This window comes from Neobacillus sp. PVCKKU3 (genome assembly GCF_058323225.1).
On sequence record NZ_JBLVQN010000009.1, the window covers coordinates 1 to 57,671 of the forward strand.

Below are 57,671 nucleotides of genomic sequence, written 5' to 3' on the forward strand. Positions count from 1 at the left end.
CTTTCAGCTTATTTATATATGCTTCCAGCATGTTTATTGAAAAGCCTTGGAACTTATATCGGTCCGGTAATGAGCACCTGCAAAAGAGATCTTTTCTACGGACTGGTACGCCAAATTCCTCGCTTCTTTCAAGGTATCCCCTATTGCAGTAATCCCCAGAACACGTCCGCCGCTGGTCACGATTTTGTCCTCCTGTTCAGAGGTACCAGCATGAAAAACGATCGCCGGATCAGAAACCTGATCCAATCCATGAATGACATAGCCTTTTTCGTATGGACCTGGGTAGCCGGCAGAAGACATAATCACGCAAACAGCCGACTTGTCTTTCCATTTCACGTCTACACTCTCTAATTCACCGGTGATGCTTGCCATTACGATATCTAATAGATCTGTTTCTAAAAGAGGGAGAACAACCTGTGTTTCCGGATCACCAAAGCGTGCATTATATTCAATCACCTTAGGCCCATCCTTTGTCAGCATCAAACCCGTATAAAGAATCCCCTCAAAGGGGCAGCCTTCCGCTTCCATTCCTCTTACCGTTGGTTGGACGATTTCTCGCACAATCCTTTCAACCAGGGATAAATCAATTTGAGGTAATGGCGCGTACGTTCCCATTCCACCCGTGTTAGGCCCCTCATCGCCATCAAACACAGGCTTATGATCTTGGGCCGGAAGCATTGGCTTCACAGTCGTACCATTGACAAAGGCGAGCAAGGTCATTTCTTCTCCCTCGAGATACTCCTCGACCACTACTCTTGCTCCAGCCGAACCAAACGTGACATCTTTCAACATACTTTTTAGCGCTTCCTCAGCTTCATCCAGACTCTTTGCTACAACCACACCTTTTCCCGCTGCTAAGCCATCTGCTTTGATGACGATTGGTGCTCCTTCCCTGCGGACGTAGGCTAAAGCTTCCTCAAAATTTGTAAAAGCAGCATATTTCGCAGTGGGAATTTGATATTTCATCATTAACTCTTTTGCGAAGGCCTTACTGCCCTCGATCATTGCTGCTTCCTTTGTAGGTCCATAAATCGCTAATCCCTGTTTTTTAAAATGGTTGACAATCCCCTTTGAAAGAGGCTCCTCCGGCCCTACAAACGTTACATCTATTTGTTCATTTTTTGCAAACTCAGCTAATTTTTCGATCTCTGAAACAGCAACGGGTATACATTTCGCTAATGCTGCGATTCCCGGATTGCCTGGAGCACAAAAAATTTGTTCAATCTTGGGACTTTGAGACAATTTCCACACAATGGCATGTTCACGACCGCCTCCCCCAACGACTAACACCTTCATTCAGCTGATACCCCCTAGTGTTTAAAATGTCTTATGCCCGTAAACACCATGGCGATTCCATGTTTATTTGCCGCTTCAATGGATTCATCATCCCGGATGGAACCACCTGGTTGAATGATGGCGGTAATACCTGCCTTTGCGGCTTCCTCAACCGTGTCCGGCATTGGAAAAAAGGCATCGGAGGCTAGGAAGGAGCCTGCCGCTTTTCCCCCGGCTTGCTCTATTGCTATTTTTGCCGATCCCACGCGGTTCATTTGGCCCGCTCCAACCCCAATTGTTTGAAAATCCTTTGTCAGGACAATGGCATTAGACTTTACATGTTTAACCACTTTCCAGGCAAAAAGAAGCTGTTCCACTTCTTCCTGGGTAGGCTTTCTTTCGGTAACGACACGAAGATCCTCCGCACTAATCTGCTTTACATCATCTTCTTGAACGAGGACTCCTCCTGAAACAGAGGAAAGCTTCAGTTCTGGCTGCGATGCCATTTTCACCTCACCGAGCCGGAGCAAGCGAAGGTTTTTCTTTCCCTTTAACAATTCCAAGGCCTCATCATCAAAATCAGGCGCCATAATGATTTCAAGAAAAATTTCCTTCATCTTCTCTGCTGTTGGCCGATCAATTTTCCGATTCGCGGCAATGATTCCTCCAAAAATCGATACAGGATCTGACTCATACGCCTTTTGATAGGCATCAAAAATGGTGTTTCCAATACCCACGCCGCAAGGATTGGTATGTTTGACCGCCACGACAGCTGGCTGATCAAACTCTTTTACGATGGATAAAGCCGCATCTGCATCATTGATATTATTGTAGGACAATTCTTTTCCGTGCAATTGTTCAGCCATGGACAATGTCCCGGAGCTAGCTAATGGCTTTCGGTAAAAAGCCGCTTTTTGATGCGGGTTCTCTCCGTATCTTAGGTCTTGTTCTTTCTCAAACGTGACCGTGTATTGCTCCGGCCATTCCTCTCCTGTTTGCTTCGTTAAATAGTTAGAAATAAGGGAATCGTAGGCAGCCGTATGACGGAACACTTTCGCTGCTAACCGTCTTTTCGTTTCCATGGTTACTCCGCCATTTTTCATTTCATTCAGGACGATGGGATAATCCTGCGCATCGACGACAACGGTAACAAAGGCATGATTTTTAGCTGCTGAGCGCAGCATGGTCGGCCCGCCAATATCAATGTTTTCGATCGCTTCCTCATAGGTCACATTCGGTTTCGATATGGTTTCTCTAAATGGATATAAATTCACTATAACTAAATCAATTGGCTGGATTCCAAGTTCCTCGATTTGCTTTCGGTGTTCTTCCTTATCCCTTATGGCCAAAAGTCCGCTATGGATATTGGGATGAAGGGTTTTCACCCGCCCATCTAATATTTCCGGAAAATTAGTAACCTCCGATATTCCGGTGACCTTGACACCTTCCTCCGCAAGTAATTTCGCGGTACCGCCTGTCGAAATAATTTCAACCTCAAGCTTCTCTAATTCCTTTGCAAGTTCGACGATTCCGGCCTTATCGGAAACACTAATCAAAGCCCTTGTCATTTTACTGCCTCCCTATTCGCTAGACGATGGATCACTTCCGGTAATAATTGGTGCTCCATGGCTTGAATCTTTTTTACTAATGTTTCTCTGGTCTCATCCGGGGTAACGTTGACAGCTTGTTGGGCGATAATGGGACCTGTATCCATCCCTTCATCTACATAATGCACCGTCACACCGGTCACCTTGACCCCATAATCGAGCGCCTGGCCAATGGCATCCTTACCTGCAAATGCCGGTAATAAGGACGGGTGGACATTGATGATTTTTCCATCAAAAGCCATGAGTAAAACATGCCCTAACAGTCTCATATACCCAGCCAATACGATAAACTCAACCTGCTTTTGTGTTAACTGTTGAAGTATCTCTTCTTCATAGGTTCGTTTGTCTGGAAAATCTTTCGCTCTAAACGTAAACACTGGGATCCCTGCCTCCCTTGCTTTCTGAACCGCAAGGGCTTCGGGGCGGTCGCTGACGAGTAAAACCACTTCAACGTTCGTGATTTTTTTCGATTGGATCGATTCCAGAATCGCTGAAAAATTAGAACCCGTACCAGAAGCAAAAACGGCAATCTTCATACCTACTCCTTCTTAAATACGACGTCTTCGGTACCTTTTTGCACAGTGCCAATCACATACGCATCTTCACCTAACGATTGCAGGTGCTCCAAAATGCCCTTTGAGTCTGCAGCATCAACGACCAAAATCATCCCAATTCCCATATTAAATGTTCGGAACATATCATAATCAGAAATTTTGCCCGCCTCTTGAATAAAGGAGAAAATTTTCGGAACCGTCCATGATCCATCCCTAATTTCAGCCTGTAAACCCTTAGGAAGAATCCGAGGAATGTTATCGTAAAAGCCCCCGCCTGTTACATGTACAAGACCAAAGACATTGTATTTCCGTATGGTTGAAAGGACGGATTTCACATAAATTTTTGTTGCTTCCAGTAATACTGGTCCCAATTCAGATTCCAATTCATCCACATAGTCATGTAAGGATAGCTTGGCATCCTCCAATAGTACCTTTCGGACCAATGAAAACCCATTGCTATGTACACCACTTGAAGCCAGCCCAACCAGGACCTGACCTTCTTTTACTTTGGTTCCATCAATCAGATGCTTTTGATCCACCATGCCAACTGTAAAACCTGCAATATCATATTCCCCATCCTGGTACATTCCCGGCATCTCAGCCGTTTCTCCGCCGATCAAGGCACATCCGGCCTGTTCACAGCCATCCGCGATTCCTTTGACGATGGCTTCAATTTTTTCGGGAATGATCTTGCCGCAGGCCAGATAGTCTAGAAAAAAAAGGGGCTCGGCCCCTTGGACGATGACATCATTTACACACATGGCCACAGCATCGATTCCGATCGTATCGTGCTTGTCCATGGCAAAGGCAATTTTCAATTTGGTCCCTACCCCATCCGTACCGGAAACAAACACCGGCTCTTCCATTCCTGTTAAGTTTGGCTTAAATAGAGCGCCGAACCCCCCTAATCCGGTTAGCACCTCAGGACGGAAGGTTTTTTTCACATGCTTTTTCATTCTTTCAACCGCTTCATTACCTGCATCTATATTGACACCCGCTTGACGGTACGCCTCACTCATCCGGTTCACTCCTTTACGGTAAACTTGCCGAGATTTCCTGCATGTTTAACTTTTTTACTAATCCTGAACGCATTATGTTAGGAATTGCACCCCGCCACGCTTCTTCCAAAGCAGCAATTGGCTCTGAGATGACTTTTCTTCCATTGTGTGTAATCGTCAATTCCTTACCTCTCACTTTCCCAATTTCTTTTATCGGAACACCCTGCTGTTTCGCTATTTCCTTGATCTTTTCAGCGTATTTGCCTGATACGGAAAGAATGATTCGAGATTGCGATTCACTAAAAAGGCTAAAATCTGGGCGAAGGTTGTCAGTTAATTGAATTTCCGCCCCGAGCTTTCCGCCAATACAGCTTTCTGCCAGCGCAACGGCCAATCCGCCTTCTGCCGTATCATGGGCTGATTGCACCAAGCCTTCTTGAATTGCCTTGAGGGTAAAAGTCTGAACATTCCTTTCCAAATCAAGGCTAATCTGCGGCGGACGGCCTTCAATTTTTCCTGTCACCATTTTTTGGTATTCGGATCCGCCCATCTCAGCTTTGGTTTCCCCCAATAAAAAGATGAGGTCTCCTTCTTTTTTTAATTCCTGGGTCGTAATATGGTCGATATCTTTAATTAAGCCAACCATTCCAATCGTTGGTGTTGGATAAATGGCTTCTCCTTTTGTCTCGTTATAAAGACTGACGTTTCCGCCAATGACCGGTGTATTCAACTGACGGCACGCTTCACTAATTCCATCTGCCGCCTTTTCAAACTGCCAGAAAATTTCCGGTTTTTCTGGGCTCCCAAAATTTAAGTTATCGGTAATGGCCAATGGCTCCGCACCTGAACAGACGACATTACGAGCCGCTTCGGCAACAGCAATGGCTCCTCCAACGTATGGATCAAGGTAAACATACCTTCCGTTGCAGTCTGTTGTCATCGCCAATGCTTTGCGTGTTCCACGAATGGCCACAACAGCGGCATCCGATCCTGGGATAACGGCTGTATTGGTTCGAACCATATAGTCATACTGCTGGTAAACCCATTCCTTACTTGCAATTGTAGGGGATGCTAACAACTGCTTTAAGACGGAATGATAGTCGCTGGGTTCCTCAATGGCTGCAGCCGGATCAAATGAGGAGTATTGTTCATAATAAGGAGCAACTTTAGATGGCTTACAATATACCGGCGCATCCTCCGCCAGCTTGTCTGCCGGGATTTCGGCCACCACCTCCCCTTTATGAAGCAACCTGAGCAGGTTATCATCTGTGACCCTGCCGATTACAGCAGAGTGTAATCTCCATTTATCAAAAATCTTTTTTACATCCTCTTCTTTTCCTTTCTTCGCCACAACCAGCATTCTTTCTTGGGATTCTGAGAGCATCATTTCATAGGCCGTCATACCTTTTTCACGTTGAGGAACAAGGTCAAGGTCGAGTTCAATGCCATTTCCCGCTTTACTGGCCATTTCAGAGCTGGAGCTGGTTAATCCCGCCGCCCCCATATCCTGAATACCGACAACGTGACCAGAGGTGATCAATTCAAGAGTCGCTTCCAGCAGCAATTTTTCCATAAATGGATCGCCAACTTGAACCGCTGGGCGTTTCGCTTCGGAATTTTCACTCAACTCTTCTGAAGCAAATGTCGCTCCATGAATCCCATCTCTTCCAGTCGCTGCCCCGACATAAATGACAGGATTGCCAATTCCTTTGGCTACCCCTTTTTGAATTTGATCATGGTCGATTAAGCCAACACACATAGCATTGACCAGCGGATTTCCTTCATAGGATGAATCAAAGTAGATCTCTCCTGCAACAGTAGGGATTCCCATACAGTTACCGTATCCTGCAATGCCCGCAACTACATTTTCAAAAATATATTTGGTTTTTGGGTTATCCAGTTCACCAAACCTTAATGAGTTCAATAAAGCAATCGGTCTTGCTCCCATCGAAAAAACATCACGAATAATACCGCCAACCCCTGTAGCTGCACCTTGATAGGGCTCAATGGCCGATGGATGATTGTGGCTTTCAATTTTAAAGACGACTGCTTGATTATCGCCAATATCGACAATTCCCGCTCCTTCTCCAGGTCCTTGCAGCACGTGAGGACCGGAAGTGGGGAAACGTTTGAGTACTACCTTTGAATTTTTATAGCTGCAATGCTCGGACCACATGACACTAAATATGCCCGTTTCCGTATAATTGGGTTTCCGCCCGAGAATCTCAATTACTTTATCGAACTCTTCGTCCGTCAATCCCATTTCTCGATAGATCTTTTGCTCAACAATTTGCTCAGGAGTCGGTTCATTATACTGTGCCATGCTGTCGCCTCCAGTAATTTAAGATAGAAGAAAACATCCGCCTTCCGTCATCTGACCCCAGCCATTTATGAACGGCACGTTCCGGGTGCGGCATTAAACCTAAAACATTACCTCTCTCGTTTATTACCCCGGCAATCTCAGAAATGGAACCATTTGGATTCGTCCCTTTATACCTGAATACGATTTGATTGTTCTGTTCTAATGATTTTAGTGTATCCTCGTCGCAATAATAATTTCCGTCCCCGTGGGCGATGGGAATACGGATTGTTTCGCCTTCGAGGTATTCTAAGGTAAATGGAGTTTTGTTGTTTTCTACTTTTAAATCGATGGTGTCACAGTGAAACTTTAAGCGTTGATTTCTCCGTAAAGCACCTGGCAATAATCCTGCTTCCGTTAAGATCTGAAATCCATTGCAGACCCCAAGCACCAATTTACCTTCTTCCGCTGCTATTTTTACTTGCTCCATAACAGGAGATAGACTCGCTACAGCCCCTGGACGCAAATAATCCCCATAGGAAAACCCTCCAGGGACAAGAATCGCATCATACTTTGCCAGGTCCGTCTCAAGATGCCATACATATTCGACAGGTTGTTCAATCGTATCTAAAACAGCTTTATACATATCTATATCACAATTTGAACCAGGAAAAACCAGTACAGCAAAGTTCAACTTGTTCCCCTCCTAACCTTCCAGCCTGTTAAGATCAAACCTATAATCTTCGATGACGGTGTTGGCTAACAGCTTCTCACACATATCCCTTACCCGTTCTTCCGCCGCCTTTTTGTCCTCGCTCTTAAATTCAATCTCCATGTATTTCCCTATTCGAACATCCCCAACCTCGTCATAGCCAAGAGAATGGAGCGACTCATGAACGGCATTCCCTTGTGGATCTAACACACTTTCCCTTAATGTTACATAGACCGTCGCTTTAAACATTTACACTACCCCCAATTCTCCGTAGGATTTCTTGATAGGCTTCCTCAACATTCCCTAAATCTCGTCTAAACCTATCCTTATCTAACTTTTTCATTGTATGGGCATCCCAGAATCGACACGTATCCGGAGAGATTTCATCCGCCAAGATTAATTTTCCTTCTAGAGTTTTCCCAAATTCCAATTTGAAATCAACTAGGATAATATCTTTGTTTAACAGATACTCTTTTAAAATCTCATTGATGATCAGGGATTGTCTTCGAAGTTCAGCTAATTCTGGTTCTGTTGCAAGTCCAAGAATGGCAATATGATCATTGTTAATGAAAGGGTCCCCTAACTCATCATTTTTAAAGTAGTACTCCACAATGGGCTGTGGGAGATCCTTTCCTTCCTCCCATCCCAACCTTTTGGCAAGTGATCCAGCTGCAATGTTTCGAACCACCACCTCAATGGGGATAATTTCCACCTGCTGGACGATTTGTTCTGTTGCTGAGATTCTTTTAATAAAATGATTGTCCACTCCTTTTTCCTTCAATAAAGTAAGAAAAATGGTACTAATCTCGTTATTTAACTTTCCTTTTCCCGCAATTTGTGCTTTTTTCTCGCCATTAAAGGCAGTGGCATCATCTTTATACTCAATCCAATACTTTCCAGGCTCTGATGTTTTGAACACCTTTTTGGCTTTTCCTTCATAAAGCTGTTCTAATTTTTCCACGATTATCCCTCCTGTTCTTAAGCCCGTTTCGATAACTTCCATACCTATCAATTACACTTCATTTTTCAGGACCAAATTTGAAGTTTATTTATTTGCTCGGTCACTTCCTCCAAAGTTGCACCTAAAAAATTGATATGGCCCATCTTCCTATTTTCTCCGCTTTCCTTCTTCCCATATAAATGTAGTTTGGCCGCACTAGGAAGTTGATCCATTTTATCTAACACTTTATCTACATGCTGGCCTAAAATATTCACCATGATAATTGGACTTAAAAGGGTAGTATCTCCTAAGGGCAGTCCACATATGGCCCGAATATGCTGTTCAAATTGTGATGTGATACAAGCATCCATCGAATAATGACCTGAATTATGAGGTCTTGGGGCTAACTCATTTACGATAATATCCCCCTCATTCGTTAGGAACATTTCGATGGCAATTAATCCAACGACTTGGAGGAAATCGGCAATTCTCAATGCGATGGCTTCTGCGTTACTTCGCTGATCATCCGTGATTCTTGCAGGCACGATGGACTGATGCAAAATGTTATTGATATGGATATTTTCAGCAACAGGAAAGGTCTTAGCCTGACCTGATAAATTGCGGGCAACAATCACCGATAGTTCCTTGCTGAAGGGGATCCATTGTTCCATAATCATTTCTACACCTGAATTTTCTAAAGCATCTACAGCAGTTGATAGTTGACCTTTATCTCGGATCACCCATTGGCCTTTGCCATCATAACCACCTGTTGCTGTTTTCATGACACAAGGCATCCCAAAATCATCAATTGCCGCGCGAATATCACTTTCAGATTCTATAACCCTGAAAGGGGCTACAGGCACATCGTAAGACTGTAACGCGGTTTTTTCACGAATACGATTTTGGGTTATTTTTAGGAGCTCGCTTCCTTGTGGTACGAAAGATGTTGTTTCTAAGATAGAGGCTACATTAGAATCAACATTCTCAAATTCATAGGTAATCACGTCTGAGGAATCTGCTAACTCTTTTGCTGCTTTTAACTCGGAAAACGGAGCGATGATTTGTCGATCAGCCACCTGTCCACATGGAGAATCCGGTGTCGGATCCAAGGTAATGAAGCGATATCCCATATTTCTCCCAGCAAGTGACATCATTCTTCCCAGCTGTCCTCCCCCTAAAATACCGATCGTAGAGCCAGGTTTAATTATTTTCATTAGCGTTCGCCTCCCTCAACAGCCAATAGATGCTTCTAATTTTTTAAAACTTTTCATTTTTTTATGTTCTCCTCATCCGCACTATTAAACACCAAAAAAGTTCTTTCTGTTGGTACCATTGAATAAACAAAGACTGCAATAAATTATTTAGGATAGAAAATCATCACTCGACAAAAATAATAGAATGAATATGTACGGGGAGGCTTACGCATATGGTTGAGGAAATGCGGGAGAAATGCGGAGTATTTGGAGTGTTTAATCACCCGAAAGCGGCTGATTTAACTTATTACGGGCTACATGCCCTTCAGCATCGTGGACAGGAGAGTGCCGGGATAGTAGCAAGTGATGGAAAAACATTTAGGCATCATCGGGGAATGGGTTTAGTAACCCAAGTATTTTCCCGAAAAACCCTTGATGGGCTTAGCGGAAATATGGCCATTGGTCATGTACGATATTCCACCTCTGGAGAAAGCTTACTCCAAAATGCTCAGCCCCTTGTATTTAAGTATAGTGAGGGGGATTTGGCTGTTGCTCATAATGGCAACCTTGTAAATGCAAGAATTGAGCGTAATGTCCTGCAGCAACAAGGTGCCATCTTTCAGACAACAACGGATACGGAAATTATTGCTCACTTCATAGCGCGTTCCAGTAAAAAGTATTTTTCAGAAGCTGGACCAGACGTTCTTAAACGGCTGGACGGTTCATTTGCCTTGCTCATTATGACTGAAAAACAAATGCTTATTGCCCTGGATCGTCATGGGTTACGTCCTCTCAGTCTCGGAAAAATCGGAGAGTCTATCATAGCGGCTTCCGAAACATGTGCTTTAAATGCAGTGGATGCCAAGTTCTGGAGAGACGTTGAGCCCGGTGAATGGCTTCTTGTAGACGAGAAGGGAATAAAAACAGGGAGATTTGCGGAAAAGGGGGAGGTTTCCCTTTGTTCTTTTGAATTTGTTTATTTTGCCCGCCCTGATAGCGTGATTCATGGAAGAAATGTATTAGGCATCAGGAAAGAATTAGGGCAAATTTTAGCGAAAGAACACCCTGCCCAAGCTGATGTAGTGGTGGCTGTTCCTGAATCGAGTGTTCCTGCCGCTATTGGCTATGCCCAGCAATCGGGAATTCCTTATGAAATGGGCATCATCAAAAACCCATATGCAGGTCGTTCCTTTATTGAACCAACGCAAGAATTGCGTGATTTAGCTGTCCGTCTTAAATTAAGCCCCGTTCATGAGCTCCTCGAGGGTAAAAGAGTCGTACTTGTCGATGATTCGATTGTTCGAGGAACCACAAGCAAGCGGATTGTCCAGTTGATTCGCCAGGCAGGGGCAAAGGAAGTCCATGTAAGAATCACTTCACCAATGGTTAAAAACCCTTGTTTTTATGGTGTTGATATGCCAACAAAAGAAGAGCTTTTTGCAAACAAGCATGAACATGAAAAAGCAATGGGACAAGTGATCGGAGCAGATTCATTGGCCTTTTTAAGCACCGAAGGGTTATTAGAGGCTGTTGATGTAGATCTTGCAGATACTAGCAGTCGTTGTATAGCCTGTTTTAGCGGGGCATATCCAACCAATTTGTATTTAAAATGAATAAAAATTCGTACCAATTTACTATGAAGATCGCGGTTAGCATACTCCCCACAAATTCATGCAGGTACCGATGAATTTGGGGGAGTATATTAGTGCTTTAATATTTCTTAAGATCGTCTGCGCGTTAAGGTTTACTTCGATATAAAGGTCTGCTTCCTCAATATATTAGGATACACCCAATCCCTTATCACTTGCTGAAAAATATTCTCTCTTCTTCTTACCTTTTAGTCTAGTAACTCATTAGATACAAAATCCCCCTTGGTCTTAATATATAACAAGGGGGTGATCTTTCTAAATGACAAAACGTATAATTATTTGTCCAAAGAGTTATCCGTATTTTTCGTAACTTTTATTAGTTCTGTTTCTCTCTTAATAATTTTACCTTTAGCAGAAATTTCCATTAACGCATTTCCTTGATTGGTAATTACAATAGGTGTAATGGTGCTTGCTGCTTTTTGTTTAATTAATTCTATTGAGAAGTTAACCAGTTTTGTTCCTGCCTTTACTTTGTCACCAACTTTAACAAAAACTTCAAAGCCTTCCCCATCCATATTCACTGTATCTAGACCAATATGAATCAGTATTTCCAGTCCTTGCTCAGATTTGATACCTATTGCATGCTTGGTTGGAAAAAGTGTGATAATTTCTCCATCAATAGGAGCGACTACTATTCCTTCTGAAGGTTCAATCGCCACCCCATCCCCCAACATTTTTTTTGCAAAAGTTGGATCTGGCACCTGATCTAGCGGTACCACAACACCAGATACAGGAGCTAATAAGATTTCTTGTCGTTTGGTTTTCGATAAACCAAATAATTTCTTCAACATTCCATTCTCTCCTTACCGATCATGCTATTAAAAAAACTCTTCTGAGCAATCCCTGTTAACAACTGCAAATTACTCCATACCTAATCTGTCTTTTATTTTCGTTGCAAGTGTAATGACATGGGTTCCGTAAATAATCTGGAGGGACTTTCCATTGCGTACTACCCCTTTAGCCTCAAGGTTTTTGACCCATGTTTCATCCGACTCTACTTTATTTTCATCGACTACATTGATTCGTAACCTTGTAGCACAGTTCGTCACTTGGCTGATATTCTCTTTACCTCCAAGAGCAGAAATAATATCGAATATTTGATCTGAAGTCTTTAATGGACTGCCTTCTTTCGATGCTGCATGCTCTTTCTGTTGAATGTAGTCTTGTTTCGTATAAAGTTTAATAGTGCTATCACTCTCAGAATCTTCGCGGCCAGGGGTCTTGATATTGAATTTTAAGATAGCCCATCTAAATGCATAATAATAAACTGCAAAGTATGCTGGAATGAGAAACAGTAACGGTAAGGCATGAACTTTATCTGTTTGCAGAAGATTCGGGAACATATCGCGAACCGCGGTCCCAATAATGGAAACATTCATCATTTCAGTAAAGACATAAGACAATCCAGACATTGGAACATGAATTAAGAAATAAAGAAGTGGCTGAACAAATAAGAAAGTATACTCAATCGGTTCCGTTACCCCGATTAATACGGCCGTTAATACAGCTGGGATTAATAAGCTGGCAACCCTTTTACGATTTTCTTTCTTGGCTGTCAGATAGATGGCTAGTGCAGCACCAGGCAACCCGCCAAAATGGAATAATATACGGCCTGTTGTAAAGTTACGGACAATGTATTCGCTTTCTGATGGTGATCCAAGCTGCGCAAGCATAATGTTTCGAACACCTTCATAGAGTGTGCCATCTACTGTCATTGTTCCACCAACGGAGGTATATTCAATTGGGAAAGCTATTAAATGATGTATACCAATAGGCAGCAAAGCACGGTCTAGAGAACCAAATGCAAACGTACCAATTAAACCACTGGCCGTAATAAAATGACTGAGGCTGGCTAGACCATTACCAATAAATGGCCAAATATAGTACAATAAAATTCCAACAGGAATAACAACTACAAAATTTAAAATTTGAGCAAATCTGGGACCTGAAAAGAATGAAAGGGCATTTGGCAATTGTTTTTCGCAATATCTGTTATGGACAATACTTGCTACAGCACCAGCAATCAATCCTGAAAATATCCCCATATTGTAACTAAAAATGCCTAGATTAAAACCGAATAATGAATTATAATTTCTGGCTTCTAACTCCGTATAACCTGATTTCACCAGTGCTTCGATAGAGGTGGTATCTGCTGTTAAATTGTTGATGCTTAACATCGTATTGATAACCGTGTTAAGACCAAGAAAAAGAACAAGTCCTCCTAAAGCCGACCATCCTTTTTCTTTCTTTGCCAATCCAAATGCAATACCCACTGCAAAGAAGACCGGAAGAAATCTCATGACCATAAAACCTAAACTGTTGAATACAACAAAGAAACTATGGAGAAAGTTCCCATCTTTTATTAACCAACCTAAATGAAGAGCCTTGACGTTTTCTATGTTTGCAAATGCTGACCCAATTCCAATAAAAATCCCCGCAACTACCAGTAAGATAACTGGAATCATCATCGATCCTGCAAATACTTGAATTTTACCTTTCATCTATTCTCACTCCCAAATATTTAGTTGTTTCCACACAACTTTTCTAAACAAAGGACCGAGATGTAATCGTCTAGGATGCCAACAATCGAATCGCTTCACAATAGATTAAAATTGATTTATATAATGTCTCTATTCGAATTCGTTCGTTTGCCATATGGGTGTTTGGTTCGTCTCCGATAAAGGTTGGGCCGAAACATACGCCATTTTTTAATACTCTTGCGTAGGATATCCCACCTTTGGTAATCATGGATGCTTCTTTGCCAGAAACATTCTTATATGCCCGTTTAAGAGTCTGAATTAACTCCGTACCTTGTTCTAAATAATGCAGATCCGCTGTTCTATGGATTGATAAATCTAATTGATGTTTATGGCTAAACATTGTTAACAGATCCATAGCCGCTTCCAAGCTTTGCCCCTTAGGGAATCGGTAGTCAAAAGCAATCTCAAAATTTTCTCCATCGAAGGAAACGTAAGTGATTGCCAATGTCGTTTGTCCAGTTTCACTATCCTGCTGGTATAAACCAATTTTTTCTCCATAAACATCCTCTAAAAAATATGTTTCTAGTAAATGAATAAACTGCTCTGCATTTCCTAGCTCCGTTTTAAGGTTAGAGAGATTTTGGATGAGAGGAAAGATTGCATTCTTTCCTTTATGAGGATTACGGGATAAAGCCTTTTTACCTCTATATATGGCGGTTATTTTTTGATTGCAAATCTCCACTTCATCCGCATTAACAAGATTGTTTCTTACTATTTCAGGACGTTCACTTTCAATAACTACTTTGCATTCATCACATATAAACCCAAACTGTCTATTACTATGAATTTCTAGTAATTGATGAGGAGAATTAACGTTGAAAACCCTTTCACTATTTATTCTAAAAATACCCTGAATGACTCCTTTTTCACAATTGATAATCGGAAAATCTCCATCTGGGGTAAAAGCTAAATCAGGCTGAGAGTTATATTTAAAATAATGATCCATGCATTCCCAAGTTGTTTCCTCTGCCCCTCCCATAATCAATCGGATTCTTCTTTTCAAAGGTATGTTTAAATCCCTGAGTATTTTAATAGCGTAATAGGCAGCTAATAGTGGAGCTTTATCATCATTAACTCCTCGCCCATATAGATAACCGTTATGTTCGGTTAACGTATAGGGATCAAATGTCCAGTCATTTTTATTACCTTCAGAAACTATATCTAAATGAGCCAATATTCCAACAATCTCAGTTCCGCTTCCATATTCAAGATGAAGAGCGTACCCATCGAAATCTGTATACCTAAAGGAATCACGATTCGCAATTTTTAACATTTCATCGAACGCTTCACGAATCCCTTTCCCAAAAGGTGCTTGAGCAGAGATTGTCTCTTCGTCACGTACAGATCGAATCTGGATTAAGCTTGCCAAATCGGATATTAATTCTTCTTCATAAAATTGCAGTTTATCATAATAAAATTTATGATATAGGTTCAAGGGATTGTTCCTCCTCAATACGAACGAGGTTTTTCATGTCATCCTCAAACTGTTTTTTACCTGAAGTGGTTAAAGTGTGTTGGAAGCTCTCTTCAATAAGTCTAAACGGGGTTGCAATATAATCCGCATATAATGCAACGGAATCTAGCTGATATTTAGTCCTAATACTCGCCGCAATAATTCTTGTTGAATAATTTTTCTTTTCAATAACTCTTGCTACATTCTTTACAAACATCGTTCCATCTACGCCAACTTCTTCATTTCGTGCAACAAAAAGGAATAGATAATCTGCCCCCGCATTTATGGACAACATGGCTTGATTCATGTCAAAAATTAACGTGACCGCTGTTTTAATACCTTTTTCTTTCAACCTTCGAACAAGTTTTAAGCCAGCTGGGGAATAATTGATTTTAATAACTATATTTTTTGAAATTTCTGTTATTTTTTTCGATTGTTGTAGCAAATCTTCGTAATCATCACCGATCACTTCTGCTGTTAGCAAAATATCTAATCGACTATAATTTCTTAGAAATTGATAGAAGTCTGTATTTTGTTTTACATATAGAGCGGGATTTGCTGTAATACCAGCTACACCAAGTTCCAATGAACGGCTAATTTCTTCTGTATTTGCTGAGTCAATTAGGTACATCACATGTTTCAATCCCCTTACCCATATAAATTCATACTATCACTAGTAACTGAGTGAGCTTTTCATTATGTCCTTATACTCTGATGTAATATATTGAACTTTATGGTTTCTGCCATTGATTAATAGGCTTTGAGTTCTTTTTGTATGATCTTTTATGACGGCAACTCCCTGTAATAACTCAGAATTAGTGATACCCGTTGCAATTAAAATTGGGTGATTATCATAGATAAGATCGTCGATTTTTAATATTTCCCCAACTGGTATGCCTTTATTTTTACACCTCCTTTCTTCTTTACTAGAAATTGCATCGTTTTCAGGAGATATTCCTTTTACATCACGACGCAGGAGAAATCTAGCTTGCATATCTCCACCAACCGCCTTTAATCCTGCCGCCGATATTACGCCTTCAGGTGCACCGCCAATTCCATATATTAAATCAATATCCCCTTTGTTTAATGCTAATAATAAACTATTCGGCACATCTCCATCTGTTGGTGTGACTACTTTAATGCCGTTATTTCTTAAATAGCGGATGACCTCTGCGTGTCTAGGTTTATCAAGAATCATCACTGAAACTTCTTGAATGGTTTTATTTAGTTTTTTAGCAACCGCAACGATGTTTTTTTCTAATGATAGACTTAAATCGATAGCACCTTTTGCTTTTGGACCGACCATCAGTTTTTCCATGTACATATCCGGGGTAGAAATCATCCCATCTTTTTTAGTCAGAGCCAAGACTGTTACTGCACCTGGTAGTGCCTTAGCCGTTAATGTTGTTCCTTCGATTGGGTCGACAGCAACATCAAATGAAAGATTAGCATTTTCTTTTCCAAAGCATTCCCCTTCTCGCAGCAAAGGTGCCTCATCAATTTCACCTTCCCCGGAAACAATTCGAAAACTAGCATCCATCTGATTTAGTCCATGCCGAATTGCTTCAACAGCAACCCGGTCAATTTCTTCTTTATTTCCGCTTCCAATCCACTTATAAGTATCAAGAGCAGCCTTTTCGCAAATGTTTACGAGTGAAAAATAAAGATCCTCTTTCATGTTCACACCTCTTTTAATAAGCTTTGTGTGAGAATTTCCTGAAGTTTATCCGCTCTTGTTAATGGAAGATTAAAGAAAAGCTTTTCTTTCATTTCGTTTACAAGTGCTTCAATATTGCCTTCATACTTGAATGGTTGTGAAAGCCCGATTGCTTGTAAAAAGTTTTGCATCGTTAATGCAGCTTGTTCACCTAATGATTCCTGCCCTTGAGTAGGTTGGTAGTCTTTTAAAATACCAAGCAGAATCTCAACTTTTTCCGGTATGACTGAACTTGCATGTGTTAGGTATGTTGGGTATACATAGGCTAATGTCTGCCCATGCGCTAACTTCGGAAAATAACCGTTGATGGTTTCAGCAATCGGATGTGGCGCTTCTGCTCCAGCATTGGAAAGGCAAATGCCGGATAAAGTGTCCGCATAGGCCAAATTCTCTCTTAACTTACTATTTTCTAAATCTTTCAATACAAGAGGCAGTGATTTAGCAATGATTGAAATAGATTGCAATGAAAGTGTTTCTGTCAATTTTGTTGCTCTTGGATTAAAAAAGCTTTCCATTGCATGACACATTGCATCAAAACCAGTTTCAGCCGTTGTTTTTTCAGGGACAGTCAGCATAAGGTCAGAATCTACAATGGCGACTTTTGGAAAAATACAGGAATGAAAAAGTGTCAACTTTTCTTTTTTCTCTGCATTTGTTACAACAGCTGCTTGCGTGACATGTGAACCTGTGCCTGAGGTGGTCGTAATTGTTACTAAAGGCAGAGCCTTAACTCCCATCACCTTATCTTGAAAGGGATCAGAAAATTGGTCAAAACTATATTCCCATGAAAAATCTTGATTTGCCGCCAGTAGCGCGATCGCTTTGGCGGTATCCATTGAGGAACCGCCGCCAAATGCTAGTATAAAATCAACCTTCTCATCAATTGCCATTCTTTTCCCCTGATCAACCATTACCGTTGTTGGGTTTGGCTCAACACCATTAAAAATCTCATACTCTATATCATTCTTTTCAAGACTTTCTGTGATTTCTGTAAAATATTTTTCACGACTGGGATTTTTCACTGGTGTTCTAACAATAAGGCACTTTCTTCCATATTCCTTTCCTTGTTCACCAATTTTCTTTCTGGAACCAACACCAAAGTTAATTTTCGTGGGTAAATTAAATGTAAATTCCATTCCTTTCCCTCCTAGCTTTCTTACCCAAAGTACTTAATACTTGCAGCATCAATAGCCTCTCGACAAGCTTTTACTCCGGCAGTAATTCCGCCTTCATATTTAAAAATGCCTGAGGATAAGATAACAACATCGGGCTCCGCTTCAATCATAGGATCCAAATTTTCAGCTCTTAATCCGCCATCAACAGCAAGTTCACATCTCGGATTTTTCTCATTAATAAGCTTTCTAGCTCTTTTTACAAGATCGATGGAAGACCTTCTCCAACCCCAATTATCCTTACCGTCAGTTTCATCCACGCCATGAACAACAATATGGAGACGGTCGATATCATAAATGGCTTCTTCCACAAAGGATAATGGTGTGTAGCAGCCAATGGTAAGACCAATTTTCATCTTAAATTCTCGGCAGTAGTTAATGATATATGCGAGTGGCGCTCCGATAAAATGTTCTACCGGGATGATTAACATATTAGCACCAGCAGCGGCAATTTTTTCAATAAATAGACGGTCACATTCACGTGTATAAATATGACACTCAATAGGTTTATCTGTTACTGGACGAATTCCTTCAATAATCTGATGTCCGCCCATTAGTTGCATGTTTTTTAAATCATGCATATCAGCAGCATCTGAATGGATATAATCCGCCCCTGCCTCGCTTGCTTCCTGTACAATATCAGCGATATGACCATAATCAACATGTGCTAAACCTGCAGCAATTTTTATGTATTTATTCATTGTGTACCTCCACTTTTTTCGTTAATATTTACTATTTTAATAGGAAGCCGAAACATTCTTATGGTTAAGATGAATCGGCTTTTAATGTCTTAAACCCTTTATACACCTATAGGGTTGGTCTGAGGCAATAGTTCAAATCCTGCCGTAAAGTGTCGTAATGACGTGATAGGGCCTTCATATACCAATTTCATACCTTTGTACTGATCTCTTTTTTCATAAATTTCTCCGAGGGCATTGGCGATGACATCCATATGGCTATTCGTGTAAACCCGCCTTGAAATGGCTATTCTCATCGCTTCCACTTCTGGGTATATATCCTCACCAGTTAAAGGATCTTTTGATCCGAAGGCACAAGCACCTAGTTCAACAGCCCGAACACCAGCTTCTTCATAAAGAGCAACCACTAATCGTTGTGAAGGGAATTCACTTTGTGGGATATGCGGGAAGAATCTCCTTCCATCTACGTAAACACCGTGTCCCCCTGTTGGTTCAATAATTGGAATGCCTCTTTCCTTTAAACGGTCACCTAAATATTTAACCTGGTTAATCCGGTACTCTAAATATTGTTCATCGACACCTTCTTGTAAACCAACCGCAAGCGCTTCCAGATCACGCCCTGCTAAGCCGCCATAAGTGATGAAACCTTCATGAACAATGGCTAATTGTTGCGCAAACTTAAATACCTCTTCATTTTTTGTTACAAAAAGACCGCCGATGTTAACTAGGCCATCTTTTTTGGAACTCATTGTCGCTGTTTCACAATAAGAAAACATCTCTCTAGTGATTTCCTTGATTGACTTATTTTGATAGCCTTCTTCTCTCTGTTGAATAAAGTAAGCATTTTCAGCAAGTCGCGCAGCGTCAATGACAACCGGTATGTTGTGCTGCTGGGATAAAAGGCTAACTTCCTTAATATTTTGCATCGAAACAGGCTGACCACCGTTGTTATTACATGTCACAGTGATAATGACAACTGAAATATTTTCAGCACCCTTTTCTTCAATCAATCTCTCCATTTTTTGGATGTCGATATTTCCTTTAAAAGGATGTGGAGGACTTGCTGTATCTTTTCCATTATCACAAACATAGTCAACAGCTAATGCGCCTAATACTTCTGCATTTCCTCTAAAAGTATCAAAATGCATATTTCCAATCGCGTATTTTCCTTGTTTCGCATAAAGCTTTGCCATTATGTAATCAGCTGCTCTTCCTTGATGGGTAGGCTGCACGAAAGGCATTCCGAAAATATCTTGAACAGATTCTTCTAATTTATAAAAACTTTTAGACCCTGCATAGGATTCATCTCCTAGCATGAGAGCAGACCACTGCTCACTGCTCATCGCTGACGTACCACTGTCCGTGATACAATCAATATAAACATTTTCAGCCTTAATTTGAAAAGCATTAAATCTTGCTTCTTTCAACCATTGTTGACGTTGTTCTTTTGTGCTTTTTTTAATTCTTTCCACCATTTTTATGCGAAAAGGTTCAGCAGTCATAAAACGCATATCAAAATCATCCTTTCATGTGTTGTTAAAATTTTTACATCTTGTAAATATTTTAACACCATGAAAATTTACTTACAATACAATTCTGAAAATTTTTATTTTTACCATTACTAACTTCACAATAATAAAAAATCCCGAGTATATGAAAATCATATCCAACGGGGTTTTTAAATATCATTATTTTTCATTTAACTTATTAATGTATCGATACACAGACGTTTCAGAAGTGTTTAAAATCTTTGCCAACTCACTAATAGACCCCTTCATCAAGAACACACCTTTTTCATCCAGCATACGTACAAGAGTCATTTTTTCCTCATGGCTTAATCTTTCTGGAGAAGCGTTAAAGTTCTTTAAAGCCTCCTGTATAATATTTGTCATTAAATCTTCAAACGAAAGATTATAGCTTTCATAGAAATGATCCGTTTTATATTGAAAAGGTTCAGAACCACTAATCAAACGATTTAGTAAACTTCTCAGTTCAATTAACTCATCTACCTTATAGTTGATAATTAGCAAACCCATTAATGCACCATTATCATCTTTAATGAAATGAGTTGCTGACCTTAATTTTTTCCTTTCAGATGAAAAAGCCCGATAGTTCACTATTGATTCTTCTTCTTTATATAATTCTTGTTCGACAAACTTTCTTTCCATATCAGGAATTGGACTTCCTACTCCAATGTCAGGGTTAAACGGGTTTTCAACTAACTTAATTGCATTTGTATTCGTATCATATAAGATAATTTCTGCATCGGTACCAAGAAATTGAGAGAAAAATTTAATCATGGGGATATAAGAATCTAGGGTATTCATACTGGTCCACCTCTAATTTTTTTGTACTATCCTGCATTCTTTATCGCAGACTAGTCTATTATACAACGGCATTTCTTCACCTCAATCAACAAATATGACTCCTATTTCACGTCACAGGATTATTTTACCATAATTTTAAAATAATAAATTATAATTTTCATACATGTATGAATCGTTGTTCACACTTCTTGGATTATGAAGTTTTTTTCTTTTCCAGATACTCAAGTTTTGAATTTTTGCTTAAGTTAATTCCTAATTGACAGGACATTTTGTAAAGAGGAAAAATGGAACCGGTAAATCTTACGAGTTCCCAAATACAAAAGGAGCCCTCGCTGTCTGGCTCCCTTAAATCTTATGTGGTCCTCTTTTTGGTGGGTATTCCATTATCTCTCCATTTGCGTCTATAGCTCGATATTCCTCTGCAGAATAATACTGTTCTAGAGCTTCAAAGACAATTTTCCAACAGTTCCTGTTTGTCCATAGCATTGTTTCCCATTCGCCGAAATCGTTATGCTGTATTTGTATTACGGGCGCATTCCAGTATATTTCTTTAATCATTGCATAGATTCCTCCTCTTTCATTACTAGTCTGTCCTTATAATTGAAAAATTAATTAAATCGCTCATGGACATAAGCGTATCCTTAACGTCTGGTATTAAAAATACCTTTCTAGTAGTTCGTAGCAATTTATTTTTATTTTTATAAATATCAGTTATAATATAATTAAATATGGAATAATTTAAAAAAGACCAAACATGTAGTAACATGTCCGGTTCAGCAATAGACGGATCCCTCAGCAGGGGATCGGCATATTGGTAGGATAATCCACCCGAGCCGTCAACTCAAGGGTGGATTATTTTTTTGGTTAACTGACAGAATGATTACGATTAAACCGGAAAAACCAATCGCAAACATGAATGAAACGTTCCATTTCAATTCCACTGATATTTCAAATTTTTCTTATTTAATATTCAACTTAGACAACTGCCTAACACTCTCGACAATCTTCGAACGCAAATATTCATCCTCAACCCCGGGCTTCACCCTAATCGCACCTAAACCAAACTGCTCGTGGAATCCCAATTGAAAATACCTCATCTCCTCGGCCACCTCATCCGTTGTCGGTGTCAGGATATAGACCTCCTGAACACCTCGCTCACCGGTGTCCCGTTTAAGAATGCCATCGCGATATTTATGCATTTCACCCAGTGCCGTACCCAGATTGTCCGGAACCCGATATTTCGGATCAAACACAATCAGGCCGTTCTCCCCTTCTAGGACAATATCCGGAATCATCTTTTGCGTATACGTATGGAAAGTTGGGGAGTTGAACTGATAAGCCCGTTGGTAGTACAGGCCCACACCGCCTCGCAACTGAATTTTGCTTTCCTTGTTCTCGGCCAGATTCAGAAAAATGCCATCCTTCGTCATCCGGTACAATCCACCCGTATCACGCACAAGATCCGCTTCCCTCAGAATCCTGACTACCTTCATAAAGCACCACATTTCATACAATTGAAAGGTGTCTTTTAATGAAATCGGGTAATCAAAGCCGATGCCCTCACGGTTATGCTTATAAAGCTGGTCAAACCATTGATACCAAAGACGGTAGACGGGATGCTTACGAAATTTTTGCGTAATCGTATAAGGACCTTTATTTGCTGTGACTTCATTCATAAACGCACTGTTTAACCAACGCTTGACAATCCCTTTATATCTCAACGCTTTGCCCGCAACCTCATCATGTTCAACCACTTCGTACTTGCGGAGGAGCCGATACAAATCCTGCAACTGCTGCTTTAGCACTTGATTTTCGTATAGATTTCTCGTTTCTAATGTCTTCACATTTTGTACCGTACTTGGAATCTCGTCGCCGTGCCCCTGCTGATCCAACCACCTTAACGTAACCTGTTCCGAATGCTGGACCTTTTCCCGTTTCATCATCATCGTATACTTGTCCAAACGGCGAAGCGGCTGCTTTTCAATTTTTGAAAAGATGTGCTTCAACTGATGAAAGGATCGATCCAAATAACTCCATTGTGTCCAAGTGATATCACGGTTTCGGCCAGATGCATTGACATGGGTCGTCAACCCACTGAGCTGGAAGCAGCTATTCGCCTCCGACAGGATTTCTTCCAGCATCAGGTTGAACTGATCTTCCGTCAGTTTCCGATCATCCGGAGAAACAAAGGTCTCAAATTCTTGACCGTTTATAAAAACCCGAACGGAGCCAGATTGAAAAGGCGTCATGAACGTGGCATAACCTTTTCCCTCTTTTTGAAAAAATGGTACCGGAATACCCTGAAACCTCACATCCATTTGAGTACCGTTAAAACGCAGCTTATATTCGGTCGCTTCCCTAAGATACGCATCCAAAAACGGAACCCAGCCTTGCTGCTTATCAAAAAGCTCAAGAAGATTAGCGCCAGAATTGGGTTGCACCATAATACTCTAACTCCTCTTTCATCCGTTTCACGTTCTGAAGTGAGATAGAAGCAGCACCAATATTCATGGTCAGCCATTCCTCCAACTTCGCCAGCATATCAGAAATCCGCTCATCCCCCCGGACTTTAGTTAATACCTTTTCAGAGATCACCCGATCCAATGCCTCCATCGAATCCAGTTGATACTCTTCAGGGAGCTGGTGATTGGCATATAGCTTTTGCAGCATTTCCCCCATGGAGCGATAACCAAAATGCAACTCATAAACAGATAACGTGCGATGCAATTCCCGTAAAATCGTAAACTCGTTCGTAAGTCCAGCTTTCAGATCTTGGTCGACCCTTTCCCAATACGAATCAAAGTCAACATCGGATAACGTCATGACAAAGGCACGGTCTAAGACTTTATCGGAGATGGAATGGGTAGTTTCATCTACATTAATAGTTCCCAAAACATAGACATTCGGTGGAATCACCAGTTTTTTCGGAATATCGGTAATTTGATCATCCTGATGCAACGGAATTTCCTTGCGGGATTCTACTGCACTTAGGTAATCACTCAGATAATACTCCACCCGGGCCAAGTTCATTTCATCGAGTAAAATGAAATGCGGCTTATCCCGTTCTTTTAACGCATTCAGGAGAACCTGGAGGAACTCCGTTTTGACATAGCGTTTTTCAAAGGAACTATAATAACCGAACAGAGCAGTCGCATCCGTCCAGTCGGGCCGTACCGGGATGATGGTAAAATACGGATTCTCACTCTCATATTCCAATCCGTAAACGGAATTAGCATATAAGCGGCAAAGCTGGGTTTTCCCTGTCCCGGAAATCCCGCTTAACAGCACAAAATGCTTATCATCCAAAGCGGTCAGATTCAAATGTAAGTCACGAATAATGTCATGGGAAAACGTAAATTGGCTGTTGGAAATCATGTTGATGATTTCACTGAACATAAAGTTCGGTTCCAATCCTTGTTCTATTTCAGGCTCGTCCTCTTCACCTATTCCGACAGTTGGAGAATCAGACCGCAATTCCAGCTTCCCTTTAACATGAGCAAAGAGGAGGCCAGCATCGATAAACGTTTTCTTGACCGCTTCAGCCCCTTCCACAAAGGACTGCGTCTCATTATTGAAGCTTCCGACACAATAGGAACTTCCTTTTACCTGAATATGATGCTCACCTAACAATCGCATCGCGTTGGCCATTACCTTCGCGTTCTCCTGGTTCTGTCCCGCGAATGACTTGGTAATCCACCACTCTATCGTGCCGTCCCCAATTATGGCTCTGGCGCTAGTGAAAATATGATTATGACCTTCCAGTTGCACGATAATCGTCTGATATGGCGAATCTTTATCACTATAGTCAAGGTAGCTGAGATACCCCTTTGTCAGCATTTGCTCCCCATCATAGATATTAAAAGGCTGTCGTTTTCCCTGTTTTTGATCTTCCAAGGGCCCTATGTCGACTGAATAGGAACGGCCAAGCAACTGTGTTTCCTTAATGTTTCGGGTAGCGGCCAGGAGCATCAGGGAATCATATGCTCGAGTTGAAACATCAATTTCTTCGTTATAAAAACTCCGAAATGGGCCAAGCTTTTCCCAAACGGACACAAGCTCGGCAATCAGGGATTCCTCTTCCATGTTCCCTTCCAACGGCAGGCTTGTTCCAATTTCAAAGTTAGGCCGTTTCCGTGGTTTAATACAGCTTTTGACAAACGGAACAAACTCCTCTTTTGGGATCACCGACTTTTCCTTCCAGCCCGTAAAAATAGAATAGTCGGACGGAATCGCCTCCAGGACACCATGAATTTGATCGTTCCGAACCCATGCCCAAAACGGGATGAAATTCAGTTCAGAATGAATCATCAACATTCTACTGATCCCATCAAGTTCAAGGGTGAGGAAATTATACTCCTTGTCATCCACTTTCCGATTCAGTTTAATATAATGTTTCCGGCCAATATCAGATTCCTTTTTCTTCTCAGCATACGTTGGATTACGGGCATCATGATAGGTAGTAGTAAGTGTCGTATCATAGCTTCTGATTATGTATTCATTTCCGATTTGTATCCCGATTCTTTCAACAAATTGTTGAAAGATTGGTTTTACAACCGGTGAAATTTCATCCAGCACCTTCCGGCAGCGAATTTCTGTGTTGTCTTCGTTAAATATTGATTGAAAATATGTAAGGTTTAGCATTATTAGTTTCACCCGCTTAAAATAATTCATTGATAGCAATCTTAAACTTGTTCCGGCCTTTATGGCAGGTGTCGAGGCTCTTTAAAAGAGCGCATTTGAAATAATTAAGATTTATTTATATTCTAGCAGAATTAGGAAAATTACATCTACCAAATTTGGTAAAACTAAAATTTTGGTTACAGAAAAAAAATTTAGGGCAAGTACCTCGTTATAAATGTGATTCCATTTCCAAGAAATAATAAAAATAGGCCAAGATTAAAAGGGTAACCCCGACATGTGTGTAGAAAACCTATCCAAAAATACATTAAAAAAACTGCCCCCTTAAGAGCAGTATTTCAACAACTTTTTGCGGTTAGTCTCCTGTTATTAAAAGTGCTTCAGTTAATCTATAGCATCTATCCGGAATTAATGTCACGTTTTGGTTCTTCTCTCAAACGGCCTTACTTATATCAAGTTCCAACTCCTAAAGTAATCTCATTCATTCTTATGGTGCTTATTATATAGAAAGACCTCCGTCTACCGGGATAACAGCTCCATTGATATAGCTTGAATCATCGCTTGCCAAGAATAAATAAGTATTGGCAATATCTCTTGGTGTACCTAGCCGTTGAAGTGATACTTTCTCTTTCATTCCGTTAAGAACTTTTTCGGGCATTTTTTCTGTCATTGGGGTCATGATAAAGCCTGGAGCAACAGCATTTACATTAATTCCTTTCCGACCAAGCTCTTTTGCCCAAGTTTGAGTCATCGCAATAACAGCTGCTTTCGTTGCAGCATAATTAGTTTGACCAAAATTACCCATTCTTCCTACTATACTACTAGTATTGATAATTCTACCATAGCCCTCTTTAATCATATGAGGTACAACAGCTTGCGTACAGTGAAAAACACCAGTTTGATTAATGGATATAACCTGATCCCATTGCTCCTGAGTCATTTTTACAAGAGTAGAGTCCATTGTAATACCAGCATTATTTATTAAAATATCAATTTTCCCAAATTGTTCGATAACCTCATTGACCATCCTATCCACTTGAGCACGTATTGAAACATCTACACCCAATCCAATACCATCAATCTCTTTTGCTGTTGCTTCCGCTAAACTTTTATTATAGTCAGCCACAATAACATGTGCACCTTCACTAGCAAATAACAAACTAGTTTCTTTTCCAAGGCCGCCAGCGCCACCAGTTATAATAGCAACTTTTCCTTCAAGTTTCATAATTTCCCCCTCTCATTCTCCCAAAACAATCCGAATATCCTACTGATTAATTTTATGATTTTAAATTCAGTTCCCTAAGACTATTATTATTTGTTTCAAATCCTATTATATTGTTTGCGATAAAATCTTCTATTTCTTTCTCGGAAAAACCCAACTGCGCTAAAATTTCCTCTGAATGTTCACCTAAAGCTGGAGGAACGGTAAACTCTTGTACGGGTTTCCCTGAAATCTTGATCGCAGCACCGGGAACCGGAACTTCAACATCTCCCATCGTTAAAGTTCGAATCATTTCTCTATGCTGTATTTGAGGATTATTGATGACTTCCTCTACATTATTGACGGGACTGCTGGCAATACCCTTTTCTTGTAAAAGTTGAAAAGCTTCTTCTTTTGTATGTTGAATGGTCCACTCAGCAATAGTTTGATCCAATATTTCTCTATTTTTAGTTCTTTCTTCTTCCATGAAGAATGTTGAATTACTTTGGCTCCAATCACTTTTGCCAATTAGTTTAGCAAATTCTATCCACTTTTTTTCAGGTACATTTAGATAGGACATAAATACATACCCATCTTTTGTTGGGAATGCTTTCGAATATTGAAAACGATCACTCATTCCCCACCTTTGTTTATTGATGCCATGCAACTTGGCTTCCGCGATGCTAAAGCCTAATAAAGAAACCAAACCATCCAGCATGCTAATATCCACGAAGCGGCCTTGTCCAGTTTTTTCTTTATGAAACAAGGCTAACATGGTCCCTAAAGTTGCTTGCAAACCAGAAATATGGTCGGCAATAAAGGTTCCAACATAGGTTGGCGGACCATCTGGATGTCCAGTTAATTCTGCTAACCCGCTCATTGACTGAATGACACCATCATATGCTCCGTATTCCCGATAAGGGCCGGTTGCTCCGAATCCAGTAATATGTACCATGCTAATTTTCGGGTTTATAGCGGAAATAGTTTCATAGCTAAAACCTAATTTTTCGGGCACATTGGAACCATAATTGGTAACTAAAACGTCTGACGTTTCTACTAAGCGGTGAAGAATCTCTTTACCCTTCGCACTTTTCAAATCTAATGATAGCCCTCTTTTATTCCGATTCTCTGAGGCAAAATACAAACTGACATCATCATGCATCGGGGAAGATGTTCTTCCAACCTCCCCTTCCAGTCGTTCAATCTTTATGACATCAGCACCGTAATCAGCAAGCATTTGGCTGCAATAAGGTCCAGCAATATAATGGGTTAAATCCAAAACTCTTACTCCAGATAGAACAGTCATAAATTTCACCTCATTTATTAAAAATATTCTTTCATAATCGCTATATATCATGCCTTGTCTGTTGAGTTGGAATCGTTGCAATCGCCTTTACTTTAGAACTCACGAGTGCATTGCCAGTGAGTTCATTTTTACGGAAGTTCCCTGGTGAAGTACCGACAATTTTTTTAAACGTCTTGATGAAATGAAAAATATTATTGTATCCTACATCTCTACCAATCTCTGCTACATCGTAATCGGTGTTAAGCAGTAACTCCGCAGCTTTATCAATTCGCACTTTATTGAGATATAGATTGATGGTCATACCAGTATTTTCTTTAAATGTTTTACAAATATAATTTTTGCTATGACCAACAAACTTTGCTAAATGGTCCAAAGAAATTTCATTTCTATAATTTTCTTGAATATTCTCTTTAATTTGATCTACGACTTTAGACTTTTTGGGATTTGCCGATAACTCAATTCTTTGAAATCGAATCATGTAGTATAGCACGGCAATGAATGTATGCGTCGCTATTTCTAAATACCAAGGAAGTGTATCAATTCCTTCTTTAAAGACTAGCGCCAGCATTTCTTCAATATTATCTGTTCCCTGGCACACAATCGGAATCTGGTTTAGACTTTCTTCAAGCTCGTTATCAAACACAACATACTTTACTTCCAACATTCGCAGCGGTTTTCCATCTACATCGCGTGTGCTGGAAATGCCATGGATATCATTGGGTCTTGTAAAAAGATACATCCCCCGACCCATTTTCACGGATTCATTCCCTACAATAAAATCTCCTTCTCCACTAATAACATAGTAAATTTGATAGTAATCATGTTTATGAGGAGTAAGACTGCTGCCTGCTGGATATTCACTTTTAGCAAGCCAAAGTATATTTAACATATTAAGAGTCATTTACGTAATCACCTTTGGGGTAAATTTTTATATTTTGTGTGTTCATTATATTAATTCAGGTTTATATTGTAAATGCTCTGAACATTTAAACATTTCCCAAATATGCTTTTGCAATATCTGAGTTATTCCTTATTTCTTCTCCTCTGCCCTCAAGAACAATCCGGCCGGTTTCTAGGACGTAGGCGCGATCGGAAATTTTTAAGGCACTATTTGCCATCTGCTCTACTAATAGCACTGTGACACCTGAAGAACTAATTTCCTTTAAAAGATCAAAGACTTCTCCTACAATGATTGGAGCTAGCCCAAGTGAAGGCTCATCAAGAATTAACAATGAGGGGTCCGTCATTAAGGCTCGTGCAATAGCCAGCATTTGCTGCTCGCCTCCGGAAAGAGTTCCTCCCATCTGATTTTTTCTCTCCTCGAGCCGTGGAAAACTTTCAAATATAGATTGCAGTCGTGTCTGGACTTTCTTAGCATTCTTTTCAATGTACGCGCCTAAAAGAATATTTTCCAGAACAGAATGTTGAGGGAATATCTGCCTCCCCTCCGGCACTAACCGAATCCCTCTCCGAACCAGTTGATCAGGCCGATTTTTAGATATTTCCTTATCCTGAAAACGAATGCTCCCTTGTTTTGCTTGATGCAGACCAACAATGGTGTTGAGGATCGTACTTTTTCCTGCACCGTTTGCACCCAAAATGGTAATAATCTCTCCCTTTTTCACATGAAAAGATATATTGTGTACTACTTCAGTCTTTCCATAACCAATCGTTAAGTTTTCTACTTGTAACATAGATTATGCCCCCTCGCCCAGATATGCTGTTTTTACAACAGGATTAGTATTTACGCTGGCAGGGTCGCCCTCAGCAATTTTTTTACCGTAATCGATTACTGTAATGTAATCGGAAATTTCCATCACAAGGTCCATATGATGCTCAATCATCAAAATCGAAATACCGGCATTACGGATTTTATGAATTATCTTTGCAAATTCCATCGTTTCCGTTTCGGAAAGACCAGCGCATGGTTCATCCAATACTAAAAGATCTGGTTTCATATAAAGGGCTCGAGCAAGTTCCAATAACTTTTGCTGACCTGCAGAAAGGCTTTCCGGATCATAATTTGCTTTGTCGTTAAGATTAATTATCTTTAAATATTCCATCGCTTCTTGAAATGATTTTCGTTCTTCCATCTTCATTTTTCGAGTCCGGAAAATAGAGTCGACAATCGAATAGCTATAAAACAAACGTCCCCCCATTGCAACATTTTCAACTACTGACAGATTGTTAAAGAGCCTAACATGCTGATACGTCCGTGAAAGACCCTTCTTCGTTAGATTAAAAAATTTGTCACCGGTAATTTCTTTCCCATTGAAAATGATGGAGCCTTCTGAAGGTTTGTCTATCCCGGTAATCATATTTACTGTAGTACTCTTACCAGCACCGTTGGGACCTATTAGTGAGTGAACCGTTCCTCTTTTAATGGTCATATCTAAACCGTCTACAGCCGTTACTCCCCCAAATCTCTTTGTAAGACCCTTAACAACCAGAATGTCTTCCATTTCCGAATTATTCTTAATAACATTACGTTCAATGTCAAACTCATTGACCTCAGTTTTTTCCATTATATATTTGTTATTATCGATTTCCTTAAAATACTTCTTAATAGTTCCTGCAATACCAGCTGGCATTACCTGCGGCAAGATGACCAGGAGCGCACCGAATACAATTTGCTTTAAGTCAGGAGCAGCATTAAATAGCATAGGTATAAATGTGACAAAAACCGCCCCGATGATTGGACCACTAAGAGTACCCTCACCTCCAACAACCGCCATCAACAGTATGAATACTGTAAATTCAAAATTGAAGGTATCAGGGCTCAAATAACCGCTAAAGCTGGCATAAACACTGCCCGCCAGACCAGCAAGTATTGAACTTAGAAAATAACCAGCTATCCTATACTTGCCATAATTAATACCTACCCCCGCAGCTGCAATTTCATTATTTTTGATTGCTATTAAGTCTCTGCCCCACCGGCTTTTCATCAGATTCCTCTGTAAAACTACACAGAACAACATAATAATGAAAATGACATAATATTTCTGAAAGTTATTCAAACTAATGCTAAAAATGTCCCAGGAAGGTATGTACATTCCCCCGGACCCGCCAGTAAACCATTGCCATTCATTCAGTATTTGCTGCACTATTTCTAATAGTCCGATACTAATAAGGGCCAAGTAATGGTGCTTGACTTTAGAAGCTGGAAGTGAAACTACTAAGCCCACTAAACCTGATGCTATGGCACCTGCAAGTAATCCTACAAGGAACGGCATATTATAACGGGTAATCGCTACTGCGGAAACATATGCACCTACACCGTAATGAGCGGCAAAAGCGAACGAGGTAATTCCGCTAAAACCCGCTGAAATGTTATACCCTACTGCAAGAATAATATAGATAAAGATTAATGATATAAGCCGCATATAATAGTCACCAGCAAATAGAGGGAGAATAAAACTGATAAGTAATGCGGCTGCACAAACCATTTTAAAAATACGACTATATTTTTTCTGCATTGAGTTCGCCTTTATTAAAGAGTTTGGCACTTAATATCCCCCCCGGTAAAACTATAATAACTATTATCATAATTAAAAAACTGATAGAATCTACGAATCCGCCTGGAACAATCATATTTGCAATTTCCTCTATCAGCCCTAGTAAAAGCCCTCCAATGAATGCACCCCTGGTGTTTCCTAGCCCGCCAATCAATGCCGCTGCAAAGGCTTTAATACCTACTGAGTAGGTCATTGTATAGCTTGCGAAGGTTATCGGCGCAATAAGAGCACCACTTATTGCTGCTACAGCACCTGAAATTGCAAAACACATCAACACAATGCGATTACTCCTAATGCCCATAATCCGAGCGGTATCTGGACGAAAGGAAACTGCTCTAACAGCACGGCCAAAGTTAGTTTTTTGCATCACAATCTGATAAACAGCACCTATAAATACCGCAACAAGAATCATCATAATCTCATGTACCATAATCTTCGTGCCAAAAATCGGAATAACTTTTCCATCAAAAAGGAAAGGATACGCCTTTGGCTCTGTACCGAACAACATTCGAGCCGTATTGTCTAAAATGATTCCTGCACCAAAGAGAGTGACAATCCATCCTGAATTCTGGGTTAGATCTCCTAATTTTTCTACAGATACTTTATAAATCACTATACTTAGGACTATGTTAATAATGACAGCCAGAATAATAGCCGTAATATAATTCATATGAAAAATACTTAGTAACCAGTAACTTGTCATGGCACCTATCATAATGACAGAACCGTGAGCAAAATTTATAATCTGTGTGGTAGAATAAATTATGCCAATAGCAAGCGCCATTAATGCGTAAATGCTTCCATTGGCAAGGGCAGTGATTATTTCTTGCATCAATAGTCTCCTTTCAAATTTGATGAATAGTTTTATTAAAATTTTCCCCAATTTACTTGATAAGTGCCGGCACCACGAGGTGAGCGACACTTATGACCAGAACTAATCCGCTTTTTTAAAGATTTCACCGTAAGCCATGTCACCTATTTTGACCTTTAACAATTCCGCAACAGGAAATCCTTCGTGAGATTCTTTTGAAAATGCATATTTATTTACATATACAGAATCAAAATCTTTTATATCCGTTTCCAAAACCTTTTTCACTTTATCACTATCAGTTGTACCGGCTTTTTCGATGGCCCATTTCAGCAAATACACTGCATCGTATGCTTGAGCAATCATGCCTGCACTAGTATCTCGTTTGTCTTTTTCGCCATATTCAGAAACGACCTTTTGGTACATCTTCCAATATTTTGGAGCTAACTCTTCTTTACCAGTGTCTAATGCCCAGCTACCAGCAGTAACAGTTTTCACTTTATCAGCACCAGGACCAGCCAGTTCAGTGAAATTCGGCATGTTTAAACCTGTATAGCCAATAATATCTAAATCATTAATGTAGTCAATCCGTTCAAGGGCCCTAACAATTTTTGCACCATCAGCACCCAAGGTCCAGAATAATGCCACGTCTGCTTTAGCATCCTTGATCTTCTGAGCAACAGGTGTCATGTCTGCATCATCTGCTTTATAGGTAACTTTGACTGCAGGGGTTACACCCTGACTTTTCATGGCTTCTTCCATAACGGACATACCATCCGTGCCAAGTGCTGAAGTATCAGCAACCAGTGCAATTTTTTTAGCTTTTTCTTCAACGGCAATTTTCACAATAGCCTTTGCCTGTATAGCATTTGACGGCAGCAGTCTAAATGCATAAGGATTATTTGGATTAATCAGTTGGGTGCTAGTTGCGATCGGAAGTATGGAAATAATTTTGTTTTGCTGAAGAAATGCCATTGAAGCAGCGGCAGGTGTAGAGTTGGTAGGACCAACCATAAAATCTACCTTTTCTTTGTCCACCAACTCCTCCACAAAAGTTTTCGACTTAGTTGGGTCGGCCCCATCATCACGTTTAACTACTTTCACTTTGGCACCCAAGATACCACCATTTGCATTAATCTCCTTAACCGCCAAATCGACCCCCTGAGATTGCGCCACCCCAAGTGTAGCACTAGAACCAGTCATGGCTCCTATATTACCAATTACAATCTCTTTCGGTTTACCACTGGCCTCTTTAGCCGTATCATCATTGGTACTGCTGCAACCAGTAAAAAGTAATGACAAACTCAGAACAATTGAACCCAAAGAAACAGCGCTTTTTCTTTTCATCTTTCTCCCCCATTAAACGTATTATTATCGCTTCATTTTTTTCGTTTTCGAGTATTTCGATAAGAAATGATAGGTTTTTAGAATGGAAATTTAAGAGTGCCAACAATAACATTAATGTTTTTCAATTAACCACTCTTCAGTGTATCTTTTATCCAATATCATTCAGAAATCTACTAGGTTTTAAAAGGTTCTTTAGCTAAATTAGGAAACAGCTTTCTAAAGTTATAAAGCATTTTTGATAACTGCATGTAATAAATTCCCATCGATCAAATACTTGTCTAATGCTTTGTTGATACTAAGTTCGGAATATGTAACCCCTTACATTAAACTTAACACCTCCTATTTCCATTCGAATAATATATAACAACTTTTAAAATTTATTTACTTATATTATTCGAACTAAGATTGGCATTGTTTACCGGGTTTGTAAAAATCCTTATGATATTTAACCATAAATTAGCATATTAAATTCGTATAGTCAATGAATTTTCTCAAAATTTACAAAATTCACAATTGAATAATTGATATAAATTAACTTATATCACACTATTCATGCGATATATAATATGTCAACTTTTTAAGGGATTGGCTTAATTTTTTAAAAGGAAGGGTACACGTAACTACCTAAAGTATCATTACACTTGTGTAAATATACTCTAAAGTTTTATAGCCCTCGTTAGCTCAACGTTTCTTATTTCTAATTCCAAATTAGCAAATTCCCTCAACTCAAATTCTATTAATATTGAATAAAATTCAAGAAATGAAGCTTAGATATTTTATAAGAATAATGTTTAATTTATATGAAATTTTTCTGAAAAAATATGCAGAAATAACAAAAAGGGCCTCAATTAAGGCCCTCAGAATACCACTATATAAAAACTTTAGATTACTACCTTTAAACTTTACCAGAGTTATTCTCCCTTAGGTTCAATTGATCACAAAGTATTGATTTAATTAATTCCGTCCGATTGCTTAGTAACCATATTAGTCTTTTGGCTCTAAACTTCTAAACATTTACTTTTATTTTTGAGCGACATTTGGTATAATCTTTTCTCCATTTTGATAAAACTCATAATGTAAATTAACCCCGTAAGTTTTGAAAATAGGGTCACAGTTAAAAATTAAATTCCGAGCAAAGTACATACCAGCTCCATCAGACTGGCCAGGGGATGCATTAGTCCACTCATAATTGCCTTCGGTATAAATTTGTAATACTTCTTTTCCGTTGATTTCGTTAATATCGTATTTAACTACATTAATCTTAACCACATCAAAATCCGAGGGACTGCCATGATACGTGACGTAGGTAGTAAATTGATCAATATTATTAGCAACCGCTTTTAGAAGAGCCGCCTTTACTTCTGGCGTAATAGTTTCTGCAGTACCAGAAGAAGAAGATTTCAATTCCGCAATTTCCATTTTCAGTGAATCAATTTGCTTCTGCTGTTCGGAAATGGTTGTGTTTGCACTGGCTAATTCGTCTTTAACGGAATTTACATCGTCTTTAAGCGGAAGAAGCTCTGTAACATCATTCACCAATTTAGAGACGGTCGTTTGTAATTCGGTTAATAGTGCCGGAATTCCATTGTTTGAGTTAGATTCTGCACTAACACTATAGCTACCGGCGATTAAAAGCAGGGCAACTGCTGGTCCTATAATTTTTACTTTCATATAAATTTCCCCCATTTCTTTCGTTTCCCACTATTCATATTAGGACAAGCACTAGTTTAAAAGTAGACAATTTTATATACAAATAAATGTTCCTGATATATATAAAGACCACTTATTCGTCTTTATAATATATCATCAAATTTAGATGTCGCTTTTACAAGCTGTTTCACATAACCATTAAGCAATTCCGAAGGCTTATCTTGATAAAATCCTTTCACTTCCTGTTGGGCTCTTGTTAGAAGGACATATAATAAGCGAGCATGCAGGTCATCTTTCGGGAACGACTCTTCATTGACATTCACTAAAATAACACCATCGAATTCCATTCCCTTACTATTATACGAAGCCAAAACCGACACAAAGCCAGGCTACACATCTTCTTCAGGATTAATATACACGACACCTTTTCCGATTTCAGTTGTTAAATAGTCCACTAACTTTTTAGCTTTTTTCTCGTCTTTATGAATTATGGCAATCCGTTTATATTTTTTCTTCCACTCCTTAATAGTTGCCTTAATCTTTAATAAAAGATCCTCGCCGTTATGAACATTCTCAAAACCAACCTCCGGGCCCGAACGATTAATCGGAGTTATCTGGTCATGCATTAGACCAAATTGATTAGTCAAGACAGTGTTGGCCACATCAATAATTTCTTTTGTTGAGCGGTAGCTATTATTCATGGACAAAAGCGTATCCTCTTCGTCCTTAAAAATTAATTCCTCTATGCGGTTCCAGTTGTTTTGACCATAATTAAGCAAGATACTTTGGTCTTTGTCCCCTAATATTGTCATTGTCTTCGTTAACTGTCTCAGAACCAAATAATGAATGTAACTGAAATCCTGCGCTTCATCAACAACTAAATGAACATATTTATCAGGCGCATCATAAATGGCAAGATAAATATACAATAATGGTGGCAAATCAAAATAAGTGATTTTTTCTAATGAGTGGTTTCTGAAAAGTTCAGGAATTTCAGTTCCAAGTTCATGGGAAAATGCCCTTAATACATCATGACTTAATACTAATTTATACATTGCCACAGGATCTGGAATCGACATTTTCTCTTTCCAATTCGCCATAGCGTGATGGAATGTCTCTTCAAGCTTAGCTTTTTTATAGGTATAAATATCCTTCATTTGCGAAGTTAAACTCACTTTATTTCGATCACTTAATCCTGCATCACGAAAATAGGTTCCAGTTATAAACTCATACTGATCCTTAATTTCGTCAATTTTTTTATCCAGCAAGTCTTTATACATATTCCATACATGCTCTATAAACTTTGTAACCTGCTTAGCAAATGGCAAATAGGCATATCCAGAATATATTTTTTGAAGATCCTCGGAAAATAAAGTAGTTTCAAAGAGTTGCAATGGTCTAAACCGCTCTTGGTACCTATTTTGATATTCCTGAATATAAATATCAATCATCAACGACAGTGCTTCCGACCCTTTGAATTCAATGCGTTTTCTTTCCCTATCCATTCCCTCTTGAAAAAGAACGTTTTCAAAATAATCGCTATAACTGGCAATCTTTTTGTTTTTCATATAAGGGTTTAAGAACTGAAGTGCCAATTCTTGGAAAGTTGATTGTTTTATCCCATCCAGATTCAAATCGGGTAATAACCCTTTGAAGGAACTAAGAAACATGTTCGACGGGCCAACAATAAGTACATTTTCCGGTTTTACCTTTTTATTGTTGAATAAAAGAAAAGATAAGCGGTGTAAAGCAATCGATTACTTTCCTGAGCCGGCTACACCTTGGATGATGATATTTTTATCAATTGGCTGCCTGATCGCAATATTTTGTTCCTGCTGAATCGTGGCAATAATTTCTTTTAAAAATCCCGTTGATTCGCTTTTTTCAAGAATCTCTCTTAAAAAATCATCGGTAACATTCAACTGTTCGCCCTTATCCGTAAACGTTTTGTTTAAATCACTATTGGCAGAGGCTACCTGCTGAATGATTTTTTTAAGTTTGCGATTCTCAATGGTAAAGTCTCTTTTCTTTAAAACCTCAACAATAAAGGATTCTTTTTTGTTGGTTCGTTCATCCTCAACAACATATTTTTGAATCGGTTTGCCAGGAGTAAAGTTATAATAAACGGAGGCCAGCGGCATTCTCCAGTCCACTACAACAAGTTCTTCATTTTTATTTTTTACTCCTTGTTTACCAATATAATAAGTTTCCTTACCAAATTCATCGGAATCAAGATCAATTCTTCCAAAGTACGGTTCTTCATTTGCTTTTGCAAGGAGATCGGCTTCCTGCCTCCCACTCCGATAAGCAATTTCATCGCCGATAGCATTGGTGTGTTCTTTGAATTGCTGCTTCTTATTCTCTATTAATTCCCAAACATAATAGGTTCGGTCTTCGATATTTTTTATTGTTTCAGTTAGATTTTGCTGTTCTAGTTGAAATTCCCTATCATTCACGGATTATCCCTCCAGGAATACTATGCAATAATACTATTCTACCATTTTTTCGAAATAATTTGGCAGATTAAATCATCCTATTGTAAATAAATTGTTAATTTACTATTATTTTAGGTTACCAAACTAATTATTTTTCCTGGAATTTGAGAGTATGGAGCATTTAAAGTGTGAACTAGAAAATATATTTACTATTACAATCACAAACGAATTACCTAATTTAGCTTAATTCGGTAATGTAGTCTAAGAATTCCGAAAAATATGATATTATTAAAAGGGAGAAATTTTAACAATGGGGGAATTATCGGTGAACAAGCAAGAATTTATGGCACATATGGAGCAGGCTTATGATACAAGCGCCATCAAACCGGAAAGTATATTTATGTTCAATATGTTGCAGTTTGAATTTGATTATGATGATAAGGCGAAAACATGTACCATTACGTGTCCGGTAACTGACATTATGTATAACCCGGCTGGGATCGTGCACGGCGGCATCTTTACCTTTCTCGCTGACACAGCGATGGGTCATTTAAACTTTCGGCTTAAGGACGTACCTTATGTATCGCTAGAATTGAAGACCTCTTTTTTTAAAGCAACGAAATCCGGAAAATTGATTGCAACGTCTCGTTATAAGAAGGATGGCTATAAAATTTCATTCATGGAAGCGGACGTCCGCAATGAAGAAGGCGAGTTATTGTGCACGACCTCGGGCACATTTTATCGATACGACAAGTAACCGAGGGTGACCAGGGGGATGGTTCTCTACTTTATTTTATTAATACTTCCTCTACATAACTACTTCAATCTACCATTTATTATTATCTTAGGCACCATCCAATAATTGGGTGGTGCCTATCACGACTAATTCCTTTTTGTTAAAAATAGAATGATTTTGCTTAACTTGATGGCCATAGTGTCATCAGGCATCTAATTGCATAGCTTTTTTTATAGAAAGTAACAATACTTGTTTAATGGTTACAGCTTTATGCCATGCCACTTTTTCAAATGCTCAGCATGGGTGGATAAGTAAGAATGCGGGTCAAATAGTTTGTCATAATACTCCAAATCTAGATGATGCGACTGTAAGTACATTAATGAATAGACAGAAGGCACGGTTGCCGGAAATTTCCCGAATGTATCATACATGTATTGAGCCTGCAGGGCAATAATTTCTTTAAAATCTTCATCATGAACTTGTGCGTTGCTGCGCACAATCGACGGATTCTTCCAAATTCCCTTCGTTTCAGGATGAAATGGACCGTCCTTCCCAAATTTGCGTTCCACTAACGCTTCAACTGCATCTCTCATGGTCGGATAATGTGGAGGTGTATACGAAGTAAATACTCCTTCAAGTCCTGTTGGGTTAGGTATTGCCCAACGTTCATCTGTATCATAGCGGAAACCAAGACCGGGAACATCCGGATTACCACTGGCTCCTAAAACGGTTAAGCGATCAATTCCATCAAACATCCAGCCACCGAGCCCAATTGCTTGCTGCAATAACATTCCTGAGTATGTTGCTGTGGCCAATTCTGCAGATAGTTCAGCAAGCGAATATTGATCAAGGAAGCTAAGGGGAACCGGATTATCGACATCCACAATATTTCTGTATTTCTCTAAACCTGGGATTTTCCGTTTATTAATATCGTCATAGATAACTAGTCCATTTTGAACGTAGAAGCATAAATTTAAAAGTGTATGCTGGGCTAAATCCCCAACTGGAAACACTAAGAAGGTACCTGGCTTATTGGCCACCCAGGAATTATGCCCCTCCATATAGGGCTCATAATTTGGAATATGCAGGCGATCGTCAGATAATTTCTCAATTCTTTTTTGATGTGATAGAAGTAGTTCTTTTGTAGAAAGTTTCCCATTTTCTGAGCGTCCCACTTCTGGTGCAAAATCACGGGTACGGAAAATGTAGGTACCAGTGTCATCCGTAAAAAATACTTCAGAAGTATGAAATCCCGCTGCAGATGGATGGGTTCTGCCCGACGCTGATCCAGAATAATTGGATAGATACGGTTTATAACGTTCATGTCTAGTAACTGAATGATGCCAACCCGTTACACCACTGACCCCCAATAATATTAGTAGTTTTTCTAAATTATTTAGCGGTACTGGTTCGTGTCTTGATTTATATGCAAGCGGTCCGTCAGGTATTTCTGCTCCAAGAAAAAATCGGCGGGAACGCCGTCCAAAAAGTGCTTCAAGAAGTGGGAATTCTGATAATTCTTTTAGCAAATCTTCATTTATGTCCGCCTCAGAAAGATTAAAACCATTTTGCTTTATTTTTGTCATCGTTACATATTCCTCCCTCATAATAAATTATTTTCTAATCATGATTTCTTCTTCTACCATCGTGTTGAAATGACACTTTTTCTTTTTTACCTTTGTCAGCACGGTTTCATTCTCTTTCCATCTGAAATAAATAATATAAAATGTGATTTTGTCTATTTCTCTATTATTCTGTCTATTTGAATTATAATTGAGATATACGTTGATTTAGAATTAACAATATTTAATATGGGGTATAAGTACCACTTATACCCTAGACTTTTCGCTGCTTTTATGTAACATCCCCCATCGGCAACCTGATTTTCTTAAATGATACGAAATTATTTCTCCTGCTTCCTTTATATCCTTACAAGGTTCTATATCCATATACTTCGTTACATTTATATCCGTGAAATGCCTAAAAACCTCTTCTACAAAATTTGAAATTTAATTCTCTCCGTTTCCAATGGAGGGAACTCAAAAATTTTTGTATACATCTCGAATGAATCACCTCATTGTAATAGCTTCTCATGTAAGGATTCTATTTATGGATCAAAAAATACCCCTTGAGAACCTTCCACAATCTCAATTTATATAGTTTTGGTCGAAACTTCTTAAAATCTGCTCCAAATTAGAAATAATACAGTAGATTTTGCCATTTTGAGGGGGTAATTCCGCTCCAAATTAGAAATGAGTGGATTCGCTGAAATTAGGAATTCCCGCTATGGTAGAGATACCCGGGAATACAGAGGCATAAGCGCGCTTTCCTGAAAGGACCTAGCGTTGGAAAGCTTTGAACAGTTAGTCGAACAATATCAGCCAATGATTCACAAGATCATCCACTCTCTTCATCTATACACAGACCTGGAGGAATTTTACCAACTTGGCCTCATTTCCTTATGGGAGGCCAGCCAACGATTCAATCCGGAAAAAGGGAATTTTACAAACTATGCTTATTCATATATTAGAGGCAAGCTGCTTATGGAACTCAATAAGATGGCAAAAGTCCAGGAAAGAAGTTTTTGTCCGGAGGAGGAATTCTGGGAGGTGGCATCTGACTGCCGGCAAGACCCCTCTTTCGAAAAAGAAAACTTGTTATCCTGTTTGGAAATACTAACTCCGAATCAAGGGAAATGGCTTCAGTACACTCTCATTAATGGCCTATCCGTCAGGGAAATTGCCGAACGGGAAAGTGTAACGGTATCGGCTGTAAAGCAATGGCGGGAAGGAGCGCGTAGGAGATTGATGGATAACACGGTTACTTTTAGAGAAAATTTTAATGAATAGTATAAAAATTGTTCATATGTAGTTTCTGTTAAAAAAGACTGATCATTTTCCAATTTAAAATCAGTCTTTTTTCATTCATTATAATATTAAATCACGAGGTACTCCTAGATGCATGAAGCCGGTTCTATGATCTAAAAGCTGCTTCAATCTATAAATCAACGAACCTTCCAATTGATAAAGGGATACAAATTGAAGCAAAAGAACCGTCCCTCTGCCTCATTCATCTGCTTACAAAAATAGTATATTGTTTACTTACAAAATGTTTTAATTGCTCTAATTTTTCTTTAGTGTCGATTATTTCAAATGGAATAAAAACCTCATGTTTTTTTAATTTAAAGCTTCTCATATTCTGGATTGCCTATGTCAACATGTAGAATCAAACAGTTATAGCGCTTTTCACCATATAAGGTCGCAAACTTAGAATATCTTCTTCCAAAACGTAGGGGTGTATATCCTAACGATAAACTTTTTGTCGGAAGCGTGTAATTCATTTCACCTAATCTACTTAAAAATTTATGTAGTTCACCAAATACCTGCAATTCGTTCATTTTCTTCTCTCCTACTTCACGCTCTGGTTCTATTACCTGTTTAATTAATGTAGATATTCTAAAAAAATTGAGTATACCTAAAGGGCTACTCAATTTACACATTTTATACAAGAAACATGTGTACAGATTGTTGTTACTTTTCTAATACCTAAGCAAGCATAATATCATCTTTAATAATCTTCACAAGTTTAATTAAATCTTGTGCCTCAACCCCCTCAACATAAAGGCTGTCGGGATCAAAATCAATTTCACCGGGCCAAGTAACTGTATTGAAATCAGGATGAACATGGACTTTCTTAAAAAAGTCAGGCTCTTTAAGCTTTTCCGCTGTGCCATCCATATGAGGGTTCATATTAACAAACTTTTTCTTTCCATTACTAAAGTCAATTAGTAACCAGCCATCTAATCCATCAATAGCTGTAACGTTTTTTACTAAAACCATGCAGAAATCCCTCCTAATATAGGGGCGGAACCTTGTTTGGCTGACGTTTAGGTTTAGCCTGACAGTCATTCCAAGCGTCCATAATTTGCCCTTGATACTTATCTAACCATTCCAAAATATCTTTTTCTTTACTTCTAGGTAAAGGTTCGTCCCCTTTTAAATATTCACCAGTTTTTATCTCAATTCTGGTTATATAATCATTATATGCAACATGAAAATGAGGGGGAAGATGGTCGTTATAAAATACTGCTATCTTCATACCACCAAACATGCTTATAGTAGGCAACCCAAATACACCACCTTTACATTATATACCAAATTCTATAAAACGTATTCGTAAATAACCTTGCTCGTTCGGTCTCTCGGCAACAATACCCTATAAATATTTTGCACTCTATTCGCCAATATCTTCTACTCTACGAATATGTTATTAGTTTCATATTTTTAATCCCCCATTAGTTAAAATCTATGAAAATAAATCCATTTTATAGCAGCAACGAAGAGTGCAGTACATTTCCCCTAGAAAAATAGGTTGGTCCTTCTTGGTCACTTTTCCTGCCCAATTAAAAATGAATAAGTTTCAAAGAGTAAATCTTTGGTGAGATTCGTTAAATGTTCCTCTCTTCTTCCTTATAAAATCAGTTTCTTTGGAGTCCAAATATCAGTAAACCCATTTTCTGCCGAAAAATGATATAGCTCTTTAAGTTTATTACTAGAATAAACCTTCATATCCTCTCTTGTTCTAAGTTCGGGTATAGCAATTAAGGTTTCATTTCTATCCATTACCGTTTCTAAAAATAATTTGCTAGCCAATTTATCACTTTTAGATAAATTACAAGCACTACAAGCAATAACTAAATTCCAAAGCTGATCTGCCAGGACAAAGCTCCATGGAATAAAGTGATCCACATGTGCATTTTCCTTTCTAATGGCTTTTCCGCAATAAAAACACTTCCCATTATAGAAAGAGGAAAGAACCTGGTAAAACTGATCGAGAGATGACCTTTTAGAAACATTTTCAACCTTCAAAAGGAGATTGGTAGTGTCACCTTTTTCATTGAATTTTTCCAAAAATAAGGCAAGGTGGTAATTCGTTAAATAATTTAAGACCCGCTGGAACCTTTGCATAAACGAGTAAAATGTGCTATTCATTCTAAGTATTTCTTTTTGATTATCAAAATCATAAATGGTGCTGTGGGTATCTCCATATATTGCACCCATAACATTCATCTTGCATTTTTTCTTAACTTTATTGATAATTTCCACCTGCATTTCAGCAGAAAGTCTATCAAAAACAAGTGTTGCTGGGATTTGATATCTGGTCTGGACACCTAGCAGGATGTTCTGAACTTCTGCTTTTTTATCCGTCATATTGATCTGATTTAGATTATGGTGAATAACAAGATTCCAATAGATTTTGGCAAAACTCGAAAACAATGTTGAGTAATTCAATTCCAGTTTGCTATTTACATTATATAAGTTTTCTAACAACGATTTGATTAACACAAATTTATATGTGGTGGAATTCTTGGATTTCGATGAAAATATGTAATTAAAATGGCCCCAAATTTCTTTATCCGTTAAATAAGCGGCTTTCATTTCGCCCACTTGTAATTTATGACTCATATATTGTCACCTGCATCGATCTTTTACTTTAACTTTATTCATCTTCAACATCAATTAAAAAAATCCTATCTTTAAAGCCACCACGCTGCTCTAGCTTTCCTTTCCGAATTTCTTCAATTTGTTCAATGGAAATTCTATGATAATCAGCAAGGGAATAAAAAATCTCCAACAAATCAGCTAACTCTTCCAATGTCTCAGTGTTTGTTGTGCTAGATACATACTCATCGAGTTCCTCGTAGCATTTCTCTTGAAGTGCCTTTATATATTCATCATCATTTAATACTTGAAAAGAACATTTCTTGCCCGTGCTTTTGATAACTTCTGGTATTTTGTCGCGGACCAGTTTATTATACAGTGGCATTTTTTCACCCCATTAAAATCCCTTTATTTCTCCAATTTCATTTACTTAATATAGGATTATTTTACCATAATAAAAAGTTTAATAAATTTAAATTTAAAAAATCAGTAGTCTTAGTAATGCATGAGAACCTTGCCCAAGGAAAAAATTAAATATTTCTAACCCTGTCCTTTTCACCTCAAAAGCACTAAATAAAAGGTGAAAGGAGGTGAACAACAATGGCACAAGCATTGTTAGAAGGTTCAAAGCTTCGGTTAGCGTTTCAGGTTGATCTTGATGAGCAAGGAAACCCAATCGTAAAAACCAAAACGTTTAGCAACATCAAAAAGGAATCAACTGCCGATCAGTTATTCCAGGTTGCACAAGCTATTTCTGCTCTATGCAACTACCCGCTAAACAAAACAGAGCGCAGCGACAGCACTGAATTAACTGCGTAACAACGGGAAGTAATTAGTCATGCAATGGGATGGTTCTTCTAATCTAAATCAACTAAGCTTCAAATCTAATATGCGGGTATTGAGTTGAAATTCGAGGAAATTGAACCGCCCCCATGCTCAAAGAAAGGAGGTGAAAGGAATGGCAAAAACATTGGAATTAATGTTTGGAACGGAATTTGGTAAAACCGCACGTATTGCGTTGGAAAACCCAAAGGAGCCGATTGATGAGGCTGCTGTTAAACAGTCAATGGAACAGATTATTGCAGCGGATGTATTTACATCTGCCAGCGGACGATATGTTTCATCAAAAGGCGCGAGAGTCATCGACCGCAATGTGGTTGAGTATGAAATTGTCTAAGCTTAAAGCATTAATAATGTTTAAGAGAGAGGCCGGGATCATAACGAACGGCCTCTTTTTAAAATTATAAATCAGAAAGGAGAAGAATGGTTGTGGATCAAATCATTTCACTCATCAACGAGGTAGGATTTCCCATTGTAGTGACACTTTATCTGCTTTATCGTATTGAGTCGAAGCTAGATTTAGTGGTCCAGTCGATACAGAGTTTACCTGAACGGATGAAGGTGTGAAGGTTTTATGCGACATGATGAATATAGCAAATTACCATGTTTTCAGGATTGTTGCCTTATTCATTAAACATAATAGGTCAGACCCACTAGCCTTGCATGATAGTAATTAAATTGAATTAATTCAAAATTTTTACATTAACTTTTCAATCTCAGTAGAAAAAAGGAGAATAGGGCATTAAAACGACCTTGTTCCCTTTTTTTTCCTATTTAGTAATCTCCTAATTTCCGTTCATCTTTTCTCTTCTGTTTCTTAACTACTTCTTTCACCAAAGCGACGTTACCAAACGATGGTTTTTCCTTATCTATTGGTATAGGAATCTTTTGTCTTCCCTTTGACTTTTTCCGAAGTCTATTTAATTCTTTTAACATTTTTGTCCCTGGTAAATATAAATACGTCCGTAGGACACGAAAGAATTCCCAGGGTGTTTTTGTCGACTTGGTTTGAAGCTTAATGATAAGCGAAATACCCAAAGCGATTAGTGCTAAGAACATCTGATTCCAGATACCTTGTGGCTTTGTACTCCAGATTTTTGTTAATTTTAAGTGTCCCTTAATCCACTTGAAAAATAACTCGATGAGCCAACGATTCTTGTAAATCTCTAAGATTTAGTTGATCTGTTAAATCAAAGCGGGTTGTCAAAATTCGGTAGATTCTATCTTTTTCATCCACAAATTCAATGTACCGTACTGGTTCATAAGAAATCCCAAAGTTTACTTTCGCATCTCGTTTTATCATTGGATGAGTTGGCTTATATTCCTCTAAAGAATAAAGAACCAAGTTCTTGGTAATACGAGTTACAAATGAAATGCCCTTAGCTAACCAATCCATTAAATTCTTTTTGGAAGGGTACCCTCTGTCCATCACATATGTGGCCTCGTCTTCCTCAATGATGAAACATGAGCTTTCAAAGTCACTCACTGTTCCTGTAGATGGAACAATTTTATCAGGATAAGCGACATCTTGAGAGACCACTACGAGTCGAGTATGCATTTTAACTGCATTATGCCCTTTTGATATAAAAGCCCAATCACATAGGTTTTCTGGTAAACGGATTTCCGTTGAATCTACGATATTTAACCGACCGATTTCCTTTGATATTCCTTCAAATCCTTGTGTAAGAGAACGAACTTTTGCCACAACTTTTTCAAACATCTTTTGAACCATTTCTGTTGGTAAATCATTGATTCGGCGGCATAATTGGGAACCGCTGATGCCTTCAATATCAAGTTCTTTTCGCAATTCAGGATGTGCCCTTAATTTTTCCTCCATGTGACTGTATGAACTCCATTGGTCTAGTTGTGCAGCCACAAAAATTTTTAATAAAGCTTTAGTAGTTAGTTTCTTCCCATAATCAATCAGTGGACATTCCAAGTCCTCTGTCGGTAGAATGGATAAGCATTGACAAATTAGCTTTTCATTGCCTATACTTTTATTATTCAAAGTGAAAACTCCTTTTGTAGAAGACTTGTTTGTTTAGGGAACATAACAAGGTCAACAACTTCTACAATAGGAGTTTTTTTATGTTTAGTAAATACTTTTTATTACATTTTTGTATTATTTTTCAACGCTTGCAAGGCTAGTGGGTCAGACCCCCATCGCGTTAAAGCTTTAGCGAATTGGGGGTCTGACCCTGTGGCCTTAAACAAGTTTTTGTCCGCAGTTGGGACAGAAATTAGATCCTTCGTTTTTTGTACCACAATTGGGGCAAAAATTCGGACGCTTTTGCCCTTCAGCCGACGCTGGTGCATCTGACGAAGGCAGTGCCGGTTGGTTCTGGGGCTGCTGGTTCATTTGGTTCATCATTTTGCCCGCGATGTTCATCCCCATCATCATTCCGGCCATATCCGATGCCGCCCCGCCGCCGCTCATTTTTCCCGTGGCCATGCCATCGGTTAACTCGATTTGCTGGTAGCGGCCAACATCGCTGACCATTCCATGCGATGCATTTTTGTTAATTCGGTCTTGAATCTCTTTGGGGTAACTGAAGCTCATCACATTGAATCCGGTCACTGAGATGCCGCTTTTTAACATTTGCATATCCAAATCATCCTGAATACCTTTGGAAATATCAAAGGAATTGACTTGAAGATTGAACATGTCCTTTCCTTCTCTTGAAATCCATTTCATCAAAAGCTGGTCAAGGACAGCGGTGATGCGAATTTTGACATCCTCCACTAAGTATTGCTCGCGAACGCCGGCAATTTGATCAATTAACGCAATATAATCCGCCACTTTAAAATTAAAGGTCCCGTTTGCCCGGATTGGCATCCCACCCGGAAGCCCCGGCGCCGGAATATTAATCGCGTTTTGTGTACCCCATTTCACAACAAATTCCTTCGTATTTACAAACAGCACTTCCACCCGCATGCCGCTATTGAAGCCAAATTTGAACCCCTTTAACGTCGATAAGAAGGGAATGATTTGCGATTCAATATCATACTCACCTTCGTCTTGGAAAACCCCTTCGATTTTTCCATTGTTGAAAAAGATAGCATCCTGGCCGGGACGAATAATCAAACGGCTCCCCTTTTTAATTTCACGATTGCTCCATTTATAGAAAATCATATCATCGCGAAATTCCTGCCATTCTACTACATTTGCAAATTGATTCTTAAAAAAAGACATCGATATCTACTCCCCTCCACTTTATTAGAACTTGCCTCTGCTGCCGCTGTGCGAGTGACCGCCCCCAGTGATTCCACCACCGCCGCTGCTGGTATTATTGGACGGTTTTCTTTGCCGTGTCACGGTTTGATGGGTAAAGGTATCATGCTTTCCAATTACTCTGGATTTATCATGATCCATATACGTCTGGGCATTGACCGTGACTCTTCCCCCGGAGCGATAAGCCATGATGGTCACCACGATACCTGCCACAACAAGGGAGGAAATGAGTTGAAACCACCATTGAAAAAAGATGTTTTCCACATTAGTGTTTTCATAGCTGTTTTGCCCATCATAATCGCCTCTGGGCCCATAGTCCGTGTATCCATCGGAGACACTGGTTGGCTCTTGGCCCATGTATTCATACGAAGTATTTATAAACTGTGAAAACGCTTGAAAATAATGTCCAGCCGATAAATCTGGAGTAATTTGATTGCGAATCTGATCAAGCCTTTCATCTTTCAAATACTGCTCGGCTTTTTTAAACCCAGCCAAGTAGATATCCCTCTCCCCCATATCAATCGCTAGGATCGCGGTATTTCCATGGGGTTGGTCATAGCCGGGAGCGTTTTCATCATAGAAATCCTCGACATACTGGACAATGTCCTTCCCATCCGTGCCATTCAACGTAATGATGATAAAAGCGGTTTCCCTCTGTCCTCCCAATTCGGCCGCCAAAGTTTGCAATTGTGCTGCTTCAGCTTCCGTCAGCAACTGAGCATGATCATAAATATAATGCGTCCGATCAAATTCTTGCGCTTTCACAGTCTGAAGGAACCCGAATGGCAGCACCAGCGAAAGAATCAATAACAAGAACAGAAGTCCTTTTTTTCGAAAATATTTCACACTCACCAAAAGCCACCTCCCATTAAATAGGCGACACATTTTAGCGCAAAGAAGGTGCCTACGGCAATACCGCTAAACCACGAAGCGACTTTACCCTTGCTAATCGGCGGTTTGCCGACAACTTTGCCCGTTTGTCCATTCATGGCAAATAGATAATTTGAATGGTTATAATCATAACTTACCAGCCATACTGGCAATAGAACATAATCGCTTTTTCGGTTATTTATATCAATCTGCTGATCCGTTATCCTGATAGAATGATAGCCTGATAATGTAGATTGAATATAAGATTCTATATATCCATCGATTTTGTCTTTCGCCCGTGGGAGCAGTTCTTCGTCTGAATAATTGTATTTCTCGGCCAGATAGCCAGCCAAATACGGGGTTTTAAAATCCTTTAATTGGTCATACGGGTAGGGCTCCAATTTATCCATTAATTCATCATTCATTTTTTCCGATGCATCAACAGGAATTTTGATATATTCAAGATTAATATCTCGAAAAACATCATAATATTTTGTTTCCGTATAAATATAATCACCCTGAGTGTAGGTCCTTACCCTAGTGCCTGTTGCCTTTACCTGTACCTTGCTGTTTAAGTCATACAGCCAAAAGGGGACGTACAGTCCTGTCATACTTTGGATTCTGTCACCATTCAGGAAGCCTTTTGGGGTAAGCAACCCTTTTCTGCACCATTTTTGAAACGCCGTTGTTGCCTGTTCTTTGCTAATTGAAAAAGGAATGACCTTTGCCGGTGCCAGATTTCCTGATAATCGGTCGGCAATCACCACACCCGCACCACAGAAGCCGCAATGGGTCGCTGCCGTTTCCGCGTCAGTGATGAGCACGGCGCCGCAATTCTCGCAATGGTACTCGTTTGCCTCATCCTCTGAAAATCGCAGTGACTTCAATTTTTCCGGATAATTTTCAATATTTTCGTGCCGGCCGCAAGCTTCACAGGATAAATCTCCTGACTCTGCATCAAAGCTCATATCACTCCCGCAGCCGGGGCATTTATAATGAAGGATCATATCCCCTCACCCCTTTTGTATGAACAAATAAAAATCTTCTGTTTTCTTTCAGGATAATCTTGCTCGCTTCCACTCCTCGACTTCTTTCATCAGTTTATCATGCATTTGTTTCATTTGCTGGGAGTTTTGTGATGACAATTGGTACGCCGTTTGTAGTTGCGTTAAATTGGCTGCCAGCAGCGTTTTTCTTTCCAGAAACTTCCTTGCGTCGCCCTCATTGCCTGTCTCCACCGCCTTAGCAGCGTAGCGCTCCATTTTATTCATCTCATCCTGGCATTCATCCAACTTCCGTTTTGCCCGTTGCTCTTCCGCCAATACCGACGCCGTTTCTGCTTTTACTTTTCCCAAATCCTTGTTCAAATTCTCCAAATACTGATCAATCATTTTCTCAGGGTCTTCCGCCTTATCCAACAACGCATTGATGTTGCTTGCCATAATATCTTTAAATCTTGCCAAAATACCCATTCCTGCCCACCCCTTCGAAAAAGTACCAATACAATATACTGTTTTATTTTTAAAAAGTTTCACAATTTACGGGCGCAACCCAGCAAAATTATAGTAGGTATAGCCTATTCGACATGAAATAACCAAAGGGAAAAATCATGCAACACCCAAATGTTATTTCTATACTCAACGATGACTTAAAACATTTCGGTAGGTTGAATCACCTGATACTATTCATTATTATTATGCCCCCTCCTACCATTGTTTCAAAGGTATAGCTACTTTCTATTCCATTCCCCCCTCTGCCATTTTCCTCCCGAAATAAAAAACTATCAAATCGGTAGAAAAATCACGAAAAACGCCTTCTCATTTCCAATTTGGAGCCGAAAATCACATTTTTCTACCCAAATTCGCTCCAAATTGGAAATGAGTGAATTCGACTCATTCTGCCAAACCCGATATCGTAAAGGTGCCAGAATCATAGAAAAGATGAATGGCCATATACAAACGATCATAAGGGTGGCGCATATATATGAGTTTAAAATCAGCCAGTATTGAACACTTTCACGAGTTTTCTCAATTTACTAGTCTCACTGAATTTAACCACCACATCGAACAGTGGCTCCTGGAGCACAAGGCTAACTTCTCCAAGGGTGAATTAGTAGGCTTAAAGCGTCTCATCCGATTTGCTGCAAAGATCCCTGGTGTCTGCAATGCCAAAATCGGAACCATCCTGAAGGCCATTCACTTGGAATTCCACGACAATGGCATTTCCCGTTCCACCTTTAAACGGATGATCTTAAAAGCAAAGGAATTCGGAATCATCACCGTATACGAAACAGAGAGAAAAAACGGCTCACAAACGAGCAACCTGTATGTTTTTAATCGTTTTCCTGTAAATGAACCACCTAAACCAGAAAAAATGAACCAGCCATTAGAAACTAGTAATCTTTTAAAAACTGAAAAAGATCAAAAGAATAATAAACGTAAAGAAGAACCGTTGGTATTAGATTACAGCTATGTTAGCAATCATGTTCCAAAAGAGTTTGTCCAGCTGGTCAAGTACTTTTATTCTGACGCAAAGACAATTGAGGAATTCTGGCATATGACGCAAATTGCTGCCTATAAATATAACAGCGAAAACGAAACAGATCAGATGCTTGAGATTGCTATTGAAGCATTTAAACAGCTGATTCGCAAATTAAAATTCACTAAAGCTGTCAGAAATCCAATTGCCTACTTTTATGGTGTTTTACAGAATAAATTTATGCGCCGATTTTATGATGAGCTTGACGCAGAATATGGTGTTGTACCGGGGTCTATGGTTATTGATTTCTGGATCCATAGAATGTTTATGGATTATTATGAAGACAAACTTTAATCGTTTATTTTTATCATAACTTTGATACAAAAATTAGCAGTACCACATTTCTGGCGGCTATAGCCTGTAGAGCATTTTACATTCTAATTATGTAATGGTCTTAAAAAGGAGAATTCTCTTGAGAAAAGAAAAGGCCATTTACATAGGTGAAGTGATTAAAAGGATTGGTTCTGAAAAAGAGTTGACACAAGAGGAACTTGCTCATGACAGCGATCTGGATGTCGTACATGAGTGATTTGGAGATAACTAAAAAAGGTCCATCACTATTTACTGTCTTTAAACTTGGGAAAGGTTTACAGATGGAGCACGAAGACCTTGTAAAGGAAATTAAAGAAGCCGCAGAATTTTATCGCATTTCTGAAACAGAAGAAACTAATTTTAACGTTAAAAAGTGAAAGCATGAACCTGAATAGCAAATAAAAGGATGCAATTATTTTAATATTCTCACAAAGAAACATACACGACATAAATCGACTGTTTTTGACACAAAAAGTTACGAATTAGGCATTAAAATAATCCCAATTGTGTAATTTTTTGTGTTATTTTTTATTTGTAATTATTTTTTGAAAATAACAATAAATTTTTATCCAATGTTACAGCTATCTGTAAAAAAATGTATTAAATAATTGATTTATTTGAACATTCTGAGTTCCGGTCTTTATTCACCACGTTCAAACAACTATATCTAAATGCTTTTGTAATAGGTCGATAGTAATAGTGATTCCTCTAGGTACTTTTTATTTTGTTTTGCAAAAGTGTTATTGCTGGGAGGTGAGGTTAATGTGAGCAGCAAAAAAATAAACCAAGAGCAAATGTCCTGGACAGACGGTGCTCTCGGTCTAATAAGTTAGCGGCAAACTAACTTATTGATAGTATACCTTTTTTCAAAGATTAATCAATCAAAAAACCTTAAGGAGCGAAAATTCTTTGGATATTGAAAAGTACTATATTATCAATCCGGATTTTATTCACATGTCAGGTTATCATGATCGAAATGGCAAGTGCTGCACTCTTGTTGAAGAATTACATAGAATACTGGTTGTGGATCGTTCTCCGTTAGAAATACTAGCAGACACCATCAGATGTATTGGCTCTGATCTAAACAGTGCGATAGCTAATGCCAAAGCGCGCCTAGGGAATATCACGATGTGCCCCATCCAGGTGGATCCGATTCATAACATTTGCGTCTTTGCAACCAAATCAGCCAAAAACGAGGATGCCATGTGGTTTAATCCAAATCATATCGTCAGAACCAACGGGTATTATTTAAAAACCCATGTAATACTTACGAATGGACGTATTCTAACTGTCCCTTGCAAGGTATCTGCCTTTAACAATAAATTGCAAAATGCGGACCAATTACAAAAAATTTCAAAGGCAATTGGAAACGATCCTATCGGTTTTCTGTTAGACCCTAAGCGGTTCCGGTTGCAACATAGCTAACTATGATAACACCTACTTCCTATCATTTTGGTTTGCAGAAATAATAATAAATTGTTTCATTTTATTAAACTTCAGTTATAATATAAACAAGTACAGAATAAATTGAAAAAGACCGAACATGCGGGAACATGTCCGGTCCAGCAATAGACGGATCCCTCAGCAGGGGATCGACATATTGGTAGGATAATCCACCCGAGCCGTCAACTCAAGGGTGGGTTATTTTTTTCGGTTAAATGACAGAATGCTTACGATTAAGCCCGCAAATCCAATCGCAAACTTTGATGACTCAAATACTGTCATTCAGCATCACCCCCTTTCTGTTTGGGAGTGTGCCATCCAGCTCATTTGGTTCAATACTGGTAACAATATGGATTTGCGCTTTTGCCCGTGAAATGGCAACATTTAAGCGGTTCTCTCCACCTTGCTGGCCTAATGTTTCAAACCGACGACTGATTCAAAGTGTATGCCTTTTTTCCGGTTATCAACATGTTGTCTCGTAAAACGGATAATGAGGCTGGTTATACACAACCCATTCCTGCTTCCGATAACAAAATGCCACCTTATCTTCAATATTTTTACCTCTATTTGTGGTTCGGTTCACCGTAACCTATCTAAATCCAAAAACAATTAATAAATGATTATTCCCCTTTACTCACTACTAATCATTTGTGCTATCTTTATAATCTGTAGCTCTTTTTGAACATTGCTTATTGAGGTAATACTACTCTTGGATCGTTGATCTATTTGTTTAGGTAGCTGTTGAATCTTCTTTATTTTAGCATCTAAATCCTTTTCTAAACTTTCTTTTATATTTACCTCAATTTCAGAACTGCCTTCATTATCCTTCCAAAACTGAATTGTATTTAGCGTATCTTTCCCCACTTCCTGTATTGAATTAATAAAGGTTTTAGTTTTAACTACAGTAGTTAAAACACTTGAAGATAATTCAAAAACTTTATGAGCTTCTATAGTAGCATTCCTTAAATCTTCAATCTGATAGATCAAGTTTGAGTTTAACTCTTGTTCAATTTGAATTAATTGTTCAATGCTTTTTTCTTTTTGATATTTTTCGAATAATGAACTTAACTTTTTTTGAGAATCACTCATCTCTTGTTGAATAACTGTTAATTTCTCCAAACCAATTAATATGTTATTAATTTCATCAAATTGACTCTGTGCAAAATCTAATTTAGTACTTATGTTATCTACAATAGGAATATTAACAATAGTGTTGACTCCATTAATGACGGTACTTGTTATTTCAATTTTGCCTAATGCATCCTTTAAAGGAGCTAAATTTCCTTTAAGCCACTCAATATTTTCAACTAATAAATTTATATCCTTATTGTATTTATCTAGATCGCTAATTATTTTTGGTAATTCTGTTTCTATTACTTTTGACGAATTGTTTCTAGCTTCATTTACTTGGTTCTTCATAGTATTTAACTCTGTAGGGTCACCAACATTATTGTTGACAACTATTTGACTGGCTGTATATCCGGTTAAACCTGAAATTAACATTGATAAAGTAATTGTAATAGGAAACAAATATTTCTGAAATACCTGTTTCTGGTTAGATAATGCCCTCTCCTTCACCACTTCCATATGCGGTTCCTTCTTCCTAAATTATTTACATATTCAAAAACTTGCAGTTTACAAAACTCCTTACTTTTGTCCAACATTCTTGCTCCACGACAAAAGTAGGGTGGTTACAAGTACCACCCTTGGAAAATCTCATTAGTACAACAAATTCATCGAATTAGTGAAATTGTCCTTTTTTAGTTTATCAATACTTTTTTGTAACTCAGTGTATGACTTTTCCGTTTCCATCATTAATCCAAACACGGCCTGGACTTCCCCTATACACCTTTTCGCATCCTCATAGCCTTGCTCGATCCATTCAGTGATCCGAGATGGTTCAAATTTTAGCATGGTAGAAAGTGAACCTTCAGGATGAATTGGCCGCTTAGGTCGGACTTCAATAATAGTTGTATTTGGAAAATGGGCTCGATTGAAAAGTGCACCATCACTTAAATGTACAACAATACAATATTGGTAACCTGCTTCTACTAATGGTGTGAGTGGGGTATTCCCCCGTTTGTCTTTCCAACCACCCATTCCTCCATCAATATATTGTTTTCCATCTATTAATTGGCTTTCAAAGGCAATTGGAACTGCTGCACTTGCCAACAGGAGATCAATTCTTTCTTGTACTGTTCTAGCTTGGAGCAGGAAATACTCAGATTCTTTATTTTGTTTCATTCCAATTTCCGATAATAATAGAGAAAACATATCATTTACCAGTTCATCACTTTGATAGGCCGATACCCAAAGTGGACAAATGTCTAATAGCTGGTTTACTCTTAATTCTTCTTCAAGAATTGAACGAAGAGCACCATTATCAAAAAGACTTTCTTTTACTTTCGGAAATAAAGGACTTTGTTCAATAATCCTAAATAACGGCAACACTTTTGATGAAGCAGAACTTACTCTTGCCGCATTTACTAAAATCTGTTTTAATAAGTTAATTTCCGGATGAAGCTGTGCCCCTTTTCGAATTACCGCGTATACCAGAGCCACTGTTAAGTACTTTTTATTTACTTGAAGTAACTCATTCGTTTCAAGTGATTCCCAAATTTCTTTAAGCTTTTTGGCTCCTTCTGTAATACTATTGGAAGAGGCTAAAAAAGCGGCATTCAACGCCCCGATACTTGCTCCAGAGTAAGCATCTGGTTTAATTCCCGCTTCTGCGAGATATTGGGCGACTCCTGCTTGATAGGCACCTCTTGCTCCACCACCTGAAAAGACGATTCCAAGCTTTTTTTCTTTTCCCATTACCGTATTCCTCCAAATAATCGAGCACTAGCTTCTGCCATGTACCGTTCACTAAGGCGATTTGACGAGACAACATATGGGAGTTCCTTATGTTTTTGCCTTAAAAGCCAATCTTCTATTTCCCCATACTGTGTAGAACCAGCTTGGGTTATTTGTATAATTGCGGAATGGAAAGGCAGGGATCCTAATATCCCAGTTTCGAGCATAAGATTAAGCATATCTTGATGCAGTCTTTTTTCTGTATTTATTGGCAACAGCCAATCAACTGTTGGAATTAATTCATCAGGATTCACTCCAGTAATCTTTCGAAGCTGAATTACGCTCTTGTGCCGAAGTTGTTCCCTAAACTCAGGATTAGTTTGATTGTACTCTCCGAATTGCCCCCAAAGTAGTTCCTCCAACACAACCACCAGCTGAACAATAGGCGAAAAGCCCGCAATATCCCCGGCTTCCCATTTATCAAAAACTCGGTCCATTTCTATAACAGCACTTTGACGCAAACCTAGTCTGGCTACTTCTGACTGCAAAGAGTTATATTTGTCATCCATTTCATTAACAGCCTTCATTAATGAATCCTCTAAAACCTCTAAATCCTGCTTAAGTTCTAAATGATGATGGATCAACTTCACTACTCCATCACGAGTTTCTTGAAGCTTATCAGAAACAAAAGTTAAGGCGCGGTTGGTCTGAATCTGATTAATTTGCAAATTCTGAACCCAGGTACTAAGGGTTTGAATCCCTGCTGCCATGTTATGATCAATGATTTGCTGCCTTTGAGCTGATTTACCTGTAATAGAGTCCCATACTCTTGTGAAAAATTTATTATTTCTCGTCTCCCGGAATCGAATTTGCTCCTGTGTTACTTCAATACCATTTATTAAATCTACTACAAGTTTATCGTGAAGGACGGGAACTCGTTTAACAAGTTCCGCCCATTCCTGTCCATCTAATTTAAGTTCAGCTATGCTCATACAAGAGATGGCTCCTTTTGTTCATTCTTTGATAGTTGCTCGTGTAATGGTTTGACATCATCCATATGTTCCTTAGCTATGGAAAGCAAAGACTCCATAGCTGTTAATAGCTTTCCCAGGCTTTCTTCATTTTCCTGTTTGTCCTTTAAACTATCAAGTAAGTTACCACGGAATTTTTCTAAGTAGCTAGAGAGCTCGTCAAAATAGAATCTTAGATTTACAACTAATTCATTTGATACATATTGGTCAACAGCAACTTTCAGGCTGCTCTGTTCTTTTTTTAGATTATTTAATATCCTGTTCCCAATTGCCTTAGTATCAACCCAGTACTCATCCTCATAATAGGTGTATTGTCGTTCATGTTCGTACAGCCATAAGGTGTACCATTTTCTTTCATAGGTGGTACCGGTTTTACGAACGTTTTGCTCTTCAATGGC

56 protein-coding genes and 1 pseudogene (1 of these 57 running past the window's edge) are annotated in these 57,671 nt (G+C 38.9%); 9 read left to right on the forward strand and 48 right to left on the reverse strand.

Annotated features, from left to right (window positions below):
- Positions 1-33: 33 nt before the first annotated feature.
- The 9 genes from purD to purK all read right to left on the reverse strand — a co-directional run bounded on the left by purD (position 34) and on the right by purK (position 9,599).
- Complete coding sequence (purD, locus tag ACNQGS_RS07940) at positions 34-1,296, reverse strand: phosphoribosylamine--glycine ligase (RefSeq protein WP_491486859.1); 1,263 nt, start codon at positions 1,294-1,296, stop codon at positions 34-36.
- 14 nt (positions 1,297-1,310) lie between these two features.
- Positions 1,311-2,843, reverse strand: coding sequence for a bifunctional phosphoribosylaminoimidazolecarboxamide formyltransferase/IMP cyclohydrolase (gene purH, locus ACNQGS_RS07945; RefSeq protein WP_491486860.1), 1,533 nt, complete (start codon positions 2,841-2,843; stop codon positions 1,311-1,313).
- A complete protein-coding gene (gene purN, locus ACNQGS_RS07950; protein ID WP_491486861.1) occupies positions 2,840-3,418 on the reverse strand; it encodes a phosphoribosylglycinamide formyltransferase in 579 nt (192 codons plus the stop codon). Before purN ends, purH begins: the two co-directional genes overlap by 4 nt.
- A gap of 2 nt (positions 3,419-3,420) precedes the next feature.
- On the reverse strand, positions 3,421-4,455 hold the full coding sequence (gene purM / locus ACNQGS_RS07955; RefSeq protein WP_491486862.1) for a phosphoribosylformylglycinamidine cyclo-ligase: 1,035 nt from the start codon (positions 4,453-4,455) through the stop codon (positions 3,421-3,423).
- Positions 4,456-4,468: 13 nt separating this feature from the next.
- Positions 4,469-6,757, reverse strand: a complete 2,289-nt coding sequence (purL, locus tag ACNQGS_RS07960) for a phosphoribosylformylglycinamidine synthase subunit PurL (protein WP_491486863.1) — start codon at positions 6,755-6,757, stop codon at positions 4,469-4,471.
- Complete coding sequence (gene purQ / locus ACNQGS_RS07965; protein ID WP_491486864.1) at positions 6,744-7,427, reverse strand: phosphoribosylformylglycinamidine synthase subunit PurQ; 684 nt, start codon at positions 7,425-7,427, stop codon at positions 6,744-6,746. The genes purL and purQ overlap by 14 nt, the downstream gene beginning before the upstream one ends.
- Before the next feature lie 12 nt (positions 7,428-7,439).
- The gene (gene purS / locus ACNQGS_RS07970) at positions 7,440-7,694 is read right to left on the reverse strand and encodes a phosphoribosylformylglycinamidine synthase subunit PurS (protein ID WP_491486865.1); all 255 of its coding nucleotides are present in this window, start codon (positions 7,692-7,694) and stop codon (positions 7,440-7,442) included.
- Positions 7,687-8,406: a phosphoribosylaminoimidazolesuccinocarboxamide synthase gene (purC, locus tag ACNQGS_RS07975; RefSeq protein ID WP_491486866.1), complete on the reverse strand. Its 720-nt coding sequence runs from the start codon at positions 8,404-8,406 to the stop codon at positions 7,687-7,689. Before purC ends, purS begins: the two co-directional genes overlap by 8 nt.
- Positions 8,407-8,471: 65 nt before the next feature.
- Positions 8,472-9,599 carry a 5-(carboxyamino)imidazole ribonucleotide synthase gene (gene purK / locus ACNQGS_RS07980; protein ID WP_491486867.1) on the reverse strand — a complete coding sequence of 376 codons (1,128 nt, stop codon included), beginning with the start codon at positions 9,597-9,599 and terminating at the stop codon, positions 8,472-8,474.
- A gap of 212 nt (positions 9,600-9,811) precedes the next feature.
- On the opposite strand from purK, the gene purF reads away from it, so the two are divergent.
- Positions 9,812-11,191: an amidophosphoribosyltransferase gene (gene purF / locus ACNQGS_RS07985; protein ID WP_491486868.1), complete on the forward strand. Its 1,380-nt coding sequence runs from the start codon at positions 9,812-9,814 to the stop codon at positions 11,189-11,191.
- Positions 11,192-11,502: 311 nt separating this feature from the next.
- On the opposite strand, the gene ACNQGS_RS07990 is transcribed toward purF, so the two are convergent.
- From ACNQGS_RS07990 to ACNQGS_RS08100, 23 genes are all read right to left on the reverse strand, one after another.
- On the reverse strand, positions 11,503-12,018 hold the full coding sequence (locus ACNQGS_RS07990; protein WP_491486869.1) for a PTS sugar transporter subunit IIA: 516 nt from the start codon (positions 12,016-12,018) through the stop codon (positions 11,503-11,505).
- A 69-nt stretch (positions 12,019-12,087) separates the two neighbouring features.
- Complete coding sequence (locus ACNQGS_RS07995; RefSeq protein WP_491486870.1) at positions 12,088-13,728, reverse strand: PTS transporter subunit EIIC; 1,641 nt, start codon at positions 13,726-13,728, stop codon at positions 12,088-12,090.
- A 70-nt stretch (positions 13,729-13,798) separates the two neighbouring features.
- A complete protein-coding gene (locus tag ACNQGS_RS08000; protein WP_491486871.1) occupies positions 13,799-15,202 on the reverse strand; it encodes a Sapep family Mn(2+)-dependent dipeptidase in 1,404 nt (467 codons plus the stop codon).
- Positions 15,186-15,851 carry a transaldolase family protein gene (locus tag ACNQGS_RS08005; RefSeq protein WP_491486993.1) on the reverse strand — a complete coding sequence of 222 codons (666 nt, stop codon included), beginning with the start codon at positions 15,849-15,851 and terminating at the stop codon, positions 15,186-15,188. Before ACNQGS_RS08005 ends, ACNQGS_RS08000 begins: the two co-directional genes overlap by 17 nt.
- Before the next feature lie 42 nt (positions 15,852-15,893).
- On the reverse strand, positions 15,894-16,898 hold the full coding sequence (gene glpX, locus ACNQGS_RS08010) for a class II fructose-bisphosphatase (RefSeq protein WP_491486872.1): 1,005 nt from the start codon (positions 16,896-16,898) through the stop codon (positions 15,894-15,896).
- Positions 16,899-16,900: 2 nt separating this feature from the next.
- A complete protein-coding gene (locus ACNQGS_RS08015) occupies positions 16,901-18,073 on the reverse strand; it encodes an iron-containing alcohol dehydrogenase (protein ID WP_491486873.1) in 1,173 nt (390 codons plus the stop codon).
- Between the two features lie 20 nt (positions 18,074-18,093).
- Positions 18,094-18,810, reverse strand: a complete 717-nt coding sequence (locus ACNQGS_RS08020; protein WP_491486874.1) for a ribulose-phosphate 3-epimerase — start codon at positions 18,808-18,810, stop codon at positions 18,094-18,096.
- 98 nt (positions 18,811-18,908) lie between these two features.
- Positions 18,909-20,318, reverse strand: coding sequence for a tryptophanase (locus ACNQGS_RS08025; RefSeq protein ID WP_491486875.1), 1,410 nt, complete (start codon positions 20,316-20,318; stop codon positions 18,909-18,911).
- Positions 20,319-20,495: 177 nt separating this feature from the next.
- Complete coding sequence (locus ACNQGS_RS08030) at positions 20,496-21,134, reverse strand: helix-turn-helix transcriptional regulator (protein ID WP_491486876.1); 639 nt, start codon at positions 21,132-21,134, stop codon at positions 20,496-20,498.
- 345 nt (positions 21,135-21,479) lie between these two features.
- Positions 21,480-21,692 (reverse strand): hypothetical protein, encoded by a 213-nt coding sequence (locus ACNQGS_RS08035; RefSeq protein ID WP_491486877.1) that lies wholly within the window; start codon positions 21,690-21,692, stop codon positions 21,480-21,482.
- A 401-nt stretch (positions 21,693-22,093) separates the two neighbouring features.
- Positions 22,094-23,578, reverse strand: coding sequence for a DUF2357 domain-containing protein (locus tag ACNQGS_RS08040; RefSeq protein WP_491486878.1), 1,485 nt, complete (start codon positions 23,576-23,578; stop codon positions 22,094-22,096).
- Entirely contained in the window at positions 23,553-25,775 is a 2,223-nt protein-coding gene (locus ACNQGS_RS08045) for an McrB family protein (RefSeq protein WP_491486879.1), read from the reverse strand. The genes ACNQGS_RS08040 and ACNQGS_RS08045 overlap by 26 nt, the downstream gene beginning before the upstream one ends.
- 496 nt (positions 25,776-26,271) lie before the next feature.
- Positions 26,272-26,997: a beta-ketoacyl-ACP reductase gene (locus ACNQGS_RS08050; RefSeq protein ID WP_491486880.1), complete on the reverse strand. Its 726-nt coding sequence runs from the start codon at positions 26,995-26,997 to the stop codon at positions 26,272-26,274.
- A 52-nt stretch (positions 26,998-27,049) separates the two neighbouring features.
- Positions 27,050-28,279 (reverse strand): CaiB/BaiF CoA transferase family protein, encoded by a 1,230-nt coding sequence (locus tag ACNQGS_RS08055; protein ID WP_491486881.1) that lies wholly within the window; start codon positions 28,277-28,279, stop codon positions 27,050-27,052.
- 40 nt (positions 28,280-28,319) lie between these two features.
- On the reverse strand, positions 28,320-29,180 hold the full coding sequence (locus ACNQGS_RS08060) for a helix-turn-helix domain-containing protein (protein ID WP_491486882.1): 861 nt from the start codon (positions 29,178-29,180) through the stop codon (positions 28,320-28,322).
- A gap of 85 nt (positions 29,181-29,265) precedes the next feature.
- Positions 29,266-29,973, reverse strand: a complete 708-nt coding sequence (locus tag ACNQGS_RS08065) for an ABC transporter ATP-binding protein (protein ID WP_491486883.1) — start codon at positions 29,971-29,973, stop codon at positions 29,266-29,268.
- Between the two features lie 3 nt (positions 29,974-29,976).
- On the reverse strand, positions 29,977-31,785 hold the full coding sequence (locus ACNQGS_RS08070) for a branched-chain amino acid ABC transporter ATP-binding protein/permease (protein WP_491486884.1): 1,809 nt from the start codon (positions 31,783-31,785) through the stop codon (positions 29,977-29,979).
- Positions 31,739-32,626 carry a branched-chain amino acid ABC transporter permease gene (locus ACNQGS_RS08075; protein ID WP_491486885.1) on the reverse strand — a complete coding sequence of 296 codons (888 nt, stop codon included), beginning with the start codon at positions 32,624-32,626 and terminating at the stop codon, positions 31,739-31,741. The genes ACNQGS_RS08070 and ACNQGS_RS08075 overlap by 47 nt, the downstream gene beginning before the upstream one ends.
- Before the next feature lie 102 nt (positions 32,627-32,728).
- Positions 32,729-33,949 carry an ABC transporter substrate-binding protein gene (locus ACNQGS_RS08080; protein WP_491486886.1) on the reverse strand — a complete coding sequence of 407 codons (1,221 nt, stop codon included), beginning with the start codon at positions 33,947-33,949 and terminating at the stop codon, positions 32,729-32,731.
- Positions 33,950-34,969: 1,020 nt separating this feature from the next.
- Entirely contained in the window at positions 34,970-35,620 is a 651-nt protein-coding gene (locus tag ACNQGS_RS08085; RefSeq protein ID WP_491486887.1) for a hypothetical protein, read from the reverse strand.
- Between the two features lie 122 nt (positions 35,621-35,742).
- Positions 35,743-35,970, reverse strand: a complete 228-nt coding sequence (locus tag ACNQGS_RS08090; RefSeq protein WP_491486888.1) for an ATP-binding domain-containing protein — start codon at positions 35,968-35,970, stop codon at positions 35,743-35,745.
- A gap of 18 nt (positions 35,971-35,988) precedes the next feature.
- Positions 35,989-37,353: a 3'-5' exonuclease gene (locus ACNQGS_RS08095; RefSeq protein ID WP_491486994.1), complete on the reverse strand. Its 1,365-nt coding sequence runs from the start codon at positions 37,351-37,353 to the stop codon at positions 35,989-35,991.
- 3 nt (positions 37,354-37,356) lie between these two features.
- Complete coding sequence (locus tag ACNQGS_RS08100) at positions 37,357-38,055, reverse strand: hypothetical protein (RefSeq protein WP_491486889.1); 699 nt, start codon at positions 38,053-38,055, stop codon at positions 37,357-37,359.
- A 304-nt stretch (positions 38,056-38,359) separates the two neighbouring features.
- On the opposite strand from ACNQGS_RS08100, the gene ACNQGS_RS08105 reads away from it, so the two are divergent.
- Positions 38,360-38,791 carry a PaaI family thioesterase gene (locus ACNQGS_RS08105; RefSeq protein ID WP_491486890.1) on the forward strand — a complete coding sequence of 144 codons (432 nt, stop codon included), beginning with the start codon at positions 38,360-38,362 and terminating at the stop codon, positions 38,789-38,791.
- A gap of 239 nt (positions 38,792-39,030) precedes the next feature.
- Here ACNQGS_RS08105 and ACNQGS_RS08110 read toward each other — a convergent pair whose 3' ends face one another.
- Positions 39,031-40,356, reverse strand: coding sequence for a glycoside hydrolase family 18 protein (locus tag ACNQGS_RS08110; RefSeq protein WP_491486891.1), 1,326 nt, complete (start codon positions 40,354-40,356; stop codon positions 39,031-39,033).
- Between the two features lie 759 nt (positions 40,357-41,115).
- Here ACNQGS_RS08110 and ACNQGS_RS08115 point away from each other — a divergent pair.
- Entirely contained in the window at positions 41,116-41,619 is a 504-nt protein-coding gene (locus tag ACNQGS_RS08115) for a sigma-70 family RNA polymerase sigma factor (protein WP_464565551.1), read from the forward strand.
- A gap of 332 nt (positions 41,620-41,951) precedes the next feature.
- Here the strand turns inward: ACNQGS_RS08115 and ACNQGS_RS08120 are convergent, their stop codons facing one another.
- From ACNQGS_RS08120 to ACNQGS_RS08140, 5 genes are all read right to left on the reverse strand, one after another.
- The gene (locus ACNQGS_RS08120) at positions 41,952-42,167 is read right to left on the reverse strand and encodes a hypothetical protein (protein ID WP_464565553.1); all 216 of its coding nucleotides are present in this window, start codon (positions 42,165-42,167) and stop codon (positions 41,952-41,954) included.
- A 148-nt stretch (positions 42,168-42,315) separates the two neighbouring features.
- Positions 42,316-42,609, reverse strand: a complete 294-nt coding sequence (locus ACNQGS_RS08125) for a DUF2442 domain-containing protein (protein WP_464565554.1) — start codon at positions 42,607-42,609, stop codon at positions 42,316-42,318.
- 13 nt (positions 42,610-42,622) lie between these two features.
- Positions 42,623-42,880, reverse strand: coding sequence for a DUF4160 domain-containing protein (locus ACNQGS_RS08130; protein WP_464565556.1), 258 nt, complete (start codon positions 42,878-42,880; stop codon positions 42,623-42,625).
- A 359-nt stretch (positions 42,881-43,239) separates the two neighbouring features.
- The gene (locus ACNQGS_RS08135) at positions 43,240-43,980 is read right to left on the reverse strand and encodes an HNH endonuclease (protein WP_464565558.1); all 741 of its coding nucleotides are present in this window, start codon (positions 43,978-43,980) and stop codon (positions 43,240-43,242) included.
- 289 nt (positions 43,981-44,269) lie between these two features.
- Complete coding sequence (locus ACNQGS_RS08140) at positions 44,270-44,596, reverse strand: nucleoside triphosphate pyrophosphohydrolase (protein WP_491486892.1); 327 nt, start codon at positions 44,594-44,596, stop codon at positions 44,270-44,272.
- 215 nt (positions 44,597-44,811) lie between these two features.
- On the opposite strand from ACNQGS_RS08140, the gene ACNQGS_RS08145 reads away from it, so the two are divergent.
- From ACNQGS_RS08145 to ACNQGS_RS08155, 3 genes are all read left to right on the forward strand, one after another.
- The gene (locus ACNQGS_RS08145; protein ID WP_464565562.1) at positions 44,812-45,030 is read left to right on the forward strand and encodes a DUF1659 domain-containing protein; all 219 of its coding nucleotides are present in this window, start codon (positions 44,812-44,814) and stop codon (positions 45,028-45,030) included.
- 139 nt (positions 45,031-45,169) lie between these two features.
- Positions 45,170-45,388: a DUF2922 domain-containing protein gene (locus ACNQGS_RS08150; RefSeq protein WP_491486893.1), complete on the forward strand. Its 219-nt coding sequence runs from the start codon at positions 45,170-45,172 to the stop codon at positions 45,386-45,388.
- A 92-nt stretch (positions 45,389-45,480) separates the two neighbouring features.
- Entirely contained in the window at positions 45,481-45,618 is a 138-nt protein-coding gene (locus ACNQGS_RS08155) for a YvrJ family protein (RefSeq protein WP_491486894.1), read from the forward strand.
- Between the two features lie 207 nt (positions 45,619-45,825).
- Here the strand turns inward: ACNQGS_RS08155 and ACNQGS_RS08160 are convergent, their stop codons facing one another.
- The 6 genes and pseudogenes from ACNQGS_RS08160 to ACNQGS_RS08185 form a co-directional block, all read right to left on the reverse strand.
- Positions 45,826-46,110 (reverse strand): hypothetical protein, encoded by a 285-nt coding sequence (locus ACNQGS_RS08160; protein WP_491486895.1) that lies wholly within the window; start codon positions 46,108-46,110, stop codon positions 45,826-45,828.
- A gap of 58 nt (positions 46,111-46,168) precedes the next feature.
- The gene (locus ACNQGS_RS08165; protein ID WP_491486896.1) at positions 46,169-47,059 is read right to left on the reverse strand and encodes a transposase; all 891 of its coding nucleotides are present in this window, start codon (positions 47,057-47,059) and stop codon (positions 46,169-46,171) included.
- Between the two features lie 198 nt (positions 47,060-47,257).
- A complete protein-coding gene (locus ACNQGS_RS08170) occupies positions 47,258-48,244 on the reverse strand; it encodes an SPFH domain-containing protein (RefSeq protein ID WP_491486897.1) in 987 nt (328 codons plus the stop codon).
- 24 nt (positions 48,245-48,268) lie between these two features.
- Positions 48,269-49,135, reverse strand: coding sequence for a TPM domain-containing protein (locus ACNQGS_RS08175; protein ID WP_491486898.1), 867 nt, complete (start codon positions 49,133-49,135; stop codon positions 48,269-48,271).
- Positions 49,132-50,160: a TFIIB-type zinc ribbon-containing protein gene (locus ACNQGS_RS08180; protein WP_491486899.1), complete on the reverse strand. Its 1,029-nt coding sequence runs from the start codon at positions 50,158-50,160 to the stop codon at positions 49,132-49,134. The genes ACNQGS_RS08175 and ACNQGS_RS08180 overlap by 4 nt, the downstream gene beginning before the upstream one ends.
- 57 nt (positions 50,161-50,217) lie before the next feature.
- Positions 50,218-50,625, reverse strand: a pseudogene (locus tag ACNQGS_RS08185) (PspA/IM30 family protein); the annotation flags it as partial.
- Positions 50,626-51,136: 511 nt separating this feature from the next.
- Here ACNQGS_RS08185 and ACNQGS_RS08190 point away from each other — a divergent pair.
- The 3 genes from ACNQGS_RS08190 to ACNQGS_RS08200 all read left to right on the forward strand — a co-directional run bounded on the left by ACNQGS_RS08190 (position 51,137) and on the right by ACNQGS_RS08200 (position 53,428).
- The gene (locus ACNQGS_RS08190; protein ID WP_491486900.1) at positions 51,137-51,985 is read left to right on the forward strand and encodes a hypothetical protein; all 849 of its coding nucleotides are present in this window, start codon (positions 51,137-51,139) and stop codon (positions 51,983-51,985) included.
- A gap of 227 nt (positions 51,986-52,212) precedes the next feature.
- Positions 52,213-52,380, forward strand: coding sequence for a hypothetical protein (locus tag ACNQGS_RS08195; protein ID WP_491486901.1), 168 nt, complete (start codon positions 52,213-52,215; stop codon positions 52,378-52,380).
- A gap of 532 nt (positions 52,381-52,912) precedes the next feature.
- Positions 52,913-53,428, forward strand: a complete 516-nt coding sequence (locus ACNQGS_RS08200) for a competence protein ComK (RefSeq protein ID WP_491486902.1) — start codon at positions 52,913-52,915, stop codon at positions 53,426-53,428.
- Positions 53,429-54,076: 648 nt separating this feature from the next.
- Here the strand turns inward: ACNQGS_RS08200 and ACNQGS_RS08205 are convergent.
- From ACNQGS_RS08205 to ACNQGS_RS08220, 4 genes are all read right to left on the reverse strand, one after another.
- On the reverse strand, positions 54,077-55,033 hold the full coding sequence (locus ACNQGS_RS08205; protein ID WP_491486903.1) for a hypothetical protein: 957 nt from the start codon (positions 55,031-55,033) through the stop codon (positions 54,077-54,079).
- Between the two features lie 132 nt (positions 55,034-55,165).
- The gene (locus tag ACNQGS_RS08210; RefSeq protein ID WP_491486904.1) at positions 55,166-56,263 is read right to left on the reverse strand and encodes a patatin-like phospholipase family protein; all 1,098 of its coding nucleotides are present in this window, start codon (positions 56,261-56,263) and stop codon (positions 55,166-55,168) included.
- Complete coding sequence (locus tag ACNQGS_RS08215; protein WP_491486905.1) at positions 56,263-57,234, reverse strand: diguanylate cyclase regulator RdcB family protein; 972 nt, start codon at positions 57,232-57,234, stop codon at positions 56,263-56,265. The genes ACNQGS_RS08210 and ACNQGS_RS08215 overlap by 1 nt, the downstream gene beginning before the upstream one ends.
- A protein-coding gene (locus tag ACNQGS_RS08220; protein ID WP_491486906.1) for a dynamin family protein crosses the window boundary here: on the reverse strand, positions 57,231-57,671 show its 3' portion. 1,974 nt of this gene lie beyond the right edge of the window; 441 of the gene's 2,415 nt are visible here — the last part of the coding sequence; its start codon lies beyond the right edge, outside the window; it ends in the stop codon at positions 57,231-57,233. Before ACNQGS_RS08220 ends, ACNQGS_RS08215 begins: the two co-directional genes overlap by 4 nt.

Bases quoted from the DNA above. Each gene is read 5' to 3' on its own strand.
- purF (WP_491486868.1), top strand. From the start codon at position 9,812: ATGGTTGAGGAAATGCGGGAGAAATGCGGAGTATTTGGAGTGTTTAAT.
- glpX (WP_491486872.1), bottom strand. From the start codon at position 16,898: ATGAAAGAGGATCTTTATTTTTCACTCGTAAACATTTGCGAAAAGGCT.
- ACNQGS_RS08190 (WP_491486900.1), top strand. From the start codon at position 51,137: ATGAGTTTAAAATCAGCCAGTATTGAACACTTTCACGAGTTTTCTCAA.
- ACNQGS_RS08080 (WP_491486886.1), bottom strand. From the start codon at position 33,949: ATGAAAAGAAAAAGCGCTGTTTCTTTGGGTTCAATTGTTCTGAGTTTG.
- ACNQGS_RS08150 (WP_491486893.1), top strand. From the start codon at position 45,170: ATGGCAAAAACATTGGAATTAATGTTTGGAACGGAATTTGGTAAAACC.
- ACNQGS_RS08135 (WP_464565558.1), bottom strand. From the start codon at position 43,980: ATGACGGATAAAAAAGCAGAAGTTCAGAACATCCTGCTAGGTGTCCAG.
- purK (WP_491486867.1), bottom strand. From the start codon at position 9,599: ATGAAAATAATTAAACCTGGCTCTACGATCGGTATTTTAGGGGGAGGA.
- ACNQGS_RS08020 (WP_491486874.1), bottom strand. From the start codon at position 18,810: ATGAATAAATACATAAAAATTGCTGCAGGTTTAGCACATGTTGATTAT.
- ACNQGS_RS08045 (WP_491486879.1), bottom strand. From the start codon at position 25,775: ATGCTAAACCTTACATATTTTCAATCAATATTTAACGAAGACAACACA.
- ACNQGS_RS08005 (WP_491486993.1), bottom strand. From the start codon at position 15,851: ATGTACCTAATTGACTCAGCAAATACAGAAGAAATTAGCCGTTCATTG.
- ACNQGS_RS07995 (WP_491486870.1), bottom strand. From the start codon at position 13,728: ATGAAAGGTAAAATTCAAGTATTTGCAGGATCGATGATGATTCCAGTT.
- ACNQGS_RS08210 (WP_491486904.1), bottom strand. From the start codon at position 56,263: ATGGGAAAAGAAAAAAAGCTTGGAATCGTCTTTTCAGGTGGTGGAGCA.
- ACNQGS_RS08145 (WP_464565562.1), top strand. From the start codon at position 44,812: ATGGCACAAGCATTGTTAGAAGGTTCAAAGCTTCGGTTAGCGTTTCAG.
- ACNQGS_RS08140 (WP_491486892.1), bottom strand. From the start codon at position 44,596: ATGCCACTGTATAATAAACTGGTCCGCGACAAAATACCAGAAGTTATC.
- ACNQGS_RS08015 (WP_491486873.1), bottom strand. From the start codon at position 18,073: ATGGAATTTACATTTAATTTACCCACGAAAATTAACTTTGGTGTTGGT.
- ACNQGS_RS08065 (WP_491486883.1), bottom strand. From the start codon at position 29,973: ATGTTACAAGTAGAAAACTTAACGATTGGTTATGGAAAGACTGAAGTA.
- purM (WP_491486862.1), bottom strand. From the start codon at position 4,455: ATGAGTGAGGCGTACCGTCAAGCGGGTGTCAATATAGATGCAGGTAAT.
- ACNQGS_RS08170 (WP_491486897.1), bottom strand. From the start codon at position 48,244: ATGTCTTTTTTTAAGAATCAATTTGCAAATGTAGTAGAATGGCAGGAA.
- ACNQGS_RS08035 (WP_491486877.1), bottom strand. From the start codon at position 21,692: ATGATTAAAGAAATATACTGGAATGCGCCCGTAATACAAATACAGCAT.
- purN (WP_491486861.1), bottom strand. From the start codon at position 3,418: ATGAAGATTGCCGTTTTTGCTTCTGGTACGGGTTCTAATTTTTCAGCG.
- ACNQGS_RS08110 (WP_491486891.1), bottom strand. From the start codon at position 40,356: ATGACAAAAATAAAGCAAAATGGTTTTAATCTTTCTGAGGCGGACATA.
- purD (WP_491486859.1), bottom strand. From the start codon at position 1,296: ATGAAGGTGTTAGTCGTTGGGGGAGGCGGTCGTGAACATGCCATTGTG.
- ACNQGS_RS08050 (WP_491486880.1), bottom strand. From the start codon at position 26,997: ATGAAACTTGAAGGAAAAGTTGCTATTATAACTGGTGGCGCTGGCGGC.
- ACNQGS_RS08180 (WP_491486899.1), bottom strand. From the start codon at position 50,160: ATGATCCTTCATTATAAATGCCCCGGCTGCGGGAGTGATATGAGCTTT.
- ACNQGS_RS08205 (WP_491486903.1), bottom strand. From the start codon at position 55,033: ATGGAAGTGGTGAAGGAGAGGGCATTATCTAACCAGAAACAGGTATTT.
- ACNQGS_RS08040 (WP_491486878.1), bottom strand. From the start codon at position 23,578: ATGGTGCAACCCAATTCTGGCGCTAATCTTCTTGAGCTTTTTGATAAG.
- ACNQGS_RS08030 (WP_491486876.1), bottom strand. From the start codon at position 21,134: ATGAATACCCTAGATTCTTATATCCCCATGATTAAATTTTTCTCTCAA.
- ACNQGS_RS08215 (WP_491486905.1), bottom strand. From the start codon at position 57,234: ATGAGCATAGCTGAACTTAAATTAGATGGACAGGAATGGGCGGAACTT.
- ACNQGS_RS07990 (WP_491486869.1), bottom strand. From the start codon at position 12,018: ATGTTGAAGAAATTATTTGGTTTATCGAAAACCAAACGACAAGAAATC.
- ACNQGS_RS08075 (WP_491486885.1), bottom strand. From the start codon at position 32,626: ATGCAAGAAATAATCACTGCCCTTGCCAATGGAAGCATTTACGCATTA.
- ACNQGS_RS08055 (WP_491486881.1), bottom strand. From the start codon at position 28,279: ATGACTGTTCTATCTGGAGTAAGAGTTTTGGATTTAACCCATTATATT.
- ACNQGS_RS08120 (WP_464565553.1), bottom strand. From the start codon at position 42,167: ATGAACGAATTGCAGGTATTTGGTGAACTACATAAATTTTTAAGTAGA.
- ACNQGS_RS08130 (WP_464565556.1), bottom strand. From the start codon at position 42,880: ATGTTTGGTGGTATGAAGATAGCAGTATTTTATAACGACCATCTTCCC.
- purS (WP_491486865.1), bottom strand. From the start codon at position 7,694: ATGTTTAAAGCGACGGTCTATGTAACATTAAGGGAAAGTGTGTTAGAT.
- ACNQGS_RS08125 (WP_464565554.1), bottom strand. From the start codon at position 42,609: ATGGTTTTAGTAAAAAACGTTACAGCTATTGATGGATTAGATGGCTGG.
- purL (WP_491486863.1), bottom strand. From the start codon at position 6,757: ATGGCACAGTATAATGAACCGACTCCTGAGCAAATTGTTGAGCAAAAG.
- ACNQGS_RS08060 (WP_491486882.1), bottom strand. From the start codon at position 29,180: ATGACTCTTAATATGTTAAATATACTTTGGCTTGCTAAAAGTGAATAT.
- ACNQGS_RS08085 (WP_491486887.1), bottom strand. From the start codon at position 35,620: ATGAAAGTAAAAATTATAGGACCAGCAGTTGCCCTGCTTTTAATCGCC.
- ACNQGS_RS08160 (WP_491486895.1), bottom strand. From the start codon at position 46,110: ATGTTCTTAGCACTAATCGCTTTGGGTATTTCGCTTATCATTAAGCTT.
- ACNQGS_RS08195 (WP_491486901.1), top strand. From the start codon at position 52,213: ATGAGTGATTTGGAGATAACTAAAAAAGGTCCATCACTATTTACTGTC.
- ACNQGS_RS08025 (WP_491486875.1), bottom strand. From the start codon at position 20,318: ATGCGTTTTATGACTGCTGAACCTTTTCGCATAAAAATGGTGGAAAGA.
- purH (WP_491486860.1), bottom strand. From the start codon at position 2,843: ATGACAAGGGCTTTGATTAGTGTTTCCGATAAGGCCGGAATCGTCGAA.